The 57,671-nt window shown below is 43.0% G+C and carries 53 protein-coding genes and 1 riboswitch (2 of these 54 only partly in view); of the genes, 37 read left to right on the forward strand and 16 right to left on the reverse strand.

What is annotated here, in order from left to right:
• The 3 genes in view from FTU98_RS06260 to FTU98_RS06270 are tightly spaced (at most 45 nt apart) and all read right to left on the reverse strand, a layout consistent with a single transcriptional unit that may run on beyond the window.
• Positions 1 to 764, reverse strand: partial view of a DUF445 domain-containing protein gene (locus FTU98_RS06260; protein ID WP_131261223.1) — the 5' portion only. 565 nt of this gene lie to the left of the window's left edge; 764 of the gene's 1,329 nt are visible here — the first part of the coding sequence; the start codon lies at positions 762 to 764; its stop codon lies off the left edge, out of view.
• An 18-nt stretch (positions 765 to 782) separates the two neighbouring features.
• On the reverse strand, positions 783 to 1,358 hold the full coding sequence (locus FTU98_RS06265) for a hypothetical protein (protein ID WP_104852739.1): 576 nt from the start codon (positions 1,356 to 1,358) through the stop codon (positions 783 to 785).
• Positions 1,359 to 1,403: 45 nt separating this feature from the next.
• The gene (locus FTU98_RS06270; RefSeq protein ID WP_131261222.1) at positions 1,404 to 1,943 is read right to left on the reverse strand and encodes a DUF924 family protein; all 540 of its coding nucleotides are present in this window, start codon (positions 1,941 to 1,943) and stop codon (positions 1,404 to 1,406) included.
• A 318-nt stretch (positions 1,944 to 2,261) separates the two neighbouring features.
• Between FTU98_RS06270 and gshA the strand changes: the two genes are divergently transcribed.
• On the forward strand, positions 2,262 to 3,839 hold the full coding sequence (gene gshA / locus FTU98_RS06275) for a glutamate--cysteine ligase (protein WP_167846414.1): 1,578 nt from the start codon (positions 2,262 to 2,264) through the stop codon (positions 3,837 to 3,839).
• Between the two features lie 18 nt (positions 3,840 to 3,857).
• Entirely contained in the window at positions 3,858 to 4,391 is a 534-nt protein-coding gene (locus tag FTU98_RS06280; RefSeq protein ID WP_131261221.1) for a disulfide bond formation protein B, read from the forward strand.
• A 137-nt stretch (positions 4,392 to 4,528) separates the two neighbouring features.
• Here the strand turns inward: FTU98_RS06280 and FTU98_RS06285 are convergent, their stop codons facing one another.
• A complete protein-coding gene (locus tag FTU98_RS06285; protein WP_154320171.1) occupies positions 4,529 to 5,860 on the reverse strand; it encodes an alpha/beta fold hydrolase in 1,332 nt (443 codons plus the stop codon).
• Between the two features lie 308 nt (positions 5,861 to 6,168).
• On the opposite strand from FTU98_RS06285, the gene FTU98_RS06290 reads away from it, so the two are divergent.
• Both FTU98_RS06290 and parE read left to right on the forward strand, forming a co-directional pair.
• The gene (locus tag FTU98_RS06290; protein ID WP_179988760.1) at positions 6,169 to 6,753 is read left to right on the forward strand and encodes a YqiA/YcfP family alpha/beta fold hydrolase; all 585 of its coding nucleotides are present in this window, start codon (positions 6,169 to 6,171) and stop codon (positions 6,751 to 6,753) included.
• Between the two features lie 14 nt (positions 6,754 to 6,767).
• On the forward strand, positions 6,768 to 8,648 hold the full coding sequence (gene parE / locus FTU98_RS06295) for a DNA topoisomerase IV subunit B (protein ID WP_004974183.1): 1,881 nt from the start codon (positions 6,768 to 6,770) through the stop codon (positions 8,646 to 8,648).
• 76 nt (positions 8,649 to 8,724) lie between these two features.
• Here the strand turns inward: parE and FTU98_RS06300 are convergent, their stop codons facing one another.
• From FTU98_RS06300 to FTU98_RS06315, 4 genes are all read right to left on the reverse strand, one after another.
• Complete coding sequence (locus tag FTU98_RS06300; protein ID WP_004974184.1) at positions 8,725 to 9,426, reverse strand: phospholipase D family protein; 702 nt, start codon at positions 9,424 to 9,426, stop codon at positions 8,725 to 8,727.
• A gap of 137 nt (positions 9,427 to 9,563) precedes the next feature.
• Entirely contained in the window at positions 9,564 to 10,979 is a 1,416-nt protein-coding gene (locus tag FTU98_RS06305; protein WP_004974185.1) for a DASS family sodium-coupled anion symporter, read from the reverse strand.
• 176 nt (positions 10,980 to 11,155) lie between these two features.
• Complete coding sequence (locus tag FTU98_RS06310) at positions 11,156 to 11,938, reverse strand: sulfite exporter TauE/SafE family protein (RefSeq protein WP_167846412.1); 783 nt, start codon at positions 11,936 to 11,938, stop codon at positions 11,156 to 11,158.
• A gap of 172 nt (positions 11,939 to 12,110) precedes the next feature.
• A complete protein-coding gene (locus tag FTU98_RS06315) occupies positions 12,111 to 12,842 on the reverse strand; it encodes an outer membrane protein OmpK (RefSeq protein ID WP_180050744.1) in 732 nt (243 codons plus the stop codon).
• 545 nt (positions 12,843 to 13,387) lie between these two features.
• On the opposite strand from FTU98_RS06315, the gene FTU98_RS06320 reads away from it, so the two are divergent.
• The 6 genes from FTU98_RS06320 (at position 13,388) to FTU98_RS06345 (ending at position 18,652) form a co-directional block, all read left to right on the forward strand.
• The gene (locus FTU98_RS06320; protein WP_004974190.1) at positions 13,388 to 13,753 is read left to right on the forward strand and encodes an HPF/RaiA family ribosome-associated protein; all 366 of its coding nucleotides are present in this window, start codon (positions 13,388 to 13,390) and stop codon (positions 13,751 to 13,753) included.
• Between the two features lie 164 nt (positions 13,754 to 13,917).
• Positions 13,918 to 14,460 (forward strand): ankyrin repeat domain-containing protein, encoded by a 543-nt coding sequence (locus FTU98_RS06325; protein ID WP_167846411.1) that lies wholly within the window; start codon positions 13,918 to 13,920, stop codon positions 14,458 to 14,460.
• Between the two features lie 16 nt (positions 14,461 to 14,476).
• Positions 14,477 to 15,247: a transporter gene (locus FTU98_RS06330; protein WP_180050747.1), complete on the forward strand. Its 771-nt coding sequence runs from the start codon at positions 14,477 to 14,479 to the stop codon at positions 15,245 to 15,247.
• Positions 15,248 to 15,433: 186 nt separating this feature from the next.
• Positions 15,434 to 17,245 (forward strand): protein-disulfide reductase DsbD, encoded by a 1,812-nt coding sequence (gene dsbD, locus FTU98_RS06335; protein ID WP_373885874.1) that lies wholly within the window; start codon positions 15,434 to 15,436, stop codon positions 17,243 to 17,245.
• Positions 17,242 to 17,922 carry a glutathione S-transferase family protein gene (locus FTU98_RS06340; protein WP_131261214.1) on the forward strand — a complete coding sequence of 227 codons (681 nt, stop codon included), beginning with the start codon at positions 17,242 to 17,244 and terminating at the stop codon, positions 17,920 to 17,922. The genes dsbD and FTU98_RS06340 overlap by 4 nt, the downstream gene beginning before the upstream one ends.
• A 166-nt stretch (positions 17,923 to 18,088) precedes the next feature.
• Complete coding sequence (locus FTU98_RS06345; protein ID WP_096901633.1) at positions 18,089 to 18,652, forward strand: FMN-dependent NADH-azoreductase; 564 nt, start codon at positions 18,089 to 18,091, stop codon at positions 18,650 to 18,652.
• Positions 18,653 to 18,759: 107 nt separating this feature from the next.
• Here the strand turns inward: FTU98_RS06345 and FTU98_RS06350 are convergent, their stop codons facing one another.
• Complete coding sequence (locus FTU98_RS06350; RefSeq protein ID WP_180050749.1) at positions 18,760 to 19,671, reverse strand: alpha/beta hydrolase; 912 nt, start codon at positions 19,669 to 19,671, stop codon at positions 18,760 to 18,762.
• 154 nt (positions 19,672 to 19,825) lie between these two features.
• Here FTU98_RS06350 and FTU98_RS06355 point away from each other — a divergent pair, with 154 nt between their 5' ends.
• A complete protein-coding gene (locus FTU98_RS06355; RefSeq protein ID WP_004974208.1) occupies positions 19,826 to 20,263 on the forward strand; it encodes a DUF2147 domain-containing protein in 438 nt (145 codons plus the stop codon).
• A gap of 95 nt (positions 20,264 to 20,358) precedes the next feature.
• Here FTU98_RS06355 and FTU98_RS06360 read toward each other — a convergent pair whose 3' ends face one another.
• Both FTU98_RS06360 and FTU98_RS06365 read right to left on the reverse strand, forming a co-directional pair.
• A complete protein-coding gene (locus tag FTU98_RS06360) occupies positions 20,359 to 20,706 on the reverse strand; it encodes a Spx/MgsR family RNA polymerase-binding regulatory protein (RefSeq protein ID WP_026438350.1) in 348 nt (115 codons plus the stop codon).
• A gap of 545 nt (positions 20,707 to 21,251) precedes the next feature.
• Positions 21,252 to 22,070 (reverse strand): exodeoxyribonuclease III, encoded by an 819-nt coding sequence (locus tag FTU98_RS06365; protein WP_179988755.1) that lies wholly within the window; start codon positions 22,068 to 22,070, stop codon positions 21,252 to 21,254.
• A 39-nt stretch (positions 22,071 to 22,109) separates the two neighbouring features.
• On the opposite strand from FTU98_RS06365, the gene pyrE reads away from it, so the two are divergent.
• Positions 22,110 to 22,760 carry an orotate phosphoribosyltransferase gene (gene pyrE, locus FTU98_RS06370; protein WP_096901637.1) on the forward strand — a complete coding sequence of 217 codons (651 nt, stop codon included), beginning with the start codon at positions 22,110 to 22,112 and terminating at the stop codon, positions 22,758 to 22,760.
• Positions 22,761 to 22,975: 215 nt separating this feature from the next.
• The gene (locus FTU98_RS06375; protein ID WP_096901639.1) at positions 22,976 to 23,482 is read left to right on the forward strand and encodes a hypothetical protein; all 507 of its coding nucleotides are present in this window, start codon (positions 22,976 to 22,978) and stop codon (positions 23,480 to 23,482) included.
• A gap of 112 nt (positions 23,483 to 23,594) precedes the next feature.
• Here the strand turns inward: FTU98_RS06375 and FTU98_RS06380 are convergent, their stop codons facing one another.
• Positions 23,595 to 23,810 (reverse strand): DUF3565 domain-containing protein, encoded by a 216-nt coding sequence (locus FTU98_RS06380; protein WP_096901642.1) that lies wholly within the window; start codon positions 23,808 to 23,810, stop codon positions 23,595 to 23,597.
• Positions 23,811 to 23,926: 116 nt separating this feature from the next.
• On the opposite strand from FTU98_RS06380, the gene gshB reads away from it, so the two are divergent.
• The 8 genes from gshB to lpxC all read left to right on the forward strand — a co-directional run bounded on the left by gshB (position 23,927) and on the right by lpxC (position 33,286).
• Positions 23,927 to 24,871 (forward strand): glutathione synthase, encoded by a 945-nt coding sequence (gene gshB, locus FTU98_RS06385; RefSeq protein ID WP_180050752.1) that lies wholly within the window; start codon positions 23,927 to 23,929, stop codon positions 24,869 to 24,871.
• A 319-nt stretch (positions 24,872 to 25,190) separates the two neighbouring features.
• The gene (gene murG, locus FTU98_RS06390) at positions 25,191 to 26,294 is read left to right on the forward strand and encodes an undecaprenyldiphospho-muramoylpentapeptide beta-N-acetylglucosaminyltransferase (RefSeq protein ID WP_004974229.1); all 1,104 of its coding nucleotides are present in this window, start codon (positions 25,191 to 25,193) and stop codon (positions 26,292 to 26,294) included.
• A 3-nt stretch (positions 26,295 to 26,297) separates the two neighbouring features.
• A complete protein-coding gene (gene murC / locus FTU98_RS06395) occupies positions 26,298 to 27,746 on the forward strand; it encodes a UDP-N-acetylmuramate--L-alanine ligase (protein WP_096901645.1) in 1,449 nt (482 codons plus the stop codon).
• A 56-nt stretch (positions 27,747 to 27,802) separates the two neighbouring features.
• Positions 27,803 to 28,732, forward strand: a complete 930-nt coding sequence (locus FTU98_RS06400; RefSeq protein ID WP_004974232.1) for a D-alanine--D-alanine ligase — start codon at positions 27,803 to 27,805, stop codon at positions 28,730 to 28,732.
• A 2-nt stretch (positions 28,733 to 28,734) separates the two neighbouring features.
• Positions 28,735 to 29,589 (forward strand): cell division protein FtsQ/DivIB, encoded by an 855-nt coding sequence (locus FTU98_RS06405; RefSeq protein WP_004974235.1) that lies wholly within the window; start codon positions 28,735 to 28,737, stop codon positions 29,587 to 29,589.
• A gap of 67 nt (positions 29,590 to 29,656) precedes the next feature.
• On the forward strand, positions 29,657 to 30,919 hold the full coding sequence (gene ftsA, locus FTU98_RS06410) for a cell division protein FtsA (RefSeq protein WP_004974236.1): 1,263 nt from the start codon (positions 29,657 to 29,659) through the stop codon (positions 30,917 to 30,919).
• A 159-nt stretch (positions 30,920 to 31,078) separates the two neighbouring features.
• Positions 31,079 to 32,260, forward strand: coding sequence for a cell division protein FtsZ (gene ftsZ, locus FTU98_RS06415; RefSeq protein WP_004974238.1), 1,182 nt, complete (start codon positions 31,079 to 31,081; stop codon positions 32,258 to 32,260).
• Positions 32,261 to 32,383: 123 nt separating this feature from the next.
• Complete coding sequence (gene lpxC, locus FTU98_RS06420; protein ID WP_004974240.1) at positions 32,384 to 33,286, forward strand: UDP-3-O-acyl-N-acetylglucosamine deacetylase; 903 nt, start codon at positions 32,384 to 32,386, stop codon at positions 33,284 to 33,286.
• Positions 33,287 to 33,383: 97 nt separating this feature from the next.
• Here lpxC and FTU98_RS06425 read toward each other — a convergent pair whose 3' ends face one another.
• A complete protein-coding gene (locus FTU98_RS06425; RefSeq protein WP_004974242.1) occupies positions 33,384 to 33,824 on the reverse strand; it encodes a DciA family protein in 441 nt (146 codons plus the stop codon).
• 106 nt (positions 33,825 to 33,930) lie between these two features.
• On the opposite strand from FTU98_RS06425, the gene FTU98_RS06430 reads away from it, so the two are divergent.
• The 10 genes from FTU98_RS06430 (at position 33,931) to recJ (ending at position 47,685) form a co-directional block, all read left to right on the forward strand.
• Entirely contained in the window at positions 33,931 to 34,614 is a 684-nt protein-coding gene (locus tag FTU98_RS06430) for a M23 family metallopeptidase (protein WP_004974246.1), read from the forward strand.
• Positions 34,615 to 34,982: 368 nt separating this feature from the next.
• A complete protein-coding gene (gene aceE / locus FTU98_RS06435; protein ID WP_004974248.1) occupies positions 34,983 to 37,685 on the forward strand; it encodes a pyruvate dehydrogenase (acetyl-transferring), homodimeric type in 2,703 nt (900 codons plus the stop codon).
• Between the two features lie 2 nt (positions 37,686 to 37,687).
• A complete protein-coding gene (locus tag FTU98_RS06440) occupies positions 37,688 to 39,667 on the forward strand; it encodes a 2-oxo acid dehydrogenase subunit E2 (RefSeq protein WP_180050755.1) in 1,980 nt (659 codons plus the stop codon).
• 98 nt (positions 39,668 to 39,765) lie between these two features.
• Positions 39,766 to 39,925: riboswitch (yybP-ykoY riboswitch) on the forward strand.
• 72 nt (positions 39,926 to 39,997) lie between these two features.
• Positions 39,998 to 40,573 (forward strand): TMEM165/GDT1 family protein, encoded by a 576-nt coding sequence (locus FTU98_RS06445; RefSeq protein WP_004974251.1) that lies wholly within the window; start codon positions 39,998 to 40,000, stop codon positions 40,571 to 40,573.
• Positions 40,574 to 40,758: 185 nt separating this feature from the next.
• Positions 40,759 to 41,556, forward strand: a complete 798-nt coding sequence (locus FTU98_RS06450) for an MBL fold metallo-hydrolase (protein ID WP_004974253.1) — start codon at positions 40,759 to 40,761, stop codon at positions 41,554 to 41,556.
• Between the two features lie 106 nt (positions 41,557 to 41,662).
• The gene (locus tag FTU98_RS06455; RefSeq protein WP_004974255.1) at positions 41,663 to 42,028 is read left to right on the forward strand and encodes a YkgJ family cysteine cluster protein; all 366 of its coding nucleotides are present in this window, start codon (positions 41,663 to 41,665) and stop codon (positions 42,026 to 42,028) included.
• A gap of 328 nt (positions 42,029 to 42,356) precedes the next feature.
• Positions 42,357 to 43,823 (forward strand): IMP dehydrogenase, encoded by a 1,467-nt coding sequence (guaB, locus tag FTU98_RS06460; RefSeq protein WP_167846403.1) that lies wholly within the window; start codon positions 42,357 to 42,359, stop codon positions 43,821 to 43,823.
• Positions 43,824 to 43,965: 142 nt separating this feature from the next.
• A complete protein-coding gene (gene glmM / locus FTU98_RS06465; RefSeq protein ID WP_104852719.1) occupies positions 43,966 to 45,297 on the forward strand; it encodes a phosphoglucosamine mutase in 1,332 nt (443 codons plus the stop codon).
• Between the two features lie 14 nt (positions 45,298 to 45,311).
• Entirely contained in the window at positions 45,312 to 45,968 is a 657-nt protein-coding gene (pdxH, locus tag FTU98_RS06470; protein WP_131261206.1) for a pyridoxamine 5'-phosphate oxidase, read from the forward strand.
• Positions 45,969 to 45,981: 13 nt separating this feature from the next.
• On the forward strand, positions 45,982 to 47,685 hold the full coding sequence (gene recJ, locus FTU98_RS06475) for a single-stranded-DNA-specific exonuclease RecJ (protein WP_167846402.1): 1,704 nt from the start codon (positions 45,982 to 45,984) through the stop codon (positions 47,683 to 47,685).
• A gap of 58 nt (positions 47,686 to 47,743) precedes the next feature.
• Here recJ and FTU98_RS06480 read toward each other — a convergent pair whose 3' ends face one another.
• Positions 47,744 to 48,577 carry a putative porin gene (locus tag FTU98_RS06480; RefSeq protein ID WP_167846401.1) on the reverse strand — a complete coding sequence of 278 codons (834 nt, stop codon included), beginning with the start codon at positions 48,575 to 48,577 and terminating at the stop codon, positions 47,744 to 47,746.
• 174 nt (positions 48,578 to 48,751) lie between these two features.
• Positions 48,752 to 49,528 (reverse strand): putative porin, encoded by a 777-nt coding sequence (locus FTU98_RS06485; RefSeq protein ID WP_004974263.1) that lies wholly within the window; start codon positions 49,526 to 49,528, stop codon positions 48,752 to 48,754.
• Between the two features lie 572 nt (positions 49,529 to 50,100).
• Here FTU98_RS06485 and prfB point away from each other — a divergent pair.
• The 5 genes from prfB to FTU98_RS06510 all read left to right on the forward strand — a co-directional run bounded on the left by prfB (position 50,101) and on the right by FTU98_RS06510 (position 54,834).
• Positions 50,101 to 51,196, forward strand: a protein-coding gene (gene prfB, locus FTU98_RS06490) for a peptide chain release factor 2 (RefSeq protein WP_104852716.1) whose coding sequence is annotated in 2 segments (ribosomal slippage) — positions 50,101 to 50,172 and positions 50,174 to 51,196 — 1,095 coding nt in all. Because the reading frame shifts where the segments join, the coding sequence is not laid out codon by codon here.
• 157 nt (positions 51,197 to 51,353) lie between these two features.
• Positions 51,354 to 51,653, forward strand: coding sequence for a helix-turn-helix transcriptional regulator (locus tag FTU98_RS06495; protein WP_019837093.1), 300 nt, complete (start codon positions 51,354 to 51,356; stop codon positions 51,651 to 51,653).
• 20 nt (positions 51,654 to 51,673) lie between these two features.
• Positions 51,674 to 52,753 carry an alkene reductase gene (locus FTU98_RS06500; RefSeq protein WP_167846400.1) on the forward strand — a complete coding sequence of 360 codons (1,080 nt, stop codon included), beginning with the start codon at positions 51,674 to 51,676 and terminating at the stop codon, positions 52,751 to 52,753.
• Between the two features lie 84 nt (positions 52,754 to 52,837).
• A complete protein-coding gene (locus FTU98_RS06505) occupies positions 52,838 to 54,118 on the forward strand; it encodes a 3-deoxy-D-manno-octulosonic acid transferase (protein WP_167846399.1) in 1,281 nt (426 codons plus the stop codon).
• Positions 54,119 to 54,120: 2 nt separating this feature from the next.
• Positions 54,121 to 54,834: a 16S rRNA (uracil(1498)-N(3))-methyltransferase gene (locus FTU98_RS06510; protein ID WP_131261200.1), complete on the forward strand. Its 714-nt coding sequence runs from the start codon at positions 54,121 to 54,123 to the stop codon at positions 54,832 to 54,834.
• Here FTU98_RS06510 and FTU98_RS06515 read toward each other — a convergent pair.
• Entirely contained in the window at positions 54,808 to 55,794 is a 987-nt protein-coding gene (locus FTU98_RS06515) for a mechanosensitive ion channel family protein (RefSeq protein WP_131261199.1), read from the reverse strand. The two genes, FTU98_RS06510 and FTU98_RS06515, sit on opposite strands and share 27 nt — an antisense overlap.
• A gap of 468 nt (positions 55,795 to 56,262) precedes the next feature.
• On the opposite strand from FTU98_RS06515, the gene acs reads away from it, so the two are divergent.
• Positions 56,263 to 57,671 carry the 5' portion of an acetate--CoA ligase gene (gene acs, locus FTU98_RS06520; RefSeq protein ID WP_131261198.1) on the forward strand. 535 nt of this gene lie beyond the right edge of the window, so 1,409 of the gene's 1,944 nt are visible here — the first part of the coding sequence; the start codon lies at positions 56,263 to 56,265; its stop codon lies beyond the right edge, outside the window.

Consider the following 57,671-nt stretch of genomic DNA (forward strand, 5'->3'; position numbering starts at 1 on the left):
TGCACATCAATTCCAATCCAGCTCGCACCTTTGGCCAGTTTCCACACGCCAAGCTCTTTAAACAATTGACGGGTCAATTCACGGCTTTTTTCAGGATGTTTCAGCATCCAGTCATGGGCAAGGTCTAAACCGCGTTGCAGCACATCCTGATGAAAGTCATTTTCCAAAACCGCACGCAGCATTTCACTGGCCAAGTGGTTGACCTGCGTGTTGCGAACCCATTGCACACTGTTGCTTTGAATAAAGCGCCCAATTTGTTCTTGCCCGACAAATTCAAAAATTTTCGGTACAGTCTGCTGAATGACTTGGGTCACTTGCGCATTATTTTGTGGATTCGCCAACCATTTGCCCACGGATAAAGATAAGTCAGTGCTGTGCAGGCTTTTTTGTACCACTTGGGGCGATAAAAAGTTTTCCTGTACGAAACGCCCCATCGACTCGGCAATACGGTCTTTGTTGCGTGGAATAATTTCGGTGTGATCACGTAAGAATTTAGGAATTGGCATTTTGCCAAAAGGATTGCGAAACAGCACCGTAATCGCATACCAGTCTGCCAGACCACCGACCACGCCTGCTTCGGCAGACAGCATTAGTATGTGAATCAACCACGTATATTCAGGCAGTAATTTTGCGGTCAGCATTAATGCCAGCCATGCCAGCACGGCAATCACTAAAGCAATGGTGGCAAAGCGTTTACTGCGTTGCAGGCTCGGAGAGCTATGCTGCGAGCTGCTCGCTAAAGTGTGGTCAGACGCTGTATTCATGCAGGCATCCTTATCTCATTAGGGCGCGGCAGGGGCAGAGGTTGGTGGGGGTAATGGTTGTCCTGTGGGACTTAAACCATATTTTGCCCCCAGTGATTGTAAAATTAGGCTCGCATCAAAGGCATCTTCAGGTGCAGATTTTTGATCTTTAAAACACTGAATGGTGTAAGACACTTGAGTCGGATCGAGGGTCACCACTTGCGGCATATCATAGAATGGGTCAGGCCAGAATGGTGCGCGACGATGATAATATCCATACGGCGAATAGCTATACGGATAGTAACTTGGTGCAGGGTAAACCACGGCTTGTCTAGGTGGTTTCTGGCTACGGTTACTCGGATCATCTAAAACTTTAAAAAAGCGAAAACCGTGTTGCAGCGTGGTTTGTGCTGCTTTCACCAAAGTAATTTCTTCTGCAGTGCCAAAACTCATGTTATGACCCGCTAAAAAACTAATCCGATAGGTTTGCGCATTCAGTGGTGTGGTGCTGTATTGCCCCAACTGCTCAAAGCTGAGCGGTTTAGAGGATGTCGTGGCACAGCCTGTAAACAGCAAACTGCTGGCAAGGGCAAGACCGAGTAGGGAATATTTCATGTGAAAGCTCCTGTACACATCAACCAGCCAAGACAAGCTCGCCAGTTAGAAACTGCTATTGGGTTGGGTTAAAAACTCAAGTTCTTCTGCACTCGAAGGACGTCCCAACACCTGATTCCGATGCGGATAACGCCCAAAACGGTCAATAATCACTTTATGTTTCAGTTCATAGCCCAACACGGTGGGGTCATTCAAACTTTCAAACAACGTTAATGCGACTTCGTGAATACGTTTGGATTCACTGTGCATAAACGGCATATATAGAAAACGACGTTCGGTTGGGTTTAAGTCCTGATCCAATTTTAAGTGAATCATTTCCTGTGCCAACACCAAGGCTATTCCATCTTGGGCAAAGGCACGCGGGTCATTACGGTATAAATTACGTGATAATTGATCTAAAACAATGATTTCTGCCAAACGACCTGCGGGTGTTTCGCGCCATGTCCATAGTTCTCCTTGTGCCGCTTGTTGCAGTACATCGGTAAATTTTTCTGCGAGCAGGGCATCAAATTCTGCGCTTTTGACAAACCAGTTCGGTTCTGCAGCAGGAGAAAACCAAAAATCTAAAAAATCTTGATAATTCATACGCTTTATTATTTACCTCTGTTCTTTTGATTATAAAATCACAAATTTAGCATGTCTTATAGTGCAACTTTGTGATAAAAAATTGCCAAATTAAAATTTATTGACGTTGACCACTTTATAAAATGTCAGCATGCCCCAAAATCATCATTTTGTTAGAAAAAACAGCCCAAGCGCATGTGCTGATGCCAAATCAAGTTATACTTGAACGGTAGCAATTTCATCTCAGATCATCTGCATGATAGAGAAAATTGCCACCGACCCAAAATCAGCCTGTGGTTTATGTCGTATTTGTAGTGTATTGGATTAAGCGAGAGTGTAATGAGTCAACCCGAACCAAATGCGCAAGATGTTCTACCAACATGGGTAGACGCTGCGTTGCTTCAAGGGATGTTGCGCGGGATTGAACGCGAAAGTCTGCGTATGCAAAGCGATGGCTTCTTGTCGCAGCAAGCACATCCTCAAGCCTTGGGTTCGGCACTCACACATCCGCATATTACTACGGACTATTCCGAAGCGTTGATGGAGTTCATTACTCCACCGCAAAGCAGCATTCAACACGCGCTTGATTATTTGCGAGATATTCATAGCGTGGTGCATCAGCACTTAGGCGAAGGTGAAAAACTTTGGCCGCTGTCGATGCCATGTATGCTTGATGAAACCGATGACGGTATTCCACTGGCGCAATATGGCAGCTCCAATATTGGGCGCTTTAAAACTTTGTATCGCCGTGGTTTAGGTGTGCGCTATGGTCGCCGTATGCAGACCATTTCAGGGGTGCATTATAATTTATCCTTCCCTGAACATTTATTTGCCGCCTTGCAACAACATGAAAGTGATGAGCAGCTCAAAGCACTGAGTTTGCAAGATTATCGTAGTCATCGTTATTTAGGTTTAATTCGTAACTTTATTCGTTTAACACCATTGGTGATGTTTTTAGTCGGTGCAAGTCCATCGGTTTGTCAGTGTTTTATGACGGGGCGTGAACATCATTTGCTGCCGTTGTTAAGAGGCACGTTGTATTTACCGTATGCGACTGCATTGCGTATGGGTAACTTTGGCTATCAAAACTCGGCGCAGAAAAAACTTGGTATTCATTACAATGATTTAACGGGTTATTTGGATGGTTTGCAAAAAGCCGTAAAAACCCCGTACTTGCCATTTAGCCGCTTAGGTTTAGATGATGCCACGGGTGAGCCTATTCAAATTAATGACCATGTGCTGCAAATTGAAAATGAGTACTATAGTTTAGTGCGCCCAAAACAAGTGCCACAAGAGGGTGAAACCCCATCTCAAGCACTTGCCAATCGTGGTATTGGTTATGTCGAATTACGCGCGGTAGATGTTAATCCGTATAGCCCAATTGGGATAGATGAACATACCGCAGGCTTTTTGGAAGTCTTAGCATTGTATTGTTTGTTGCAAGACAGCCCAGCCTTGTTAGATGCGGAACAAAGCATCATCGAAAAAAATCAGGCCGAAGTGGTCAATCGTGGGCGTGCGCCAAATGCGCACATTCAAGAGAGCGATGTTAAAACCCCAATTGAAGCGTGGGGACAGCAGTATGTCACCGCCATGCAACCTTTGGCTGCTTTACTCGACCAAAGTTATGCGACGCAGCTGTATTCTCAAGCTTTAGAACGCATGATGGCGCGTTTACATGAAGTCGATGAAACTCTGTCGGCACACATGATTGCCGATACTATTCGTCATGGCGGTACGTGGGGCTTTGGCAGTTATATGGCGCAGCAACATGCACATGCGTATGAGCAACATGCGCTGCGTCCTGAAACACAAACATATTTTGATGAAATTGCAGTGCAATCTATTCAGCAACAACAACAACTTGAACAAGCACAGGGTCTGAGTTTTGCAGACTATGTCGCACAATATAGATAACAGCTCAGAGATTTAAACATGCAATTGAGTTATCGTCTGCTAAGTGGTGTTTTATTTTTAGCCAGTGTCATTGGGATGACATTTGCATTGTATTTAGAGCATGTGCAAGGTTTAGCGCCGTGTCCACTGTGCGTTTTTCAGCGGGTGGGCTTAATTGCATTGGGTTTGGTTTCACTGATTGCTTTTGTGCATAACCCTAAATCTAACGTGGTTAAGCGTATTTACGCGCTGTTCGGCAGTATTGGAATTTTATGGTCAGTGGGTGTGGCAGCACGGCATGTGTGGCTGCAAAACTTACCGCCCGATCAAGTGCCAAGCTGCGGTCCAGGGCTAGATTATTTGGTAGATGCCTTACCCATGAAAGCCGTATTGCAACAAGTACTGTCGGGTTCAGGTGAATGTGCTGTGATTGACTGGACGTTCTTAGGGCAGTCTTTACCTGTGTGGTCATTGCTGTTCTTTAGCGTGTTGGCGATCATTAGTTTATGGCAATTGCTGCGTAACTATCCTTTTGTGGCATCGACTACATTTGGCAAAGTGAAGAAAAAATAAATTCCGGGAGCCTACCCACTGAATTGATAAAAATGCGTCATCCATAAAATTGCGATGGCGCATTTTTTTTGTGTATCTGTTGATAATCTATCTAAAAATCATCGTGTTGTAGCGTATTTTGAACTGTTTAGACTATGTTAGGTGAGCGCGATGCCTTCTAAGCTTGACCAATCACCAATAAACTCACGAATTTGCTGCTCTGGCACTTCTTCATGCGCAGGATAAAACCATTTCACCAATTGCTCAGCCACACTCGGATGATATTGCAACTGAAAATGGTTCAGACCATAGAACACAGCTTTGTGCGATTCAGGCAGTTTTAATTGAAAACGTGGGTTAGGATGTTCCCCCAAAGCACTTTTTATACTGACTAAATAATCGCCAATGACTTTGCGGGTCAGGTTCTGCTTTTTCTCAAACTCAATGCTGCCTGCCACGAAATAAGCATTAATATGGGTCGGCAAAGGTGCGGGTTTGCGGTTGTCATCGACCTGTCCAATTCGTGCCTGATTATGTTCCCAGTCATCATCTCGCACACTGCCATAGCGCAAATCTAAAATGCCGTTGCTGCGAATATTGACCAGATGCCCGACAATTTTCACAATGGGAAAGCGACCTAATTTTTCCTGTAAATGGAAACCAAAACGCTCCAACACTGCTCCGTGATGTGGTGAGCCTAAACAGACCAGATTTTCGACCAAGTGAATCCAGTGCTGCAAATTTTGCTTGCCGTAAAACAGCGCACTGCGCGACACCAAGCCACCCATGCTGTGCCCAATTAAATCAATACTGGTAATTTTAGGATGACGCTGAATTAAATCATCTAAGGTATTGGCAAGACTGCGGCCATTGGCAGAAATGCGACGCCCTGTATTGTAATTCAGATATAACATGGTGTTATGGTCACGTTGTGCCAGTAATTTTTCACCAAAACCACCAAATTGGTGTGTAGTCCAATCGAGGTGATTGCGGCATAAACCGTGCACAAAAATTACCACACGTCCAGACAAATCGCCTTGTTGGACTTCGCCATAATGGTCATAGAGCACCATAGGTAAGGCGAGCGGATTTTGCTGTTCGAGTAGATAATCTCCCAGTACGCCATTCAGTACACCGACTAAAAAATGCAGGCTTGGCGTGAGTGCTTTGTCATGTAAGTTGGGAAATTGCGCAATGATTTGACGTAAACCTGGTGCAACAAAGTGATAGCCGTATTGTTGTAAGCTGTGGAAGGCAAACTTATACAACTTTTGAAAAGTTGCGGTTTTTTGAAACTTTTGCGAGCGTTGTTCGCTCATGCCAAATACGCTGAGCAAAACTTCACGCTGAATGGTTTGAATCACTTCGCTCATCACGGCATTCAGGCGCGTGCTGACCAACTGTGCCAAGCCTTCTAAGATATCGGCCTGACTTGGAGGTGTACGATCCCATCTACAATACGTTTCATGCAGCGGTGTTAAACTTGGCATACTGTGTTGCCCCTTGTGTTCCCATATACCGAACGCTTTATTTTTACTTGGGTTCGCGGTATAAACTCAAGGGTCTGCTGGCATTTCATGAATTTACAGAACTGCAAATTTTTAGATGAATTGTCACCAAACCCGATACTTTTATTTTATCGTGTTCATCTTGAACTACTTGTAAAATACCGATGACTGCCAAGATGTTCGCATCTTTTTGTCTAACAATTGCATTTTTCCATGAAAATTAAATTAAAAACGCAAAATAAGTGCTGTATCAGCCAAAAATTGAATGGTGTTACTAAGAAATGTCGCGCATGAATTTAATTTATTTACATGGTTTTCAAAGTAGTCCTTTGTCCATGAAAGGGCAGCTATTGTATGCCTATGTGCAGCAGCATCGCCCTGGTATTCAGATGCATTTGCCCGATTTAAATGCTCCACCTTTAGAGGTTTTGGCAAACGTATCGGCATTGATTCGACGTTTGCCCAATGTGGCATTGGTGGGCAGCAGTCTAGGCGGCTTTTATGCGACACAACTGGTCGCACAGCATCATGTGCCTGCTGTTGTGATTAACCCTGCTATGCGACCATGGCAATTGTTTCAGGACTTGTTTGGCGATGTGCTGCCCTATGTGGTACATCCGAACTGGAGCTTAACTGCAGCGCAATTGGATGACTTAGCAGACATTGCGTTGCCAGTTGCGCAAGATGCAGACAAAATATTGGTGTTATTGCAACAAGGCGATGAAGTTTTGGATTATCGTGAAGCGCAGCGTTATTATAGTGCTGCCTCACCTTCGGCCATGATCATGACTGAAGCGCACGGCAATCATGCCATGGATGATTTTGCAGACAAAATTCCGATGTTACTGCAATTTTTATCGGATTCCCTAGCTTAAGGAAACAGTACAACGTGTCTCAATATACCGCTCAATCTCTTGAAGTTTTATCTGGTTTAGATCCAGTACGTCGTCGCCCGGGCATGTATACCGACACCACACGTCCGAACCATTTGGCGCAAGAAGTTATTGATAATGCGGTGGATGAAGCACTTGCAGGGCATGCCAATAAAATTACCGTAAAAGTCTATAAAGATGGCTCTTTGTCGGTAGAAGACAATGGCCGTGGTATGCCTGTCGATATTCACCCAGAATACGGGCAAAGCGGGATTGAAATTATTCTGACCAAGCTGCATGCAGGCGGTAAGTTCAGCACCGACAACTACCAATTTTCGGGTGGTTTGCACGGGGTCGGTATTTCTGTAGTGAATGCCTTGTCCAGTCGGGTTGAAGTGACCGTACAGCGTCAGGGCAACCTGTATAAAATGGCTTTTGATCAGGGCGAAGCTGCTGCACCTTTAGAAGTCTTGGAAGGCAAAGCCCCAAAACGTGCTTCGGGTACGTTGGTACATTTCTGGCCTGAAGCTAAATATTTCGATTCACCTAAATTTGCGCTAAAAGCCTTAAAACACAATTTAAAAGCCAAAGCGGTACTAGCTGCAGGTTTAGAAATTCATTACATTGATGAAATTAACGATGAAAAAATTGTCTGGCAGTTTGAAAATGGTCTAGTCGACTATTTGATGGATGAGCTGGAAGATCGAGAGATTGTACCTGCCCCTGCTTTTGTGGCGACAGGTGAGGCAGAGCGTGCCAGTGCAGAGTTTGCAATTTGCTGGAATGTAGAAGGCGGCGAGCAAATTCAAGAAAGTTATGTCAACTTGATTCCGACTGCGCAAGGCGGTACGCATGTCAATGGACTACGTTCTGGTGTGACCGATGCTTTACGTGAGTTCTGTGAATTACGCAATTTATTGCCGCGCAATTTAAAGCTATCTGCCGAAGATGTTTGGGATGGGGTTAACTACATTTTATCGTTAAAGTTCCAAGAGCCGCAGTTTTCTGGGCAGACCAAGGAGCGTTTATCGAGCCGTGAAGCGGCAAGCATTATGCAGAATATCGCCAAAGATGCCTTTGCCTTGTGGTTAAACCAAAATTCTGACATTGCCATGCAATTGGCAGAAATGGCAATTTCCAAAGCAGGTCGTCGTTTAAAAGCAGCGAAAAAAGTAGAACGTAAAAAAATCGTTTCAGGCCCAGCTTTGCCGGGTAAATTAGCCGACTGCGTGGGACAAACCCGTGAAGAATCGGAACTGTTTATTGTAGAAGGTGACTCTGCAGGTGGTTCTGCTAAGCAAGCGCGTGATAAAAACTTTCAGGCGATCATGCCAATTCGTGGAAAAATTTTAAATACGTGGGAAGTGTCTTCGGACGAGGTTTTGGGTTCGCAGGAGGTACACGATATTGCAATTGCGATTGGGGTTGACCCAGGTAGTGATGATTTATCTGAATTGCGTTACGGTAAGGTTTGTATTTTGGCCGATGCCGACTCAGATGGTTTACACATTGCCACTTTGCTGTGTGCTTTATTCGTGAAACATTTCCCAAGTTTGGTGGAAGATGGGCATTTATACGTCGCCATGCCGCCGTTATTCCGTATTGATGACGGTAAAGATGTGCATTATGCGCTAGATGAAGATGAGTTAGAAAACACGCTGAAAAAAGCCAAAACCAAAAATCCGCAAATTACCCGATTTAAAGGTTTGGGTGAAATGAATGCCAGTCAGTTACGTGAAACCACGATGGATCCAAATACACGCCGTTTGGTGCAATTGGATTTGGATGATAGTCATTTTACCGCAGGTTTATTGGATAAATTGCTGGCTAAAAAACGCTCTGCAGACCGTAAAGTGTGGTTAGAGCAAAAAGGTAATTTAGCCGATTTGGCGGTTTAAGCTGATTTAATTTAGAAAAAGCATCCATTATTTCAAAAAAGTAATGGATGCTTTTTATTGTAATTTTGATTGGTGTTTATAATTCAATATTTTCAGGCCATAAAAAATATCCACCATATTGACTGGTTTTAAATTCTGCACCTACGTCTTTGCCTTGTTGAGTGAGTATGTGCTTTCCAGCATCATTGATATTTAATAAGCCTTTTTCGGTAAAATGAGCCAACAATTCATTGGTTTTCATTTTATGTTTTGCTGCAAGTTTAGATGATGTTAATTTACCAACATTATTGTCATTGGTTTCTTCAACAGATTCATTTGTTGGTTCGGCTTTCACTTCATCTAAACTAATTCTAACTTCATCACTAATACGAATAATACGTTGCGCTTCTTCATAAGCATCTTTAAAGACATCTTGATCTTCATATTTGCGAATCAAAATGCCCATTTCGTTATTATTAATTTGGCTAAATTCATAAAGATTTAGACTAGAAATAATACATTCAGATTCATTGAGATAGCATTTAGCATGTAAGTTTTTACAAAAACTGAGCCGAACAAAATCAAGTTTTTGCATCCATTTTATTTCATCAGGATGTAAATCACTTTTTCCATAAACGATTCGAATATCAATTTTGAGTCGATCTTTATCTTCAAGTAACTCTTTAATACGGTCATTTAAACGTAAATATGGGCTAATTAAAATTAACCTTTCTTTGGCATTTTTTATCAGTTCTTCTAAGAAAAAATTGGTCGCGCTCGTATTTAAAAACTTAGCCATTTAACCCTCCTCATTGTGTCTAAATTATTATGTCCTGAGTATAGCGAATTTATTTAGGTAATGATTTGATGATTAAAAATATTCTAAAATTGAGGCGAAAAAAATGGAGCATCTTGTGCTCCATTTTTTATTGATCCTTAACTAAAGAACCAATATACAAATAATGAAATAATAAATACGCACATGACGTTCAACACCATGCCCACACTCATCATTTCACTTTGTTTAATTTGACCTGTACCAAATACAATCGCATTTGGTGGCGTTGCCACAGGTAACATAAAGGCACACGATGCACCAATACCAATAATCACCACTAAAATTTCTTTTGGAATACCCATTTGGTCTGCAATTGCAGCAAATACAGGAACCAATAACGCAGCAGACGCTGTATTACTGGTAAATTCAGTTAAGAAAATAATGAAGATGGTCACCGCAAAAATCACTACCAATGGCGAAGTATCACCAAAGGTATTGGCAAGGGTTTGACCCAATACCAAAGATGCGCCTGAATCTTTTAAGATCGCACTGAGGGTTAAACCACCACCGAACAGTAATAACACGCCCCAATCGGTATTTTCAGCCACTTGCTTCCAAGACGCAGTACCTAGCATAACCACTAAACATGCAGCAGTTAATGCAGTCCATGTATCGGGTTGGCTAATACCAAAGGTTTCGCTAAGTTTCTTGCCGAAAATCCACGCCACTGCAGTACATACGAATAAAATCATCGTTGCAACACGGGTTTTGGTCCAAGGAATTACTTCAGTTTCAAAATGAATTTTTTGATTTAAATTTGGACGCAATACCAAATATAAGCTGACCAACATTGCTGGTAGCAAAATCAGCATCATTGGTAAACCAATTTTCATCCAGTCAGCAAAGTCATAGTCTAACGCTTTGGCTGCAATAGCGTTTGGTGGCGAACCTACCAACGTACCCAAACCACCTAAACTGGCAGAGTAGGCAATCCCCAATAAAATGAAAACGAAGGTTTTACGCTCTTTAGTGGCATCGAGGTGTGATAACAAACCCAGCGCCAACGGTAACATCATCGCCGCCGTGGCTGTGTTGGAAATCCACATCGACAACGCAGCAGTGACAATAAAAATAGATAAAACCGAAATCCCCAAGTGACCGCCCGACATGGAAATAATCCACATCGCAATTTTACGATCCAGTTTCTGAATGTGCAGTGCAGTCGCTAAAGCAAAACCACCAAAGAACAGGAAAATAACAGGATCGGCAAAAGTCGCCAATGCCTTGCTGGTGCTAATTGGCTCAAGCACTTTGCTGGCATTTTCAACAGGCATGCCCAAAATTACGGCAAGCACCGGCACCAAAAGCGCGGTAATGGTAATGTGTACAGCTTCGGTGAGCCATAAAATACCAATAAAAAGCAACAGACTTAGACCCTTATTTGCATTTTCATCATAGGGCAAGACATTGTATAAACCGAAAGAGAGCAGGGCTGCAATTGCAACAATCACCCAGGTCTTGATCAGTTCTTTTCGCTTAATATTGGCTGGCACTTCTATATGGTTATTTTCCATAGAAGTTCACTCCGTCAAAAGGAATTAAAAGAAAAGAGGGAAGATTGGTCGATGCAAACGACCGAAGCAGTCTGAATAGACTGTTTTTTAAGCTGGTCTTAATTATAGGTGTAAATAATTATTTAAGCCAAAAAAAATCTAAATAATTTTCCATTTGTTATGTTTATTGGTCTGATTTATATCAATAAAGCAGGTGATTTTTGGATGATGAATGCTCCCTGAGCAATCGCATAAAGTGCCATAAAACCCAATAATGTAAATACAATCTGCTTAAATAATGTCTGGGAAATTTGTTTACGAATCAGACTGCCGATATACACCATCAGCACAGAGATGATGCAAATCAGGGCTAAAACTTGTAATTGAGTGTGGTTAAACTGTTGAATTACTGGATATAAAACTGCCAATTGAATGAGTTTGGAAATAATAAAGTTTAAGTTGCTAATCACCACAATATCGGTTTTGCTGTGTTGAGTGCTGAGTAAATACATCATTAGAAATGGTGCCATGGCATTGGTCGCACCACCAATCACACCTGCCAGCAAACCAAAAATCAGCATATTTTTGAGTGAGGCAGAAATTTGCAAAGGACGTTGTCGAAATTGATCGGCCACGTACAATAAAATCAGTACGCCCATTGCCAATTTTAAATAACCTTCGTTCAGAATGAGCAGCAAACTGACGCCCAAATAGCTGCCAATCAGCGCACTGAAGATTAAACCCCAATATTTTTTGCAGTAGCCATATAAACTGCTGAATATAGATTGTGTGGCATCGCCCCGCAGCATGTACACGTTAAGAAGCAAACAGGGAATCAGAACCAAAGCAACCGCAGTACTGAGTGGATATAACATCGCCACCGCAGCCGTACTGAGCATAGGAAAACCAAAACCGCTCATGCCATGCAAAATTGCAGCAATCGCACAAAACAGCAGAATAATGAAATCGGTTTTTTGCATGTGGGCTTCACAGTGCTTTTTATTTGAAATTTAACTCAATGTAGCGGAGTTTTGCGCTAAGTACAAATGGGTTGCATGGTTATGAGCAAAGCATATTTATTGGAAACTATTTTAATGACCAATAAAAAAGCAAGACCGAAGTCTTGCTTTTTTGAACAGAGAAAAATACAGCTTAGAAATGGTATTTGACCAATGCGCTGACATCGTTTTGATCTACGCCTTTAATACCAAACTTGTTGTTCCAAACAGAGTGTTCGATACCCACGTATAATTTGGTTTTAGGTGAAATGTGTTTGCCCACATTCCATTTATATTGAGAAGTCCAGTTTAATTCGCTGGCATGGTCATCTTCTGCAGTAGACCAGTCTAGGAAGGCATCAGCCAAGAACTCTTCTGAACCAATTTTAAATGGTACAGCATAAGTGATGGTCATTTGATAATCATCTTTAGTGAGATCGTTGTCTGCTTTGTAGAAATTTACATTTGCATATTGCGTATATGGAATGTCTAAAGCAAAACCAATACCGTATAAAAAGTTATTGAATTCAGGATTAGCACCGTGTCCAGCATTATGTTCCCAAGTAGTTGCAATGAGAACATCTTTCACTGGGCCAAAAGATAAGTTTTGACCTGTAGTTTCACCCAAGCTTAAACGTGGCGCTAATTCAAAATAGGTTGAGTCATCATCATTGCCATCCCATTGTTGGTCAACGAAGAAGAACACATCAGAATATTTGAGTTTAGCTGCATATTCAGCAGTAAGAGTCGTACGATCTTCTGTACCTAATTTATAGTTTTCACCATAAAGAGCAGTCAGGCTAGAATCTTGCCAAATCGGTGCAGCTTGCGTAAAAATTGCAGCAGTGGAGATTGCGCACAGCGCAGCAATATGTGTAAGTTTCATAAAAATAGACCCCAATAAAAGCGTTTCAAGGATACAGATTCTTTAGCAAAAATAAAGCAAAATTCGATTATTGACGGGTCATTTTGGGGTGTTTTCTATCAGCTTTTGGGTTGAATACTTTTTAAACGATTTAAAACCAATGGTCAAAATGTAAAGGTGAATATTGCAGGTGTGACTAAACCCTTTAAAAGCATCAAGTTTCTCATTGGCAATAGATTGAACAACGTAGTGCTATCCAAATTGATCGCTTATTGAACATCTAAGCTGAAATTGGTGATAAAAGGGTTATTCTTTTGCTGCTTTTCTATAAATATCGCTTGCATATTTTTCAGATAGGCCCGATATTCAAGGTATAGGGACACGGTTCTGCAGAATTAAAAGTGTTCATCATTCACGTAGGAGGAAGTGATTCCAAACTAAGTTGAAGATGTACTTTATGCTGTAAAAACAGCACATTATAAACACGCCAAAACATATATATAAAATTATGTGTAAGATTTTGGCACAACAAGATTCAGAAATAACGAACGCAAGAGGATGAAATCATGAACATTGAAATCCGTACCGATAAAAACATTCAAAACAGTGATCGATTAATTAGTTACGTTCGTGAAGAACTGAATAATGAATTCCAACGCCACAGTGAGCGTATTACCCATTTTTCAGTGCATTTTAGTGATGAAAATGGTGAAAAAGGCGGTGATGACGACATTCGTTGTATGATTGAAGCACGTCCAGCAGGTTTAAAACCAGTGGTTGTGAATCATCGTGGTCATAATATTGATACAGCCATTCACGGTGCGATTGACCGTTTAAAACGCAGCCTAGAACATGCGTTTGAGAAAAATGAGAATCCTCGTGGTGCTCGCCCAGAATTTGTAGATACAGATGTTGGTGGCGACGACGAATAAGGATCAGACAGATTCCAAGAGCCTCGCAAATTTTGCGGGGCTTTTTTGTGTTTGCATGCAGCCAATGCACTAAATTCACGATTTGCTGACATTTATCTCATACAAATGTCGCTTTATTGGGCATAATAGTTCTAAATTAAACATTGAATAAGAGAGCTCTCTGCATGTTAACTGCGCAACAACAAGTCTTGGTGCAAGCAATAGAAGAATTAGACCTTGCCCAAGTGCAACGCCTATTGGCAGACGGTTTAGACCCTAACTTTATGGATGCCGAAAAAGGCCCTGTGATTTCAGTCTGGTCAGATGGTTTATTTCAATGGTGGGAAAAAGTCTGCGAAGCATACGAAGCAGGTCAGCCACTCACAGAACAGCAAAAACAGCAAGATTTGCAAGTGCATTTAGATATTTTAGAGGCATTGATTCAAGCCAAAGTGAATTTGCACTTATGGGATGCCGAAGAAATTTACGGCCCATTGTGGGATGCAGCTTCTGCAGCATGTGTTCCTGCAGTGCAGCGTTTATTGGATGAAAAAGTCGATCCAAACAGCAAAGATGAAGATGGTTTAACCATTTTATCTTCGATTAGTGATTTATTGTTTGATTGTGATTTTGATGAAATTCAGTGGTCGGATGCTTTGCCAGAAGAACAACAGACTTTAGAATTGTTGCGTCGTTATGGCGCAAAAATGAGCAAAGAATTGACCTAAGAGCAGAGATAAAAATATGTCAGTATTAAAAACAGTTGGGTTAATCGTGGCGGCAGGCATCAGCATGCAGGTGAGCGCGGCAGATTTTGAGTTTGATCGTCCTGGTGCAGGAGTGAGTACGGGTATTACACCTGTAGGGAAGTTGGCTTGGGAACAAGCTTTGCCAAGTGCAAGTTATCAAGAAAGTAACGATGCTTCGGGCGAAAAAGTTAAAACCACTCGCCTTAATGCTGACATGCTGTTACGTACAGGTTTGGCGCAAGATTTAGAGTTACAGCTGGGCTGGCAAGGGCCTGCATGGAGCAAAAGCAAAACTGCAGGTCAATCGGTTGAAGATGATGGTTTGGGTGATGTCAGCATTGGTTTAAAACAAGTCATTGACTTAAATGATGACAAACTTTCTATGGCCGTGTTGTTGCAAGCGCTAATTGCCACAGGCAATGATGGCTTTAGCGAAGAAGATGATATTTATAGCTTGGGTACGGCAGTCAGCTATCAATACAGTGAGCTGTTAAAAACAGGCATCAACATGCGTTACGATGTACAAAATAGCGATTGGGCGGTTACAGCAATTCCCAATATTCAGTATCGTTTAAGCGATCAATGGTCAGGTTTTTCAGAATTGGTCTATCGTAAAGCAGAAAGTCAGGACAATGAATATGGCTTAACTTCGGGGGTGATTTACGCACTGAATGAACGCACTCAGCTGGATGCCAGTGTCGGTGTAGATTTAGACGGTGCAGATAAAAGTTACCATGCAGGTTTAGGTATGGCGTTCTTGTTCTAAGCCATTTAAACCATTTAAAGCTTTAAAATACGTTGTATGTTGCAGCAGGCTAAACTCATCAAGCTTGCTGCAGATTCGTTTTCATCCTAATAAAGTTCATGCCGAGGCGAGCAGAACATGAAGCAGTCCTTATTTCAGACCTTTTGGCAAGCTGCTGTTGATCTAATGGCTGATATTTTTCGCTATATGAATAGGGGCTTATCTTGTCTGCTCGCAAGTCTACTTTTATTGTGTTCGCTAAGCCTACACGCAGAAGCACCTTTACTCCCACCCGAACAAGCCTTTCAGTTTAGCGTTGAATCGGTCAATCCCCAACAAGCCGAACTGCGCTGGAACATGCCTGAACAGTATTATTTGTATCAGCATCAATTTAAGGTTGAGCATGGACAGCAAATACTGGCTTTAGAGTTGCCTCCCGCAGAAGATGTTTATGATGAAAACTATGGACATACTCAGGTTTATTATCAACAAGTCAGTTTTAAAATTCCCACGCAGGCTGCACAGCGCTATCAAGTGAGCTGGCAAGGTTGTGCGCAAGATCGACTTTGTTATCCACCACAGCGCATTGAATTTCAGACAGACAGCACTGGTTTGGTGATTTTAGACAATCAAAGCGCAGCACAAAAAAATCTGTGGGGTGGACACAGTAACCCAACCCAGAATGTGTTTTCGACAACTCAGACCAACTCCACGCTAGCATCTTCAACAAGTCCTGCAGCAGCACAACCCATCACAGCACAAGATCAAATATGGTCAGAAAAACTGGCACAAAGTTCGTTTGCCTATGGCTTGCTGCTGTTTTTGGGTTTAGGGGTTTTATTGGCCTTTACCCCATGCTCCTTGCCGATGCTACCGATTTTGACCTCCTTGTTGGTGCGTGAACATAAAGGTGTCAAAGCGTGGACGATTGCACTGGTCTTTGTCTGTAGCATGGCAATGGTCTATGCCATATTGGGTTTAATTGCGTCATCCGCAGGTTTGAATTTTCAGCGCTGGTTGCAGCAACCTGCTACTTTAATTGCCTTTAGTTTACTGTTTGTGTTGTTTGCCTTAAATTTGTTTGGACTGTTTGAGATCAAGTTACCACGTGCTTGGGTCAATCGACTCGATCAGGCGCAATCTATGCAAAAAGGCGGCAATTTGGCAGGTGCTGCACTCATGGGCATGTTGTCGGCACTTTTGGTCGGCCCATGCATGACTGCGCCATTGGCAGGGGCGTTATTGTTTATTTCACAAACCCAAAGTCAGATGCAGGGGGCGTTGCTGCTATTTACGCTCGGGTTTGGCATGGGTACGCCGTTATTGTTGGCCAGTGTGCTTGGGGCAAAAGCTTTGCCACGCGCAGGTTTGTGGATGCATCAAGTCAAAGTGCTGTTTGCCTTTATTATGTTGGTATTGGCATTGTATTTTATTCGTCCGTTATTGGGTGAAGCATGGATGCAATGGCTTAGTTTGGCACTTGGAGTGGGTTTTGTCGGCTATGTGCTGCATCGTTTGAGTGGCTATCATGGTACGCTGCGGGCGATTTATCTGAGTGCGTTATTGGTGGTGGTGCCGTATCTGATTTATAACCAATATCAACACAGCCAGCGTTTTTGGCAGCAGGAAAACGATGCGGTTTTAGAATGGCACCGTGCAACGACTGCAACGGAATTACAACAGTTACTTGCCCAAGCTCCGAAAAATCAGCGCATAATTATAGATGTCTATGCCGATTGGTGTGTGGCGTGCCGTCCGATTGAACAGCAGGTATTGACATCCTCCACCGTGAAACAGGCACTTGCAGAATTTTATTTAATTAAACTCGATTTAAGCCATTACGATGCCAGTCATCAAGCCTTGTTGAATCAATGGGAAATTTTAGGGCCACCTACCTTTTTATTTTTGGATGCACAACAACAAGAAATTCGCAGTCTGCGTTTAACAGGTGCATTTAACGAGAGCACTTTGTTAAATCAACTGCAGCAACTTCAAACCACACAGGAGTCATCGTCATGATGCAGCTGTATATTGCCAATAAAAATTATTCGAGCTGGTCGATGCGCCCGTGGTTGGTACTGAAGGCGTTTGACTTGGCTTTTGAAGAAATACAACTGAACTTTCCCTGCGAGCGTGGCGAGGGCGATTTTAAACAACGTGTCCTAGAAATTAACCCCAATGGTAAAGTGCCTGCCTTGTTAGATCAGGGCATGTTGATTTGGGATTCTCTCGCCATTTGTGAATACTTGGCAGAGCAATATCCTGAACAGGCACTTTGGCCGCGTGATGTACAGCAACGCGCTTGGGCGCGTAGCATCAGCGCAGAAATGCACAGTGGTTTTACCGATTTACGCAGTTTATGTGGCATGAATATTCGCGCCAATTTAGCAGAAGTGGGTACAAAATTATGGCAAGAACATTCGGGTTTAAGGCAGGATGTGGCACGCATTGAACACATATGGTCGGCACGTCCTGCAGCAGATGGTTTCTTGTGTGGTGAATTTAGCATTGCCGATGCGTTTTATGCTCCTGTGGTGACGCGTTTTATGACTTATGCCTTGCCTGTAAGTGCCAACAGCCAACACTATATGCAGCGGGTGATGCAGCATCCTGCTATGCGCGCTTGGGTACACGCCGCATCACAAGAAGCAATGTGGGTCAATTATTTAGAGCCTTATCAAAAACCAGCAAAATGACTTGGAAAAAGCAGGATTAGGAAAAATACTGCGGAAGTTTTTGTGCGGTAAAGTGGTCTTTTTTGTTCCAAAAATAAAACATAGTGTCTTAGTTTTCCCAATTATTCTATTTACGCTGCACGATTAAAATAGCGTTATTAAATGAATACAAGATTGGAACATCCCCATGAAAATTTTACACATCGACTCGAGTATTTTAGGTGAAAACTCAGTTTCACGTCAGTTAAGCCAAGCGATTGTGCAACAATTGACTGCAAAAAATAGCAATGCACAGGTCGATTATTTAGATTTGGCACAACAGCCGATTCCGCACTTAACTGCCGAAATTTTAATGGGGCAGGATGCAGAACAAGCGGCTTTGGGTGAAAAAATCATCCAGCAATATATTGATGCCGATGTCGTGGTGGTGGGTGCAGCCATGTATAACTTTGGTTTGACTTCAACCTTAAAAGCATGGATTGACCGCATTAGCGTGGCGGGAAGAACCTTTAAATATACCGAGCAAGGGCCTGTAGGTTTAGCGGGTGAGAAAAAAGCCTATATCGCCAGCAGCCGTGGCGGTGTGTATGGTGATAATAGCCCTGCCGATTTTCAGGAAGATTTCTTGAAAACCATCTTCAACTTTACAGGGGTGAATGATGTAGAAATTATTCGCGCTGAAGGGGTGAGTATGTCGGAATTTAAAGACCAAGCTGTTGCCAATGCGATGCAAAAAATTCAGGCGATTTAACCCACTATTTCAATAAAAAAAGCTCAGTGCCTTGAGGGTGCTGAGCTTTTTTTATATAGATGGATCGGCTAAAAGGGTTGGTTAGCAAAGCCTTGTTATGGTTGAACTTAGCTCTGATCTTGCCGATGTGCAAACTCTGCTAAATCTGCCAATGCACGTTTGGCTTCTTCAAACCACGGTGAAAACATTTGAAAATTGTGCCACATACCCGTGTAGAGTTTGTAATGCACTTCTACGCCTGCCTGTTCGGCTTTTTCTTTAAAACGTGTTGCATCATCCAGCAAAATTTCTTTAGAGCCAATTTGTACTAAAACTGGTGGTAATTCGTGTAAATCATCAAACAATGGCGAAATTTGCGGGTCTGCCCGATCAAGTTCAGGCGGTACATAGTAATCAATGCCTGTTTCCAGCGTTTCAATTGACAGCAGGGCATCATGCTTGCTGTTATAACGCAAGGATTCACTGGTGAGGGTTAAATCTAAAAATGGTGACAGCAGCATTAAGCCACTCACTTGCGGCAATTGCTCATCACGTATTTTTAAAGCTAGCGCCAACGCTAAATTTGCACCGCAAGAATCTCCTGACAAAATAATATCTTTGGCGTGTATACCTTGCGCCAACAGACTTTGATAGACATCAAACACGGCTTCCAAAGCATGTGGAAAAGGATGCTCAGGTGCAAGCGGATAATCGACATGAATCACTTGCATTTGGGTGCGTGCCGCAACTTGACTCAAAAATGCTCGATGGGTATTTAACGAACCCAGAAAAAAAGCCCCGCCATGAATATGAAAAATGAGCTGTGTTGCAGCATTCTGTGGTTTTAATTCTTCGGCATGCAGACCTGCTAAACGCAGCGCGCGTACCTGCACCGACTTTTGCATGGGAAATAAACGGCACATTTGTTCTAGTGCAAAACGTACAGAATTGGGGGGTAAATTAAATTGGCTTGGTTTGCGAATGGTGTTTTTTAAAAACTGCTCTGTAATAATTTGTTTCCACATGGGGTTAATCTTCATGATTTTTCCATCTTGTTCTTTATTTGATCGGATATTTGTGTATTTACCAACATAATTTACAAGGGTACACTAAACGGTCACATTCAAAAATTGCAAATTTGTTGTGACTTTTTAATAATAAAGTTGTCTGATAGTAGACCAGGGAAACAAAACAATGAAAAAAATTGCACTTGCATTCGGGCTGTTAGGTTTAAGCGCTTTGGCCAATGCTGCAGATCCGCTTAACGGCACAGTTTGGAAAACAATTGACGACAAAACCAAACAACCCAAAGCCACGGTAAGATTTACTGAGCAAAAAAATGGAACTTTAACCGCAAGCATTCAGTCAATTTTAACGCCTGGTGAAGAAAATGCCTGTACAAAATGTGAAGGTCCGTATCACAACAAATCACTCAAAGGTTTGACCATTGTTCGCGGTCTGAAAAATACAGGCGGCACGAGCTACGATGGTGGTTCAATTCTTGACCCGCAAACAGGTAAAACCTACAAGCTAAAAGGTAAACTTGCCGATGGTGGTAAGAAACTGGAATTGCGTGGTTTCATTGGTGTAGCGGCATTGGGTCGTAACCAAACATGGATTCGTGCGAACTAAGCATGTATTCCACCTGTGCAGTTGAAATCATATTGCACAGGATATAAAAAAACCTGCTCCATGTGAGCAGGTTTTTTATTGGTATTTTTTTAAACTTAACCTAAAGCACGATAAGCCGCTTCATCAAAACCCGCAATAAAGCCTGATTCAGTTTTTAAGACAGGACGTTTAATTAAACTGGTGTGAGTGCAAAGTGCTTCAATTAAGTTGGCTTCACTGGCCAAAGCAGCTTGCTGTTCTGCTTCGCTGAGTTTGCGCCAAGTGGTGCCTTTTTTATTCAGTACTACATCTTGCCCAAGCGCATCTAACCAACTTTTGACAGTGTCGGCATCGATCCCTTGTTTTTTATAATCGTGAAACTCATAACTTAGCCCCAATTCATTGAGTAAATCGAAGGCTTTTTTCATTGAATTGCAGTTCTTAATCCCATAAATTTTTAACATATTTTTTTCACGTTAATATCATCAAACTGGCTATAGCCTAGCCCAAAACAGCGCTAAGTGCTAGAAACTTGCAGTGAACAATGATTGGCTGTTTAAATGGTATGTGTCATCAATACGTCATACCGATGTCACCAAATTGACACTTGATCGCTCTAAAATGGGACGCATAAACAGAAAAAAATGAAAAACTTGATAAGAACAGACTCTAGTGAAAATAAAAAATACAGTGAAGAACAACAGTAACAGCGCAAAACAGAAAATAAGATGATAAAAAGAGAAAACCCGCATTTAATCATCCTGATTATGCGGGTCTCATTTTAACGTCCATTGTTACATCCTTGAAACTAACCAAAACCAGTTAGTTTATTTTCCATCCTTCGGCTTCCAATCCTTTTGTGTCATCCTGACTGTCCCTTTGCCGTTATGCAATAATGCGCTGAATCGACTTGAAGATAAATACACAAAGTCGACAGATTATGTGCGAATTGAACCTCAGTTGAGTGAACAATTGTTCACTCATATAGGCTGTGAAATTTGTGTGAATATTAGATCTTATAATCAATAATCACAGGGGCATGGTCACTAAACCATTCGTCTTTATACACCCAAGCATTGACAGTGCGTGCTTTCCAGTCGGGTGAGCAAGCATGATAATCAATCCGCCAACCAACGTTCTTGGCACGGGCTTGCCCGCGATTTGACCACCAAGAATACAGCTCCGCTTCATGGCGCACTTCACGGAAGGTATCAACATAGCCCAAATCATTGTAAATATGATCTAACCATGCACGTTCATGCGGCAAACAACCTGAAGACTTTTGGTTGCCCGACCAGTTTTTAATATCAATGCGCTTATGCACAATGTTGTAATCGCCACAGACAATGATCGATTTATTGTCTTCACGCCACTGTTTTAGAATTTTTTGATACTCTTCTAAAAAGTGATCTTTCCGCATTTGCGCTTCTTCACCCGAAGAGCCAGAAGGCAAATACAGTGAACAGATGTAAATTGGGTGATCCAGTCCTACATCAAATTCAGCACTGATAAAGCGACCCTGAGAATCGGCCAATTCAAAGCCTAAACCATTTTGCACAGAAACAAAGGGCAAACGGCTATAAATGGCTGTTCCTGCGTAACCTGCACGTTCTGCAGGGAAAAGATGCGTGTGCCAGCCTTCTGGCTTAAATTTATCGGTCCATTGGGCGTGTGTGATGCGGCTTTCCTGCATGCAAATCACGTCTGCTTCAGACTTTTCCAACCATTCGAGTAAGCCTTTGCTTACCGATGAACGCAACCCATTGACGTTAATTGAAACCACTCGAAGAATTTTTTGATCACTCGGATAGCTACTCTTTGGTATCATGCTCAGGTCTTACCTCAATGTATTAATTTGGAGCACCTCATGACATCGCCAGCTCAATTTAACCCGCAAGCTTTTATCGAACTCGCCTTATCACGTGGTGTGCTTAAATTTGGTGAGTTTACTTTAAAATCGGGTCGTGTGAGTCCTTATTTTTTTAATGCAGGTTTGTTGAATGACGGCGAGGCCTTATCGTTATTGGCTTCGGGCTATGCAGATCAACTCATGCAATGCAAAAACGTAGATGTTATTTTCGGGCCTGCCTATAAAGGTATTCCATTTGTGGCAGCTACAGCAGTGGCTTTATCACAAAATCATGGCGTAAGTGTGCCGTGGGGTTTTAACCGTAAAGAAGCCAAAGACCATGGTGAAGGTGGTGTGTTGGTGGGTGCTGCGGTTGAAGGCAAAAAAGTCTGGATTATTGATGATGTGATCACTGCGGGTACGGCTATTCGTGAAGTGGTGACTATTTTGAAAAATGCAGGCGCACAAATTGCGGGCGTATTGGTGGCTTTAGACCGTCAAGAAAAAGGTCAGGGCGATTTGTCAGCCATTCAGGAAGTGCAAAAAGAGTTGGAAATTCCTGTGCATGCTTTAATTACTATGAAAGATTTAATGAATTATTTGGATGCCAAAGGTGAAAAAGATGCCTTGGCGAAAATGGAAGCGTACCGTGTAAAGTATGGGATTTAAGTCTTATCAATTCTCTTTAATGATAATATTGAGCGTTGATTAATAATTTAGCGCGGAACGTAACAAGTTTATAAAAAGCCCAGATCTGTAGGTTTGGGCTTTTTTTGTATGCAGGGGACTGAATTATGTGGAATAATTTTCGTGATGTGTTAAAGGTGTATGATGTCGATTTTAGAATAGCTTATTCTTAAAAATATTATGAGCGATGTCTTTCAATGAAAAATAAAGAATATATTAATCAGTATTTAGATAATACTTGTGATCTTGTCATTCAACACCTTAAAAATATAATGGTATTTCAAGCTAATATTCAAAAGTCTTGGGGATATCACTCCAGATTTATAGAGAGATTAGTTCATCCAGAAGATGAATTAATTTTTAAGGGATACTCTAATCCTGTTTTTCAAAATTTACCTGTGGGCTCTATTCCTGCAAGAAAAGAACACATCGTACCTATGTCTTATCTTTTCAATGGTTTATGGGGTTTAATAAAAACCGATCAATTATCAAATCAAGAATTATCAACGATTCTCAAACGAAATTTAGGCATAGCTTATATTACTCATGACGAGCAAAAAAAATTAGATTCCAAGACATGTGGCTTAAAAAACAAAATGCCTGATGGATGGTGTTTAAAAACAGGGGATCCATTAGATCGTTTAAAAGCTGCTGATATTGAACTTGTAGATGAGTTTGGGGCGCCCATACTATCTTTAATTTGACGGTGTCAGCACAATTATCATCTAAGAAAATATACTTAAATTTTCGATTTAACATAATCGTGGTCGTTATACGAAAGCCCCGCTTCATGGGTCGTTTGATTATCTTTTTAACCTAAAATCTCTTATCCAAAACCCACTCCAATTCCTCCTCACACTTCTTACACTCCAGCATCACCCCCAACTTTTCCTTGCGCCCTTGCTCTGTGATTACCCACGGGCGGTTTTGCCACGGTGGATTATGCCGCACATGCTGCCCATGACCGCAGGCCAAATCTGCGACCCAATCATTTTCTTCATCTAAATGAAAACCAATAATCGCTTGTTGCATCGCATACTCCTAAGTGCATGATGATCGTGGATAAAGCGTTACGAAAATTGCAGCAAAACCAAAGCCAAACTCCGCTATACTTTTGCTTATTCAATTCTTCAAAAGAGCACCGAAATATGCGCGTACTTGTTGTGATGGATCCCATCGAAAGTGTCAATTTGAAAAAAGACTCAACCATGGCGATGTTATGGGCGGCAAGCCGTCGTGGGCATACCTTGGGCTATGCATTACAGCAAGACTTATATATTGATCAGGGCAAGGCATTTGGTCTGATTGCATCGCTCAAAGTCTTTGAAGATTATAACCATTATTACGAATTGGGCGAAAAACGCAAAGAATCCTTAGCTGATTATGATGTCATTCTCATGCGTAAAGACCCGCCTTTTGACATGAATTTCGTTTATACCACATATATTTTAGAGCAAGCTGAACGCGAAGGCGCATGGATCATCAACAAGCCGCAAAGCCTGCGTGACTGTAATGAAAAGCTGTTTGCGACTCAATTCCCAGAACTACAAGATCCGACATTGGTCACTTCACAACAAAGCCTGATTCGTGAATTTATTCAGCAACATGGTGATGTGATCGTTAAACCGCTCGATGGCATGGGCGGCATGGGAATTTTCCGTTTGTACCAAGATGGGGTCAATATTGGCTCAACCATTGAAATTCTGACCAACAACGGCACTCAGCCAATCATGGCGCAGCGCTATATTCCAGAAATTGTAGATGGTGATAAACGCATCCTCATGGTTAATGGTGAGCCTGTGCCTTATTGTTTGGCACGAATTCCACAAAATGGCGAAGTGCGTGGCAACTTAGCTGCAGGTGGTTTAGGCGAAGCACGTCCATTGACTGAAAACGACAAAGCCATTGCCGCCAAAGTCGGGCCATTTTTACGTGAAAAAGGCTTGGTTTTTGTCGGATTAGATGTGATTGGCAACTATGTCACTGAAATCAACGTGACCAGTCCAACGTGTATTCGTGAAATTGATGCACAGTTTGGTACATCCATTGCCGATGATTTATTTACCGTACTTGAAGCAGGTCGTCCCAACTAAGTTTGGGCTTTATGCTCACTGTATCAATACAAAAGCCGTTTTCTATTTGAAAGCGGCCTTGTTTTTAGAGACGTGGATACAAAAAACAACTTAAACACTTTGCAAAATAGATCAATCAAAGCAGGTAAAATTGAATAAAACTTAACATTTTCCGTAGATTAATAATAAAACTAGTTTAAACTTGAAAATCTGTAGAAAAAAACAATCAAGCACTTGGTGAAAAAAAGTAAATAACCTTTCAAGCCCATGCGTTTGTGATTACAATTGATAGCTTATACAAGATTTTTATTTGCCTTATTTTGAGTTGAAGAATTAAACCGTGACTGACGCACAGCAACAACAGCCTAAACATGTCATGATGATGGCCGCAGGTACAGGTGGACATGTTTTTCCCGCTTTGGCCGTCGCAAAACAATTACAGCAACAAGGGATTCAAGTGTCATGGTTGGCGACCCCAACGGGCATGGAAAATCGTCTGCTTAAAAATCATAATATCCCAATTTACCAAATTAATATTCAAGGTGTACGTGGCAACGGTTTGATCCGTAAACTGGCTGCACCATTTAAAATTTTAGGCGCAACGCTCAGTGCTGTGCGTTACATGAAGCAATTAAAAGTTGATGCTGTTGCAGGTTTTGGTGGTTATGTGGCAGGGCCAGGTGGCTTGGCAGCACGTGCTTTGGGTATTCCTGTGCTGATTCACGAACAAAATGCAGTTGCGGGTTTTACCAACACTCAATTGTCACGTGTGGCAAAAACCGTGTGTCAGGCTTTCCCAAATACCTTTCCAAACAGTAACAAAATTGTCACCACAGGCAACCCTGTTCGTGAAGAAATCACTGCGACCTTAAGCCCTGCATGGCGCTATCAGGAACGTGAAAAAGCAGGCTTGCCAATTCGTATTTTAATTGTGGGTGGTTCACTAGGTGCACAAGCCTTAAATGAATGTGTACCTGAAGCGTTAAAGCAACTAAATGTCGCTTTAGATGTTTATCATCAATGTGGGCAAAACCATGCCGAAGCGACGCAGGCACGTTATGCACACAAGCCTGACCATTTACAGGTTGAGGTACAGCCTTTTATTGAAGATATGGCCAAAGCCTATAGTGATGCCGATTTAATTATTTGTCGTGCGGGCGCACTCACGGTAACCGAGGTCGCGACTGCAGGTGTTGCAGCAGTATTTGTACCATTGCCTAGTGCGGTGGATGATCACCAAACTGCCAATGCCAAGTTTTTAGCCGATCTTGGTGCAGCAAAAATCTGTCCGCAAGCCAGCATGACACCTGAAAGTTTAACAACATTATTAACCCCGTTAATGAATCGTCAATTGTTGTCTGAAATGGCGGTCAAAGCCCGTCAGCAGGCGCAGCCTGATGCAACTCAACACGTGGTTCGTCTTATTCAAGCATTGTTCGAGTAAAATATGTCTCCATCTACACCCGCTGATCAAGCGAAAAAATTAATCAAAGTGCCTGAAATGCGCCGTATCAAACACATTCATTTTGTGGGTATTGGTGGCGCGGGGATGTGTGGTATTGCCGAAGTCTTGAAAAACCAAGGCTATAAAGTGTCGGGTTCAGACATCAAAGCTTCAAAAACCACAGCGCAATTAGAAGAAAACGGCATCAAGGTTTATATTGGGCATGCGGCAGAGAATATTAAAGGCGCCAATGTGTTGGTGGTGTCTACTGCAATTGACCCAGAAAACCCAGAAATTAAAACAGCAATTGACACCCGTATTCCTGTGGTGCGTCGTGCTGAAATGCTGGGCGAGTTGATGCGTTACCGTCATGGTATTGCAGTCGCGGGTACACATGGTAAAACCACCACTACCAGTTTAATCACCTGTATGTTGGCCGAAGAAAACATGGATCCAACTTACGTGATTGGTGGTTTGCTAAACCGTACTGGGGTCAATGCAGCATTGGGTGCTAGCCGTTATATCGTGGCAGAAGCCGATGAATCTGATGCATCGTTCTTATTCCTAGAGCCAATGGCGGCTGTGGTGACCAATATTGATGCCGACCACATGGACACCTATGGTGGTAGTTTCGATACCTTAAAAGATACCTTTATTCAATTTTTGCACAAACTGCCATTCTACGGTTTGGCTGTGGTGTGTGGTGATGATGCCAATATTCGTGAAATCATGCCGCGTATCGGGCGCCCTGTATTGACCTATGGTTTTAATGAAGACAACGATATTCGTGCCGTTGATGTTGATCAAGACGGTATGCGCACACACTTTACTGTACTGCGTAAAGACCGCGAACCGTTACGCGTGACGGTGAATCAACCGGGGCTGCATAACGTATTGAATGCCTTGGCTGCAATTGGAATTGCCACCGATGAAGGCGTTTCTGATGGTGCAATTTGCCGTGCTTTAGAAGGCTTTAGCGGTGTCGGTCGTCGTTTCCAAGTACAAGGTGAGTTTGCGGTAGCAGACGGCAATGTGAAATTGGTAGATGACTACGGACATCACCCGAAAGAAGTGGAAGCCACCATTAAAGCTGCGCGTCAAAGTCATCCTGATCGCCGTTTGGTGATGTTGTTCCAGCCACACCGTTTTAGTCGCACCCGTGACTGTTTTGATGACTTTGTGGAAGTGTTGTCACAAGTCGATCAATTGTTATTGCTCGATGTTTATCCTGCGGGTGAAAAACCAATTGTTGGCGCAGATAGCCGTACTTTGGCACGCAGTATTCGTTTGCGTGGTCAGGTTGAGCCAATTTTGGTCGATCCAAATGACGGCAACCTACCGAATATTGTGAAACAAGTGTTACAGGCCAATGACTTGTTATTGACCCAAGGTGCAGGTAATGTGGGGGCGATTTCAATCGAGCTTGCACAAAACCATTTATATTTAAAATAATCACAACCTGTGATGTTTGAATTTGATCGACCAGTTTAAAGTTTAAGGATATAAACGTGTCAAATGCTTCAAAGTTCGGCAAAGTTGCCGTGTTATTGGGTGGAAAATCTGCTGAGCGTGAGGTTTCTCTAGACAGCGGTCAAGCAGTACTCGAAGCACTGCTACGTTCTGGGGTCAATGCAGAAGCATTTGATCCACAAACACGTAGCGTGACCGAATTGGTCAATTATGATCGTGCCTTTATTGTGTTACACGGGCGCGGTGGTGAAGATGGTCAAATTCAAGGTGTTTTGGAATGGTTGAATATTCCATACACGGGTACGGGCGTGCAAGGTTCAGCCATTGGCATGGACAAAGTGAAGACCAAGCAAATTTGGCAAGGTTCTGACTTGCCAACTGCGCCATATCGTATTGTTAGCAAAGATTCCAATATTGAAGACGTGGTTGCCGAATTGGGTTTACCACTCATCATCAAGCCTGTACATGAAGGTTCAAGTATTGGCATGAGCAAAGTCGAAAAAGTAGAAGACTTTGCCGATGCTGTAGCGAAAGCAACTGCACATGACGCTATTGTTATGGCTGAAAAATGGATTACAGGACGTGAATTTACCATCGTGCTGTTAAATGGTCAGGCTTTACCGATTATTCGTTTAGAACCACCGAAAGATGTGGCGTTCTATGATTATGAAGCCAAATATCAACGTAATGATGTGCAATACGGTATTCCGTGTGGTTTAAGCACTGCCGAAGAGCAACAGTTACAAGCTTTGGCATTACGTGCCTTCCAAGCCGTGGGTGCAAGTGGCTGGGGTCGTATTGATGCCATGCAAGATGAGAACGGCAATTTCTGGCTATTGGAAGTGAATACCGTGCCGGGAATGACCAGCCACTCTTTAGTTCCGAAAGCGGCAAATGCAGTCGGCTATAGTTTTGATGAGCTGTGTGTGGCAATTTTGGCACAAACCCTTACAGGTGAAGCACACTAAATATGGCTCAACTTCCTGCATCCTTGCGCCGTAAACGGGCAGCGATTACCTCGATTCATGACAAACCGCCAACAGCCAAAGAAAAGCTGATTCATTTTGGCGGTTGGGTAATGCTGTGCGTTGCGGTGCTCGTGTTGGCAGTGGGTGCGTACGGGCTATACAAAGTCATGACCGATGCACAAATTGCCAAGCTAGATGTAGTGGGTACACGTTCAGATGCGGAACACCGCCAAGTGATGACGCATGTGAACCCTGTAATGACCAAGAACTATTTCACCTCTGACCTAGAGCAAATCCGCGATACCGCTTTGGAGTTGTCTTGGGTAGATCGAGTGGTGGTTTCACGTGCGTGGCCGAATGCTATTCGTGTGCGGGTTATGCCGCGTCATCCAATTGCACGTTGGGGGACAGGTCGTTTGCTCAGTGACAGCGGTGAAGTCTTTACCGAGGTCACGCCACAAAATAATCAACATTTACCGTTATTACACGGGCCAACGCATCAATCTAAAATGATGATGCGTCGTTATAATGAAATTAACCAATTATTCTTACCCGTCAACGATCGTTTAAAAGAACTATATTTAACAGAACGTATGACGTGGTTTATGCAGTTTGATTCAGGTCTACGTGTTATTGTAGATAAAGATCAAACCATGAGTAAGCTGCAGCGCTTGGGGCATCTTGCACAAAGTGATTTGAAACCTGTATGGTCTAAAATATCCGCCATCGATTTGCGTTATCGCAATGGTTTAGCCATTCAATGGAAAAACTCAATTCCGCCAAAAATTGCAAATGGTCACTTTGTTGTAACGATTGATGACACAAGCATTGCAGAGGGAATAAGAGCAAAGCCATAATATTGGGCTTTAAAAAAATAGAGGCATTAAGCCATAAATTAAACATACTGGTAATGGTAGTGAATAAATGAGTGAAGCTGTTCCCTCGGTTGTTGCGATTGACATTGGGACGCACAAAGTTTCAGTTTTGATTGCTAAGGTCCATGCGCCAGACAATATCCAAGTCATTGGTATGGCCACCGCACGTAATCGAGGCATGAGTAAAGGAAAAATTGTCAGTCTCGATAAAGTGATTACTGCAATTAAAAATGCCGTGCAAGAAGCAGAAGATATGGCGGAATGCCGTGTGCATTCGGCATGGATTTCTATTCCTAGTGCAGAACTAAAAAGCTTTTATGCTTCAGGTCGCACACCTATTGAAAGTAGTGATCACACCATTACCACCAGTGAAGTGGTACGCGCATTGGACTTGGCCAAAGCCAGTCACCTCACCTCAGACCATTATTTGGTGAGCGCAGTACCACTCGGTTTCGATTTAGATGATTCGGGTGAATGGGTACAAAACCCAATTCGTATGTCAGCACATAGCATGACGGGGCATTATCAATTGATGATGTTGCCTATTAGCACCATGCAGAATTTAGACCGTGCTTTAAAAGGTGCCAATATTGGTGTCGAAAAAATGGTGGTGTCAAATTTAGCCACTGCAGAAGCCAGTCTGCTTAAAGATGAAAAAGAATATGGTGTGTGTCTGGTAGATATTGGCGCAGGTACGACCAGTATTGCAGTTTATTTAGATGGACGTTTGGCCTTGGCACACACTTTGCAGCGTGGTGGTGAGCATGTCACCCGCGATATTGCAGCGGTGTTACAAACCACAACTGAAGAAGCTGAACGGATTAAGCTATTGTATGGCTGTGTAGATATGAAAGTGGTCAAACCTGATCACATGATTCAGATTCAGGGCATTGATGGGCCGCAAACCATTAGCCGTATTGAACTGGCGGAAATTATTATTGCGCGTTATGAAGAAATCTTTGCACAAATTCGTCAGGAACTCGAAAAGAGCGGTGCCATTCATGGTTTATATCATGGTGTGGTTTTGGCGGGTGATGCCTCACAAATTGAAGGCATGATCAGCTTGGTACGTCGTATGTTGGGTGTTTCGGCACACTTGGGGAATCATCCTTCACAAGTTTATGCCGATGAACCGCATCAGGCCGCCTTACGCCGTTCACAATATGCAACAGCTTCAGGCTTATTGCTTTATAGTCAAAACTATACTCAAGACACGATTGTAGAACATGAAGACCCTGAAACCTTATCGGTTTGGGGGCGTGTCGGACGGGCATGGTCTGGCTTGAACGAAAAGTTAAAATCTATTTTTTAGTTGAGTTTTTTGGGAATATTGTTAGGAAGTTGTACGGATCATCACTGGTACTTGACAAGCCAGAAGTTGAACAGCATTCTTAAAAATAATTTTTATGAAGATCAAGGCAGTATACGGGCTTAAGTGACTGCCAATAACGTATTAGGAAATCTAAAGGTCATGGCCTCATTTGAATTTATAGATGATCAAACCGATAGCAACGGTCAAGCCCGTTTCACTGTGTTTGGTGTGGGTGGTGCAGGTGGTAACGCTGTGCAGCACATGCTTGAGTCGGATATTCAGGGTGTAAAATTTGTTTGTGCCAATACGGACAAACAAGCATTGGATCGCATGAATTCGCAATTCAAAATCCAGTTAGGTGAGCAAAGCACACGTGGTTTAGGCGCGGGCGGTGATCCTCAAGTGGGTCAAACTGCAGCGGAAGAAAGCCGCGAGCTGATCTGTCAGCAACTTGAAGGCACAGACATGGTGTTTGTGACTGCAGGGATGGGCGGTGGTACAGGTACAGGTGCTGCGCCAGTTGTGGCTGAAATTGCCAAAGAAATGGGCATTTTGACTGTTGGTGTGGTGACTACGCCATTTAACTTTGAGGGTAAGCGTCGCTTACTTTCTGCGGAAAAAGGGATTGCGGCATTAGAACAGCATGTAGACTCTTTAATCATTATTCCAAACCAGCGTTTAATGAAAGTTTACCGCGACATTTCAATGAAAGATGCGTATAAAAAAGCCGATGACGTTTTGTTGAACGGTGTACGCAGTATTTTTGATTTGGTGGTACGTCCAGGTCACATCAACCTAGACTTTGCTGACTTGAAAACTGCGATGAGTACGCGCGGTTATGCGATGATGGGTGTTGGTTCAGGTCGTGGTGAAAACCGTGCGCGTCAAGCGGCTGAACAAGCGATTCGTAGCCCATTGCTCGATAGCGTAACCATTGCCAATGCCAAAGGCTTGTTGATTAACGTAACGGGTGGTGATGATGTGACCTTCGGTGAAATCGAAGAGATCATGGACGTGATTCATCAACTTTCAGATACCGAACAAACCCAAGTATTCTACGGTACGGTATTTGATCCTGAAGCGCGTGACGAAATTAGCGTGACTGTTATTGCTACTGGTTTAGCGCGTAACACAGGCGATACACCAGAGCCTGCAAAACGCACCGTGACACAAACCACTTCTGCAGCACCAACAGCGGCAGTAGAAGAAGATGATGTGCCTGCAATTCAGCGTCAGCAGGCAGAAACTGCGCCTGCAATTAGTGCGACAACAACATCAGGCTCTGCGCGTCCAACGCCAATGAGTATTCAAGACTATTTGAAAAATCAGCAGCGTAAATAAGCCAAGATCCTCAATTTCATTGTGTGATCGGGAAAAGGCAGTTTTAAACTGCCTTTTTTGTTTTTTATCAATGGCTAAATATGCTAACGTATAGCGGTTTTAAAATTTAGATGAATTGAGAACATGCTGAAACAACGTACCCTACAACGTGTCGTCAAGGCGAGCGGTATTGGTCTGCACAGTGGTCAAAAAGTATTGATCAACTTTGTGCCGCATCATGCCGATGGGGGAATTGTGTTTCGTCGTATCGATTTAAATCCGCCTGTCGATATTCCAGCCGATGCCATGCTGATTCAAGAAGCATTTATGTGCTCGAATTTGGTTCAGGATAATGCCAAAGTTGGCACTATTGAGCATGTTATGAGTGCAATTGCAGGGTTGGGCATTGATAACTTGATTATTGAAGTATCTGCCTCTGAAGTGCCCATTATGGACGGCAGTGCAGGGCCTTTTATTTATTTGTTGATGCAGGGTGGTTTAAAAGAACAGGATGCTGCGAAAAAGTTCATCAAAATTTTAAAACCTGTAGAAGCTTTAATTGACGATAAACGTGCGGTGTTCAGTCCGCATGAAGGTTTTCAGCTCAATTTCACCATCGACTTTGATCATCCTGCCTTTAAAAAAGAATATCAGTCTGCCACCATCGATTTTTCTACAGAAACCTTTGTCTATGAAGTCAGTGGCGCACGTACTTTTGGCTTTATGAAAGATTTGGACTATTTAAAAGCCAATAATTTGGCTTTGGGTGCGAGTTTAGATAATGCCATTGGGGTAGATGATACAGGCGTGGTCAATGAAGAAGGTTTGCGCTTCTCGGACGAGTTTGTACGGCATAAAATTTTAGATGCTGTGGGGGATTTGTACTTGCTTGGACATCAAATTATTGCCAAGTTTGATGGTTATAAATCAGGACATGCCTTAAATAATCAGTTATTACGCAATGTTCAGAGCGATCCAAGCAGTTATGAAATTGTAACATTTGATGACATAAATTCTTGCCCGATCACTTTTGTGCATGTGACATAAGTCATTGTCTTTTCTTACTACGTTATAATGTAACAACAATAATATGTGAATTTCATCACAAATTTGAGCACGAGTTTTTGGTGTTTTCTGCAAACAATTATTTTTTATTGCTTGCCAAACGTAACAAAGCTTGGCTAAGCTTAGGGTCGCTCACAAAGTCAGCAGCACCTCGTAACATATCTTGAGTTTCTGGACTAAGTGTTCTTAAAGGCTTTTCGCTTTTTGGGGGCGTTTGAGATTCAACTCTTAAACGAACTTGAATTTTTTGTATGTCTTTCAGTTCATGCAGTTGTGACAGTTGAGTAATGTATTGCTTTTGCAAATAAGCAAGTTGACTGACCATCGCTTGATTCGTTCCAGTAATGGTTAAGACACCTTGTTGATAACAAACCACCTGCCATTGCTCTGGTTGCGGCAGTAAAGGTTGAATAAGTTTGCCAAGTTTCTGCCATGCAGCAACTTGGGTTGAGAGAAACGTTAGGTTTCCTGTTTTTATGTGTTTTCTTGTTTGTTGAAAGAGATTCACAGGTTCGGACATACATCATTCCTTCATGTTTATGCCCTAATCTTATGCGCTCCTTTCAGTAGATATCAAGGAAGAGATCACAAGGAACTTCAAGTAAGAACAGTTAAGAGGTTTTTTTATGCATTCGCGCCGTATTTTATTAGCGTTTTCACTGGCAGCTTCGGCAGCATCTGTCGCATTTGCTGATTTAGTTGAGTTAGATTCTCAAAATTCATCGACTGATCGTATTGAGCAATTAACCCGCACCTTGTCACAAGGTTCTTATACAGAAACACAAGACATTGATGTTCCTGCACAAACGCAGATGACCGTTAAGCTTCGTGAAAAGACTACAGAATTAAACAATGCGTCTTTAGCAAAAAAATACGGTACCAATACCAGCACCCGTTTTGCTTCTTCAAATCCTTATGCTTGGTTAGTGTCACATCCATTACCAAATGCACGTATTAGCTCGAACTATGGCGGTCGTGTCATGAGTGGTCGTGCTGAAAACCATTCTGGCTTAGACCTTGCTGCACCAAGCGGTACTCCAATTTATGCGACTGGCCCAGGTATTGTGACCAAGTCAGGCTGGGGCACAGGTTATGGTCAATATGTAGAAATTAACCACGGTAATGGTTATATCACGCGCTACGCACACGCTTCACGTTTAATTGCACGTGTGGGTGACCGTGTAGATGCAGGCGAACATATTGCCAACGTGGGTTGTACAGGTCGTTGTACAGGTCCTCACTTACATTATGAAGTAGTGAAAGATGGTCAACGTAAGAACCCTTCTACCTATTTAGCAATGTTGCCGTAATGTTTTGGCTAGAAATTCATGCTCTAGCCACACTCACTGTAAACTACACGCGAACTACAAATTAAAACATGAAATTAAAGCGGCAAAGGTCGCTTTTCTTTATACTCACGTTTTAGCTTTTAGCGAAATCTAGTGAGACATTTCAGACATCAACTTATCACCTAAAAAAATAATAACACGCAGTATCTGCTTTATTGTATAAAAAACCGCCTAAATTGGCGGTTTTTTGTTATTTGCTGTAAGAAAGTGTCAATCACTATTTATTTTCTAAATAGTATGCAGGATACGCATTTAAGATTAGCCATATCTACTAAAGTCTAAATTATGATACATATAAAGCATACGATTAGGCTTAGGAATAGTGAATTATGGCGTTTTACGGTGATACGGACTCACAAGAAACCCAAGAATGGCAAGACGCCTTTGATGCTGTGTTACAACATATGGGTACTGAACGGGCAGCATTTTTACTCGAAAAACTGTACCAACGTGCAATTGCAAAGCATGTACCCATTCAGCGATTAAATACTCCTTACCTCAATACCATTTCAGTGGAAGAACAACCTGCCATGCCGGGCGATCAGGATATGGAGCGTCGTATTCGCGCCCTGATTCGCTGGAATGCGTTGGCAATGGTATTGCGTGCCAATAAAACAGGTGATGATTTAGGTGGTCACCTTGCAAGTTTCGCATCTTCAGCCACATTATATGATGTTGGTTTTAACCATTTCTTCCGTGCCAATAGTGATCATTTTGGCGGTGATATGATCTACTACCAAGGTCACTGTGCACCCGGTATTTATGCTCGTTCATTTTTAGAAGGGCGTTTAACCGAAGATCAATTGAATAATTTCCGCCGTGAAGTGGGCGGTAACGGTTTACCTAGCTATCCACATCCTTATTTAATGCCTGACTATTGGCAGTTCCCAACGGTATCGATGGGTCTGGGTCCAATCATGTCAATTTATCAGGCACATATTCAAAAATATTTAATGAACCGCGGTTTAATTAAAGAAGAAGACCGTAAAGTCTGGGCATATCTAGGCGATGGTGAAATGGATGAGCCAGAAAGTTTGGGTGCAATTTCACTGGCAGGTCGTGAAAAGCTAGATAACCTGATTTGGGTGGTGAACTGTAACTTACAGCGTTTAGATGGCCCTGTACGCGGTAACGGTAAAATCATTCAAGAACTTGAGTCGTTATTCCGTGGCGCAGGTTGGCGCGTGATTAAAGTGGTCTGGGGGCGTCATTGGGATGCTTTATTGGACAAAGACGACACAGGTGCATTAAGAGCCATCATGGAAGAAGCGGTGGATGGCGATTATCAGCGCTTGCAAGTGAAAGGCGGTGCATACGCCCGTGAGAAATTCTTTGGTAAATATCCTGAAGCCAAAGAATTAGTCAAAGATTTAAGCGATGAAGATATTGATAATCTGAACCGTGGTGGTCACGACCCGTACAAAGTATTTGCGGCGTATGCAGAAGCGACCAAAGCTAAAGGTCAGCCAACGGTCATTTTAGCCAAAACCGTCAAAGGTTATGGTTTGTCTGATGAAATTGAAGCGGTGAACAAAACCCACCAAATCAAAAAAATGCAGTTGGATTCTTTAAAATATGTACGTGACCGCTTCAACTTGCCATTTAGCGATGAGCAACTTGAAGAAGTGCCGTTCTATCGTCCAAGTGAAAATTCGCCTGAATTGAAATATATGAAAGCGCGTCGCGAAGCGTTGGGTGGTTATTTGCCTGCGCGTCGTAAAGACAGCGAAGCTTTACAAATTCCTGAATTATCAGTTTTCGATTCAGTCTTGGCAGGTTCAGGTGGCAAAGAACAATCGACCACTATGGTGATGGTGCGTTTGATTTCTGCCCTGCTCAAAGAAAAAGCCATTAAAGACCGTGTGGTACCCATTGTACCCGATGAAGCACGTACTTTCGGTTTAGAAGGCATGTTCCGTCAACTGGGTATTTATGCCGCACATGGGCAAAAATACACCCCTGAAGACCAAGAACAATTGATGCATTATCGTGAAGCCAAAGACGGTCACATGCTGCAAGAAGGCATTAACGAAGCAGGTGCAATGAGTGCTTGGGCAGCTTTGGGTACCAGTTATTCGACCAATAACTTACCAATGATCCCAATGTATATGTATTACTCCATGTTTGGTTTCCAACGTATTGGGGATATTGCATGGGCGGCAGGTGATGCACAGGCGCAAGGTTTCTTGTTGGGTGCCACTGCAGGACGTACCACACTCAATGGTGAAGGCTTGCAACACCAAGATGGTCACTCGCATATTTTAGCCAATACCATTCCAAACTGTGTGTCTTATGACCCATGTTTTGGTTATGAGCTTGCCGTGATTGTGCATGATGGTTTGCAGCGCATGTATGTCAATCAGGAGCGCGTGTTCTATTACCTCACTGTAATGAATGAAAACTACGAGCATCCTGAAATGCCACAAGGTGTGGAAGAAGGCATTAAGCGCGGTATGTATTTGCTGCAGGAAGATGAAAAAGCCACGGTTCAATTGCTGGGTTCAGGCGTGATTTTGCGTGAAGTCATCAAAGCGGCGAAAATCTTGCGTGAAGAGTATCAAATTCACTCGAATGTCTACAGTGTGACCAGTTTTAATGAGTTGGCGCGTGATGGTATGGCGTGTGAAGAATACAACCGTTTGCATCCATTGGCTGAAGAAAGCAAAGAGCCGTGGATCTCACAACAGTTACGTGGCAAGGATGGCATTGTCGTGTCTGCTACCGATCACATGCGCGCCTATAGCGAGCAAATTCGCGGTTACTTGCCAGACAATCGTCCATTTGTTGCCTTAGGTACCGATGGTTATGGTCGTTCCGATACCCGCGGTAACTTGCGTAGCTACTTTGGGGTCGATGCAGCACATATTGTGGTAGCCACCTTGAAAAAACTGGCTGATGAAGGCGAAGTCGATGCGCGTTTGGTCAAAGATGCAATCTCGACATTTGAGTTAGATACAGATCGTCCTGTCGCGTGGGCACCGCAAGCGGTTCCTGAAGTACAAGCGGTTGCTGACTACAAAGAGGAGCACTGATCATGCAAATTCAAACGCCTGATATTGGTGTCGATAAAGCCACTGTTGCAGATATTCTTGTCAAAGTTGGCGACACGATTGCAGTTGATGACAGCATTGTCCTATTGGAATCAGACAAAGCCTCTGTTGAAGTACCCAGCACCGTTGCAGGGGTGGTGAAAAGTATTTTGGTACAACAAGGCGATGAAGTGACTGAAGGTGCGGTGCTGATTGAGCTAGAAACAGAAGCTCAAACCGCAGTTGCTACAGAAGTTGCTGCACCGCAAGCCGAAGTGGACGCGGCACCGAAGCAAGATGCTGAACCAGTGGTCGCTGCAGCACCAAGCTCAGCGACATCAAACACTGCGCAAGAAGTAGATGTACAAGTACCTGACATTGGCGTGGAAAAAGCCGTTGTTGGGGAAATTTTAGTACAAGTGGGCGATGCGATTGATGTGGATCAAAGCATTATTGTGGTGGAGTCGGACAAAGCTACAGTAGAAGTGCCAAGTACGGTGTCGGGTACAGTTACCGCTATCCAAATCAATACGGGTGATACCGTAAAAGAAGGTGTGGTGATTCTGAAAGTGAAAACCGCCGCTGCTGCAGTCACACAGGTGGAAACACCTCAAGTGGCATCAGCAGAAGCGGCTGCTGCAACAGCGAGCGCAGCAACTGCATCTGCACCACAAACAACAGCATCAGCACAGGTTGAAGTCGCAGTGCCTGATTTAGGGGTCGATAAAGCCACAGTGACAGAAATTTTGGTACAAGTAGGCGATACAGTCGCCGCTGACCAAAGTTTGATTGTGGTGGAATCAGACAAAGCCACGGTTGAGGTGCCAAGTACTACCGCAGGTGTGATTCAAGCCATCCACGTGGAGTTAGGACAAAGTGTTGCGCAGGGCAATGCCTTAGTGACGATAGTAACTGCAAGCGCAGCTGCACCAACAGCAGTTGCAGCAGCTCAAGTTGCCTCTGCACCAAGTACATCGCCAGCAGTCAGTGCTGCATCTACAGCACAAAGCACGACAGTTGCAGCAAGCGCGCATACGAATGTAGACAAATTGAGTAAGGCGCAACATGAAGCCAATGCAAAAGTGTATGCAGGCCCTGCTGTGCGTAAACTGGCACGTGAGTTGGGTGTTGTTTTAGCAGATGTAAACGCCACTGGCCCACATGCGCGTGTACTCAAAGAAGACTTGAAGGCTTATGTCAAAGCGCGTCTTACTGCGCCGCAGACTGTTCCTGTCGCTGCTACAACACAGCAAGTTACAGGTTTGCCAAAGCTACCTGACTTTACTGCATTTGGTGGTGTGGAAGAAAAAGATTTGACGCGCTTACAACAAGTGTCAATTCCGCAATTGTCCCTGAACAATTACATCCCACAAGTCACGCAATTTGATTTGGCCGATATTACCGAGCTAGAAGCGTGGCGCGGTGAATTGAAAGCCAACTTCAAAAAAGAAGGTGTCAGCCTGACCATTTTGGCGTTCATTGCCAAAGCAGTAGCGCATTTGCTGAAAGATGAGCCATATTTCGCTGCGCATCTGGCAGATGATCAAAAGTCTGTGCTGCTGCGTAAAGAAATCCACATGGGCATTGCGGTGGCAACCCCCGATGGTTTAACCGTGCCTGTACTACGTAATCCAGATCAGAAATCGATTAAACAAATTGCGATTGAACTGGGTGAGTTGAGTCAAAAAGCGCGTGATAAAAAGTTGTCGCCTAAAGATTTACAAGGTGCAAACTTTACCATCACCAGTTTAGGTTCGATTGGCGGTACGGCATTTACGCCGTTGGTGAACTGGCCGCAGGTTGCGATTTTGGGTATTTCACCAGCGACCATGCAGCCTGTCTGGAATGGTGAAGGCTTTGATCCGCGCTTGATGTTGCCATTGTCATTGTCGTATGACCATCGGGTAATTAATGGCGCAGATGCAGCACGTTTTACCCATAAACTGACCCAGTTGTTGGCAGATATTCGTAGCTTGCTGCTCTAAACTCAGAAAAGCTTTATAAAACCCTGCTGCGGCAGGGTTTTTTGTCACTGCCGTTATTCGGCTAAATTTGCTTAACCGCAGTATTCCGTTTAGAATAGCTGTACTTCATTGGGGAGTAGCCGCTTTTTACTAATTTCTGTTTCAACTGAATGCAGTAAAAAGGTGATGGTCAACATATTTGTTCCACAGAACATGGTCATCATAGCAAAGAACCAAGTCTGCTTTTTCAAGCTTTCTTTTGTTGGCAAGACCTTTGATTTATCACTCTGCAGATTTTGGCTAGCAGGAGGGATAGGTCATTGGTATGTGTGCTAGCCAGAGAAAAACATCATGTATGAATTCCTCATCTCGACTGCCATTGTCGCCTTAGCCGAAATGGGTGATAAAACCCAACTATTGGCTTTATTACTCGCGGCACGTTTTCGTAAACCTGCTCCAATCTTGGTTGCTATTTTACTGGCAACACTCATTAACCACGGACTTTCTGCAGTTTTGGGGCAGTGGATTACCACGGTACTTAGCCCAGAAATTTTATTGTGGATTTTATCTTTAGGTTTTATTGGCATGGCGATTTGGATGCTTATTCCAGATCAGCTAGATGATGAAACTGAAAGCATCAACAAGTGGCAAAAATACGGTGTATTTGGCGCGACCTTTGTGTTGTTCTTTTTGGCAGAAATTGGCGATAAAACTCAAATTGCCACAGTGGCTTTAGCTGCACGTTATGACAGCGTGTTTTGGGTCATGCTTGGAACCACTTTGGGGATGATGCTGGCCAATGCACCTGCGGTATTTATTGGCAATAAATTAGCGACCCGATTGCCAATTGCTTTAATTCATAAAATTGGCGCATTGATTTTCTTGATTATTGGTGTGTCGACTTTGGCGCAACATTATTTATTCTAAACTATTCATTAGAATGCATAAATCCTGAGCAAATTGCTCGGGATTTGTTTATGTGAATGCTGCTGCAATTCACTGATATTTCAGATAATCTGAGCCATTTTATTTATTGTAACTTTCCATAAATAGCTATATGTTATTCAATGATAGAAAATCTATTTTTAAAATGAAAAAATTGGGGATTGGTTATGGCATTTGACCGTACAACATCGCAGGTCTTATTTGATAATGGGACACATAAATGTATTAGTTTTACCAGTTTGGTCAAAGGTGAAGGTGTTCAGGCCAACCAATTTCTGATCATTGATAATAACCGTGCCGCAGTGCTAGACCCAGGTGGCGACCTGACCTATGTACCACTGACCATGGAATTAAACAAATATACCCGTTTGACCAATCTTGACTATGTCATGGCATCGCACCAAGACCCAGACATCATCACTTCAATGCCGCGTTGGTTGGTCTATACCGAAGCAAAAATCGTAGCATCAAAATTGTGGGCGCGTTTCTTGCCGCACTTAAGCTCATCTTTTATGAGCGACCGTATGAAAGGCAACTGGTTAGATCGTTTGGTGGAACTGCCAGATGAAGGTCAGGCAATTCCTTTGGGTGAGTCTAAAATTATTGCTGTGCCTGCGCATTTCTTACACTCTGTTGGTAATTTCCAGTTTTATGATCCTATCGCCAAAATTTTATTTTCTGGTGATATGGGTGCGTCAATGGTGGAAGATGCTTCAATTCCATTGACTGATTTTGCTGCGCATATTCCTGCGATGAAAGGCTTCCATCAGCGCTATATGTGTTCCAATAAAGTGATTCGCCTCTGGGTGAATATGGTACGCACCATGGACGTTGAAATGATTGTGCCGCAACACGGTACGCCATTTGTGGGCAAAGAACAGGTGAATCAATTCTTAGACTGGATTGAAACACTGGAATGTGGCGTCGATTTGATGGACGAACACGTTTTTAGCTGCCCTGAATAAGCGACAAAAAAAGCTGAAAAAACTGTAAAAAAAACTTGAGTGCAAAAACAACTTTTTTTAAGATTTTCGCCCAAAAACGATTTTTTTGATGACGAGAACTTAACGAATGTTGTCTCAAGTACCTACAGCAGATGCCTGCTTAAGCTGCGGCGCGTGTTGCGCTTATTTCCGTGTTTCATTTTATTGGGCTGAAGGCATGAATATGCCTGAGCACTACACGGAACCAGTAACAGCAGTCTATTCATGCATGTGTGGTACCAATCAGAGTCAGCCGCGTTGTGTCGCTTTAGAAGGTGAAGTTGGACAGCAAGTGAGCTGCGGGATTTATGAATTACGCAGCAGCTCTTGTAAAGAAGTGCAAATTGCCGATGATCAATGCAATAAAGCACGTCGTGCGCATAACATGATTCCATTTGTGCAAGTCGATCCAGCCATTTCTGTGAATGATGATGACTTCGATCAAGTGGTTTAATGGTGCTTTAAGTTGTTGATCGCAATCCAGATTGAAAAAGCAAAGCTGCGGCTTTGCTTTTTTTTACGGCTAATTTTGGATAAATAGCCAATCATGGTTCACATTGAAGCGGCTTTATCTGCCTGAAAAATGAAACATCGCAAGTTTTAAACCTGCACGGCTAAAAAGCAAACTAAGGATGAAAACTTCAATTTTTAGATGAAAATTACCGATTTTTTCATGTCGCATCCCCCAGAAGGGCAGAATAAAAAATATTTCTTAGAGAACAAATGAAATTTGTGCCCAGATTTGTTTATAATGGCTCACGGAAATTACCAGTGAGACTGTTATGCTGACCATCGTTCAAGAAGCGTTAACCTTCGATGATGTCTTATTACTCCCTGCCTATTCTACTGTTCTCCCAAAAGATGTCTCCTTAAAGACACGTTTTACGCGCGGCATTGACCTGAATATTCCTTTGGTTTCAGCAGCAATGGATACGGTGACTGAATCTCGTATGGCAATTGCGATGGCGCAAAACGGTGGTATTGGTATTTTGCATAAAAACATGGACATCGTTGCGCAAGCAGCCGAAGTGCGCCGTGTGAAAAAATTTGAAGCGGGTATGGTGAAAGACCCGATTACCGTAACGCCAGAAACTACAGTACGTGAATTGATTGCGCTGACTCAAGCCAATAATATTAGCGGTGTACCTGTAGTAAAAGATGGCAAAGTTGTCGGTATTGTGACAGGACGTGATACACGTTTTGAAACCAACCTTGAGCAACCTGTCAGCAACATCATGACAGGTCAAGATCGTTTAGTGACAGTACGCGAAGACGAATCTAAAGAAAACATTCAAGCTTTATTGCAACAGCATCGTATTGAAAAAGTCTTGGTGGTGAATGACCAGCAGGAATTAAAAGGCTTAATTACGGTCACTGATTTCCGTAAAGCAGAATTGTATCCAAACAGCTGTAAAGATGACTTAGGTCGTTTACGTGTGGGTGCTGCAGTGGGTACAGGCGCAGAAACACCAAGCCGTGTAGAAGCATTGGTTGAAGCAGGTGTCGATGCGATTGTGGTTGATACAGCACACGGTCACTCTGCAGGTGTAATTGAGCGTGTACGTTGGGTAAAAGCCAACTATCCACAAGTTCAAGTGATTGGCGGTAACATTGCAACTGGCGATGCTGCTTTGGCATTGTTAGATGCAGGTGCAGATGCAGTGAAAGTGGGGATTGGCCCAGGTTCAATCTGTACCACACGTATTGTGGCAGGTATTGGTATGCCGCAAATCTCTGCAATTGACGCTGTTGCCAATGCATTGAAAGAACAGATTCCATTAATTGCCGATGGTGGTATTCGCTTCTCTGGTGATATGGCCAAAGCAATTGGTTCAGGTGCAAGTACCATTATGGTCGGTTCATTGCTTGCAGGTACTGAAGAAGCACCGGGCGAAGTTGAATTCTTCCAAGGTCGTTACTACAAAGCATACCGTGGTATGGGTTCATTGGGTGCAATGGCAGGTGCAACAGGTTCTGCAGACCGTTATTTCCAAGACTCGAAAGCAGGTGCAGAAAAACTTGTACCAGAAGGTATTGAAGGTCGTGTACCGTACAAAGGCCCAATGGGCAACATCGTGCATCAGATGATGGGTGGTTTACGTTCATCTATGGGTTATACAGGTTCTTCAACTATTGAAGATCTACGCCAAAATGCTAAATTCGTGAAAATTACTGCAGCAGGTATGCAGGAATCTCACGTGCATGATGTGACGATTACTAAAGAAGCGCCGAACTATCGCGTTGGTTAATATGAACTATCGCGTTGGTTGATATTTAGTAGCATTTTCAAATAAAAGCCGTCATCAATGTGACGGCTTTTTCATTTTTGGTGTAAAGTAACTCGCAGTAAAAAAGTGATGATAAAGATCACCCCTAAGAAGTGAGAACAATATGAGTTATTTTGGTACAGACGGCATTCGAGGGAAGTTTGGAGAGTTACCAATTACACCTGATTTTGCATTAAAACTAGGTTTTGCAGCAGGTAAAGTTTTAAAAAAACACACCAAAAAAAATAAACCTATTGTGGTATTAGGTAAAGATACACGTCTTTCAGGCTATATTTTAGAAGCAGCATTACAAGCGGGTTTAAATGCCGCAGGTGTCTATGTGCATTTGCTCGGCCCATTGCCGACGCCCGCTATTGCGCACTTAACCCGCGCTTTGCATGCCAGTTTAGGCATTGTGATTTCAGCATCGCATAATCCGTATTTTGATAACGGGATTAAATTTTTCTCGGGCGAAGGGAAAAAGCTGCCAGATGCCTTGCAAGAAGAAATTAACCAAGAATTGCAGCAAGAATTAAAAATTGAAGATACGGCCAACTTGGGTAAAAGCGTTCGTGTTAAAGATGCCAATGGGCGTTACATCGAGTTTTGTAAATCGACCTTTCCATATCATTTAGATTTAAATGACCTCACCATTGTGGTCGATTGCGCCAATGGTGCTGCCTACAATGTTGGCCCTGCGGTATTCCGTGAATTAGGTGCGAAAGTGATTGCCATTCACAATGAGCCAAATGGTTTAAACATCAACGAAAATTGCGGCTCAACCCATCCTGAAAGTTTGCAAAAAGCAGTGCTTGAGCATCAGGCGGATTTGGGTGTTGCATTTGATGGTGATGCAGACCGTGTGATTTTGGTGGATAGTCAAGGCAAGCAAATTGATGGTGACCACATTTTATATATTCTTGCCACACAAGGCTCGAAAAAACCTGCAGGTATTGTTGGGACGTTAATGAGCAATATGGCGCTGGAATTGGCGTTAGAAAAAGCCCAAGTACCATTACTCCGTGCCAATGTCGGTGACCGTTACGTGCTACAAGGTCTGGAAGAAAATGGCTGGGTTATTGGTGGTGAGCCATCGGGGCATATTTTGACTTTGGACAAGAGCACCACAGGTGATGCAATTATTGCTGCCTTGCAAGTGTTAACGGTGATGGTCGAACAAAATAAAGCCCTACATGAATTGGTGGCAGATTTTAAACTGTTGCCAAATGTGCTGGAAAACGTGCGCTTAGCAAATATGTTTGATCCGTATACCGTTCCTGCCTTGGTGGAAGAGTTTGACCGTGCTACGGAACAGCTGAAAGGTCGTGGACGCTTATTGATTCGTAAATCGGGCACTGAACCTGTGATTCGTGTCATGGTGGAAGGTGATGATTTGGCTGAAGTGAAGGCAATGGCGAAAGATTTAGCAGATGCTGTACGTCGTCATGCCGTCTAAAAGGGGGGTAAATCGTGAGTGATTTAATTAAAGATTTAAGTGAGCTGCGTTTAAGTTACCAAAAAGGTGAATTGCTAGAAGCACAGGTCAGTGCCAATCCGCATATTCAGTTTTTGAATTGGTTTAACCATGCCTTAGAAGCCAAGCTGCATGAACCGTATGCGATGTCATTGGCGACTGCCAATGCGCAAGGTCGTCCGCATGTGCGTACTGTGTTGCTGCGTGGAGCCACCGAAGCAGGCTATGACTTTTATACCAATTATGACAGTCAAAAAGGGTTGGATTTAGCGGCCAATCCTTATGCTGAATTGTTATTTTACTGGCCTGAACTGGAACGTCAGATTCGTGTCAGTGGCTATGTCGAAAAAATTGATGAGCAAGAATCGACTGCGTATTATCACAAACGCCCGCGTGATAATCAGATCGCTGCGCATATTAGCACTCCGCAAAGTGGTGTGATTGCCAGTCGTGAAGAACTACAGGCGCGTTTCCAAGACTTGCATGCCCAAGTGGGTGATCAATCTGAATTGCAAAAACCCGTATTTTGGGGTGGCTACCGCTTGCAGCCTGATTATTACGAATTTTGGCAAGGCCGTCCGAACCGTTTGCATGACCGCTTAGCTTATGAAAAAATTGAAGGTGACTGGAAACTACAACGCTTGATGCCTTAAATGACTGGAAATTATGTCAAAAATTCTAATAAAGCAAAGACCTTTACTTACACGCCCTGAAAACTTTCAGGGCGTCTCTACATTTGTTGCCCAAATTTTAGCGCGCCGTGGCGTTGCGTCTGAGCAGGAGCTGGAACTTAAACTGAAGCACTTGCTTGCTCCAAGCATGAAAGGTCTACCAGAAGCAATTCAGCTGATGGATCAGGCGATTGATCAGCAGAAAAAAATTGTAATTGTGGGCGATTACGATGCCGATGGCGCGACCAGTACCACACTTATGATTTTGGCATTGCGCGAAATGGGCGCACACGTGCAGTATTTAGTACCTGACCGTTTTAAATATGGTTATGGCTTAACCCCCGCCATTGCCGATTTGGCTTTTGAGCGTTATGCACCTGATTTATTAATTACGGTAGATAACGGAATTTCCAGTCATGAAGGTGTGGAGCGTGCGCAAGCTTTGGGGATGCAGGTCATCATTACCGATCACCACCTCACCACAAAAGCCACTCCAAATGCAGAGGCTGTGGTGAATCCGAATCAATTGGGTTGTGATTTCCCAAGTAAAGCCTTGGCAGGTGTGGGCGTGGCATTTTATGTGTTGGCCAACTTATCCAGTCAGCGTAAAAAACAGGGTAAATCTGCTGCAAATTTAACGCAATATTTAGATTTGGTGGCCTTGGGCACCTATGCCGATGTCGCTAGTCTGGATTATAACAACCGTATTTTGGTGGATGCAGGCTTGAAACGGATACAGCAGAATTTATGTCGTCCTGGGATTAGCGCATTGCTGGATTTGGCAGGACGTGAACCCGCACAGCTCAAAGCGCAGGATTTGGGTTTTGTCTTGGGGCCACGTATCAATGCTGCAGGGCGCATGGAAACCATGGACATTGGAATCGAGTGTTTACTGGCAGCGGATATGCAAAGTGCTTATGCTTTGGCGCGTCAGTTAAATGCTTTGAATCAGGAACGCCGTCAGGTTGAAGGGCAAATTAAACAGGATGCGCTGGCAGAGTTGGAAAAGCTGCAGTTAGATCAAAGCGATTTACCGCATGCCTTGATCCTGTTTGAAGAACATTGGCACCAAGGTGTGATTGGAATTGTCGCAGGACGCTTAAAAGAACAGTTTCATCGCCCTGCGATTGTATTTGCTGCCGATGAAGATGGTGAGCATATTAAAGGCTCTGCTCGTTCAATTGAGGGGATTCACATACGTGACACTATAGAATTGGTTGCAGAACAATATCCACACTTGGTTAGTCATTTTGGTGGGCATGCGGCTGCGGCAGGTTTGACCATTCAAAAGGCGCACTTTGCAGAATTTAAACAGGTCTTTGAACAGATCATTGCGCAAATGGATGCGGATTTATTTCATGCTGTGCTATGGACAGATGGTGAATTGCCGCAAGAAGCTTTTGATTTACACACGGTAGATTTATTGCAGCAGTTGGCGCCGTGGGGACAAAAGTTTCCGCAGCCTGTGTTTGAGGGACGGTTTAAAGTGGTTGATTTTAGATGGTTGAAGGACAGTCATTTAAAATTGCGTTTGGCATTGGACAATGGGCAAGTGGTTGATGCGATTGCGTTTGGTGCTAAAGATAAATTTGAATTTAACCCGATGCGGGATGATGTGCGTTTGGTTTATGAGTTAGAGCGCAATGTGTTTAATGGCAATGTTAGTTTACAACTGCAGATTGTGCATTTGGAGCAGTAATCCAAATAAAAAAATCCGCTCAAATTTGAGCGGATTTTTTTGCTTTTAATGTAAGGGATTAGAAGCGGAATGTACCATTGATGCCGTAAGAGTCCGCACCATCAGTTGTCGTGTAATTCACACCTACAGCAAATGCTGGGGTAAAGAATTTTTGTGCACGTACATTAAAGATAGTATCAAAATCTTCTTCTGTTGAATCTGCAAAAGAAACACCAACGCTTAAAGTTGGGTCGATATAAAGGTCTGCACCTAGACGATATACTGTTTCATCTGCAAAATAGGTTGCACCTTCAAAATTAGTATAATAGTTACCAATTTGAGTGACATATTTTGCGCGAAGTGTTGCAATAGTATCATCTTCAGCAGTCCAAACATTTGTAAAGCTGTTGATAAAACCGATTTGGCTTGCTTGGATTGGGTCAATATTTTCTTTTGCAACACCAGCTGCTAATAACAAACCATTGATTGGTAAATAACCCACTTCCAGTGCATAACCTGTGTTGTCTGCCGAGATCGAATCTTCATCATCTTCGATTGTAATTTCAGAACGGTTTAATTTTCCTGATACGTAGAATTGAGTATTTGGAATAAAGAATTCACCAGAAATACCAACGCTATCGATTTCAAGCTCAACATCAGTGACATCAAGGTTAGAATTAACGTAACCTAAACCGATATTGCTTGCTTTAGATAAAAAAGCAGCTTCAGCTAAAGGTGCATTTTTGACTTGAACACCATTTAAATAATATTTGCCATTAATAAAGAATGTATCTAAATCACTGCTTTCTTCTAAATCAGTGTTTTCATAACCCCCATTGATTTCAAATTGATACGCATGAGCAGTACTTAAACCAGCTAGAAGAGCAGTTGCAAGCGCAAGTTTTTTAAACATTATTGAGATTCCCTCTGTTATAGAAATATGACTGTTTTGTTACAGTTGTTGCTGATTGTACGGAAAATACTCAGCACGTCAATGCACTATTTCTACCTAACTGCTTTATTTTAGTGCATAAAAAAGCACCCTTCCGAAGAAGGGTGCTATTTGAGTAAGGAATTAGACTTAAGCTTAGAAGCGATATTTCGCAGCGACACCAAAGCGGTTGTAGTCAGCATTACCAACTTCACCAAAGCCTACACGACCTTCCAAACTGACTTGTGGTGTAAAGAATTTACGTGCACTCACACCAAACTCATCATTATCGTTGATATCGTTGCTGTAATAATCGACACCTACACTTAGCGTTTTATCAATGAAGTAATCCGCAGCAAGATTGTATTCATCGAGATCACCAAAAGCAGCACCTGCTTCAAGGTTGATGTCTTTACCATTCGAAAGTGTAGTTACGTATTTAGCACGTAAAGTCGGGTCTACACCATCATCACGGTCATTATCCCAACCTTTAAGACCTGCTGCGATTAACAAGCCTGGTGCTGGTAAATAACCAACTTCTGCACCATAGGTGGTTAAATCATTGTTTAGGTCATCATTGTCTTTCAAGTCATGACCGCTCACATTACCACTTAAGTAAAAGTCTGAATTCGGTACAAAGTACTCTGCACCTACGCCGTAAGTATGCGCTTCATTGTCGCCAACTTCGTCATATTGGTATTTGGCATTTACGTTGCTAGCACGATCAAGGAACGCTGCTTCTGCCAAAGGTGCATTACGGGTTTGTACAGGGTTAAAGTAATAAGTACCATCTACACCGAATGAACCGCTTGAACTGCCGTTGTCTGGATCAATCAGTCCTGCTGATGCACCAATTTCAGCTTGGTATGCGTTCGCAGTACCAGTGATAGCCAAAGCTGAAAGTAGGGCTGATGCGATTGCTAATTTTTTCATGGAAAGTACCCCTCTGAAATCTGGTTAACAGTTAAACTTTTTGTTACAACTTTTAGTCTAGGCGAAAAAAAATCAGCGTCAATCACAGGAAAGTTGCCGCTTTGTTACAAGCGTAAATTTGTGTAATATTTTGAGTTTAAGTGATTGAAATAAAAATGAAATAATTAAATGTTTTGTTTTATTAAAACTATGTGTATTTTGTGAATTTTACTAAAGTTGATCATTAAATCATCAAACTTGTTTCATCTTTGTTTTATTTTGGCGGGTTGAAGCAATTACCATACACCACTTTTTAAGCATGTTTTCAGCTGAATGTGTCAGGCAAAAAATCAGGGCGATAGATCGGCCATTAAGATAAATATCCGTGTTAATCGTGCATGCTATTTTAGGTTGGATATCATCAGGCTTTCACTTTAAAAGTTTAAAGCGATCTTTATTTTTAACCACATTTAGCATTCAACTTATAAAAGCTGAAAAGTTATGCTGGAATTTACAGCAGGATAGAAATGCCAGAACATGTCTGTGCTAAAATTATCAGTTAATAAGCTTCATTGTTAATTGAGAGAATTTACGTGGAAATTAATCCTTATCTAAACCAATTAAAAGACTTGAACGAACGTGGTCAAACACTACGGGGGTATCTTTGACTACGATCTGAAAAAAGAGCGTTTAGAAGAGGTTCTCCGCGAGTTAGAAGATCCTGCAATCTGGAATGATCAAAGTCGTGCGCAAGCCATGGCCAAAGAAAAGGGCGAGCTTGAAAACGTGATTCATGTTCTAGAAGGTTTGGCGACCCAGTTAGAAGATGCCCAAGCCATGCTGGATTTAGCCGTTGAAGCCGATGATGAAGATTTATTGGTGGATGTGCAGTCTGAATTGACTTCTGCAGAAGAAGAACTGGCGAAATTAGAATTCCGCCGTATGTTCAGCAATCCAATGGATCCAAACCCATGCTATGTCGAAATTCAGGCAGGTTCGGGTGGTACAGAAGCACAAGACTGGGCATCGATGCTGTTGCGTATGTATATGCGTTGGATTGAACGTCACGGCTTTAAAGCAGAATTGATGGAAGAGTCGGATGGTGATGTAGCAGGGATTAAATCTGCGACTATTCGCGTTGAAGGTGAATATGCGTATGGTTGGTTGCGTACCGAATCGGGCGTGCATCGTTTAGTGCGTAAATCGCCATTTGACTCAGGTAACCGTCGTCATACGTCATTCTCTGCGGTGTTTGTTTCGCCAGAAGTTGATGACAACATTGAAATTGATATTAACCCTGCCGATGTTCGTACCGATACTTACCGTGCTTCAGGTGCGGGTGGTCAGCACATTAACAAAACTGACTCTGCGGTACGTTTAACCCACGCACCTACAGGTATTGTGGTGGCATGTCAGAACCAGCGTTCGCAACACGCCAACCGTGACCATGCGTGGAAACAGTTACGTGCTAAGTTGTATGAACTGGAAATGAGTAAACGTAATGAGGCGGCTCAAGCTTTAGAAGACTCGAAGTCTGATATTGGTTGGGGCAGCCAAATTCGCTCTTATGTATTGGATGATTCACGTATTAAAGACTTGCGTACAGGCGTGGAAACTTCAAATACAGGTGCGGTTTTAGATGGTGATTTAGACAAGTTTATTGAAGCCAGTTTAAAGCAGGGTCTATAAGTTACGGTCTGTAAGATCCTAATGAGCCTGCCCAATTCAGTGAAGTTGCTTAAAAAATTATATAAATCGTAAAAAAACGATATTAATATCGAAAAAATACGATATATTAAAAGCAGCTGCTGAATTGGGCTTATATTTACGAATATGTGTCTGAATGATGGATGTCGATTTAATCTTTAAAGCCTTAGCCAATCCTACCCGTCGGCAAATTTTAGAATGGTTAAAAGCACCAGAACAATTTTTGTCGGTAGATGAGTGTGGCGACTTTAAGCGTGGCGTATGTGCAGGACACATTGAGCGTTTGGGCAACGTGTCGCAATCGACCATGTCAAATCATTTATCGGTACTGCAACAGGCAGGTCTTATTCGTGCAGAAAAATATGGACAATGGTCGTATTTTTCTCGTAATGAAGCACTCATTCAGCAATATGTCGAATATTTAAAACACTCACTTTAACTGTGAGATTAGAGGCAAAAATGGCTGAATTAGACTCTCCTTTAGTTTTGGGTGATCTGCATCTAAAAAACCGTGTGGTGATGGCACCTTTAACCCGTAGCCGCGCCAGCGATGACCGTGTTCCAACGCCAATGATGGCAGAATATTATGTACAGCGTGCCAGTGCAGGTTTGATTCTTTCAGAAGCAACGGTAATTTCTGAAGAAGCCAATGGTTATTTAAATACCCCAGGATTGTTTACCGATGCTCAAGTGCAGGGTTGGAAACTCGTTACCGATGCCGTGCATGCCAAAGGTGGTTTGATTGTGGCGCAACTGTGGCATGTAGGTCGTGTTTCACATCCAAATTTACTCAATGGCGCAACACCAGTATCGGCAAGTGCGGTACAACAAGCGGGTTATGTCAGTTTGTTGCGTCCTAAACGTGAATATGTGTTGCCACGTGCCTTAGAAATTGCAGAAATCCACACCATTACCGAGCAATATAAACAAGCCGCCATCCGTGCCAAAGAAGCAGGATTTGATGGGGTAGAGTTGCATGCAGCCAATGGTTATTTGATTGATCAATTCCTGCAAAGCAAAACCAACCAACGTGACGATGAATACGGTGGTTCGGTTGAAAATCGTGCGCGTTTCTTGTTAGAAGTGATGGACGCCTTAATTGAAGTCTGGGGCGCAGGTCGAGTCGGTGTGCATTTAGCACCACGTGGCGATGAGCACGACATGGGAGATGATGATCCACGTGAAACCTTTGGCTATGTCATGCAGCAATTGGGGCAGCGTAAAATCGCCTTTTTCTTTACCCGCGAATATTTAGCCGAAGACAGCATTTCCCAAGAAATGAAAGTACGTTCAGGCGGTGTGCCATATATCGCGAACATGCGTTTAAGTCGTGCTGATGCCGTGGAATTATTGGCTTCGGGCAAGGCCGATGCGGTGTCATTTGGTAAGGCGTATATTGCCAATCCAGACTTGTATGAGCGTTTATTGGCAGATGTACCTTTAAACGAACTCAAGCTGGAAAACATGATTGGTACAGCCGTTGCAGAAGGCTATATCGATTATCCAACTTTGGCGGAAACACAACACGCTGTAGAATAAAAGCCAGTATAGCGCCACATGCAATTAACATGCGCGTGTGGCTCTGTTATATTTTGCCGATAATCTTTCTTTGGGGCGCATCTTTTGGCTACTCCATTTTGGTATAACGCAGCCTTGGCGCTGTTAAAACCGATTTATCAGTCACGTATTCGTAAACGTGCCGAACATCCTGAGCAATTACAACAAGAACTGCTTGAGCGTTTTGGCCCATTTCAGCCCGCTAAAAATTTACATGCCATTTGGTTTCATGTGGTGTCGGTGGGAGAAACCAATGCCGCGCAACCTCTAATTGAACATTATTTAAAAGCGGGGCATCCTGTTTTAGTCACCAATACCACCAAAACAGGGCAGGCACGCGCCAAATCATTATTTTTAAAAGCACCGTATTTAGATTTATTTCAAGCTGTGTATTTACCTGCCGATCAGGTACATTTAATTCGTGAGTTTTATCAGAAATATCAGCCTAAATTATTGGCACTGGTCGAAACAGAATTGTGGCCTAATTTGATTGATCAGGCGCAGCATTTTCAAGTCCCGTGTTTGTTGATTAATGCGCGGCTTTCGGAAAAATCGGCCAAAGGTTATGCCAAAGTTAAAGGATTAACTCGCGGCATGTTGCAAAAATTGCAGCAACTTTTGGCGCAAGACCCTGCCACACAGCAGCGTTTTATTGCATTGGGGATGCCTGCCGAGCGTACAAAAGTGGTGGGTAATATTAAATTTGATATTACTGCACCAGAAGATTTTGTAGAGCAAGCCGCGCAGTTGCAACAGACATGGCAATTGGTACATCGCAAAATTATTACCCTTGCCAGTACCCATGCGCCTGAAGAACAGCAATTATTGACTGCACTGAAACCTTATTTCGCACAGCATCCTGAACTGTTATGTATTGTTGTGCCGCGCCATCCAGAGCGTTTTGATGAAGTGGCTATGCAGGTACAAAAACTGCAACTTAATATGCAGCGCCGTAGCTTGGCTGAAGCGATTCAACCTGAAACACAAGTGTATTTAGCCGATAGCATGGGTGAAATGTGGTTGTGGTACGCCTTAAGTCAGGCCTGTTATGTCGGTGGTTCGCTGAATGAACCTGGCGGTGGGCATAATATTTTAGAGCCTTTGGCCTTAAATGTCGCCACGGTATTGGGCAAAAATTATTTTAACTTTCAAAGTATTGTGGATGAGTTTGTTGCAGCAGAAGCCGTGTATGTGGTCGAAAATGCTGAACAAGCTGTAAATACGTTAACGCAATTGTTGTTTGAACCTGCGTTACGTGCACAGCTGAATCAAAATGCTCAAGTGATTATGTATAAAAATCGTGGCTCTTTAACTGAGCATATTCACGTGATTAATCAGTATCTTTAAATATGAATATCGTTTTGCTTGACCCGCGACAGACCACAAATGAAGTGTGGTCTATTAGCACCCAGCGGCAAGTGCAGCATTTGCATACGCATGTTGGTGTGCAAGTCGGTGACACCTTGAAAGTCGGGATTCGTGGTGGCAAGCGTTATTTGACCGAAGTGGTGGAAGTCAGCGAGCAGCGAATTCAAGTCAAAGCCCTGCATGAAGAAGCTGTCCCAAAAAAACTGCCTGTGACCCTGATTGTGGCTTTGCCGCGCCCCAAAGTATTGCGTCGTTTAATTATGGATAGCGTGACGTTAGGTGTGGAAAAAATTATTTTACTGCACAGCTATCGGGTTGATAAAAGCTATTGGCAAACGCCATTTTTGCAGCAGCTCGATCAATATGTAACTTTGGGCTTGGAACAAGCAGGCGATACCATTGCACCTGAGATCCAACTTTATAAACGCTTTAAACCCTTTGTGGAAGATGTTTTACCTGGTTTGATTTCTGCCGATTGTTCTGCTTATGTGGCGCATCCTTATACCGATCAAGCTATGCCACATGCCATCCAACATCCATGCAGTATTGTGATTGGCCCAGAAGGTGGATTTATTCCCTACGAAATTGATTTGCTCGAAAAAAACGGCTGCCAAGCGCGGCACTTGGGCAACCGTATTATTCGTACTGAAACTGTGATTGCTTATGTTTTAGGGCGTTTGTTTAGTGCGGGCTGAATCATCTTCATTGACTGCTGCATCACCACGATAAACTTTCACTTCCTGCACAGGATAAGGAATCGAAATGTGATGTTCGGCAAAAGCGGCAATTACCCGTTCTTGCACTTCACTGATGGATGCTGAAGTGGTGGTTTCCGTCGTATTTACCCACCAACGCACATTTAAATTAATCGAAAAATCGGCCAAGGCAGTGACATTGACGCTAAATGCAGGTTGGCTCAAGATTTTTATGTCACGGTCTAAAATGGCCAAAATAATATCTTTGGCTTTTTGTACGTCATCTTCATAACCAATACCGACCACAAACTCGCAACGACGACGGGTATAAGCCGTATTGACCGTTACGGCACTGGTATACACCGTAGCATTTGGAATCACGATTCGACGCCCATCGGGAGAGCGCAGGAAGGTGGCACGAATCTGAATATCTTCTACCGTACCTTCCATATTATTCACGATGATGTCATCACCAATTTTAAATGGTTCTCCAATCAAAATGAGCACACCCGATAATAAATTCTGGAAAATATCTTTAAAAGCAAAACCAATTGCCACGGAGCCTAGACCTAAAGCACTCATCAGTTGGCTTGGGGTAAAACCTGGAATTGCAATCACCATCGCAATTAGAAAACCAAAGAAAATAATTGCAGAGCTACCGACCCGATTCAGCACCAAAACCAAATTTTGTCGGGTATAGGAACGATTGTTCAGGGTCTTGCGAATAAACCATTTAAACAGTCGGGCAAGCAGCCAAAACAGAATCAGCACCACGGCTGCAATCATCAAATACGGCACACGTTCCCAAAATCCTTCCATAATTTTGTCGATGGTGGAGTAGGCGTCATTGTACTTGGCCGTATGATTGATCACGGTTTGCGTGGTTTTTTCAGTGGCTTCCTGCAACAGCTGACTGGTGTTTTCAGAAACTTCACTGAGTGAGGGTTTGGATTCTGCCACGATAATTCCGAATTCAAAATGAAGCGACTATTTTGCCTGAAAAACTCAATTTGGTTAATGAGCAATGCTTACTTGCCAGTATTTTAGACAACTTGGATAGAAGTGATGAGCGTACTATTTTGTAGCATTTAAACTGCGAGTTGTATGTGGTTTTATCTGTAAGACAGGGTCGCAGGTATGAATGATTGGCTGCGTAAAAAAATGTTAATACTCACGGTTATTAGACGATATTTTCTTTAAAAATAATGCAATGCGCAGTACAGTGGAATGTAAACCTGAAAGTATGAATGCAAGAATATGGCATTCGATCAACGCTTTGGCATGCTATTGTTTGTATAAAATTTATGCGACTAAAGCCGAATGGTGAGCCATAAAAAAGAAAGTTCATACTGTGAATATGCAGAAATAATAATCAATAACGTGGCATACATCTCGTGATGAGATGCAAGAACATCAAGGAAGTAGCAGATGAAAGACGTATATCCTGTTCCAGATGAATTTAAAAAGACTGCCCGCACCACTGAGGCAGAATATTTTCAACGCTATCAACAATCTATAGATGACCCTGATACTTATTGGGCAGAGCAGGCCCAACGCTTAGATTGGATTAAACCTTTTACCCAAGTCAAAAATACCAACTTTGACCCCGAGCATTTTAAAATTGAATGGTTTGCCGATGGGCAACTGAATGTCAGTGCCAATTGCTTAGACCGTCATTTAAAAGAACATCCGCATAAACCTGCAATTATTTGGGAAGGAGATCATCCATCTCGGCATAAAGTGGTTTCTTTTGCTTCTTTGCATGATGAAACCTGTCGTTTTGCCAACGTGCTGAAAAAGAACGGGGTGCAAAAAGGTGATCGGGTGGTGCTGTACATGCCAATGGTTTCCGAAGCTGCGATTGCCATGCTAGCCTGCGCGCGGATTGGTGCAGTGCATTGTGTGGTTTTTGGTGGTTTTTCTCCCGATGCTTTGGCTAGCCGAATTGAAGACTGTCAGGCCAAGTTAATTGTCACTGCAGACTCGGCCATGCGTGGTGGCAAGCCAATTTATTTAAAAGCCAATGTTGATGCTGCTCTAAAAGTAGCAGGTACCGACTGTGTGCAAAATGTGATTGTGGTGCACCGTACAGGAAATCCTATTGAGATGTTACCTGAACGCGACGTGTGGTATCACATGGAAATTATGTCGGTCAATGACATCTGCCCACCCGAGCCGATGAATGCCGAAGACCCATTATTCATTTTATATACTTCGGGTTCGACTGGAAAACCCAAAGGTGTTTTGCATACCACAGGCGGTTATTTGACCTATGTGAATAGCACGTTCCGAGAAGTCTTTGACCTGAAACAGGATGATGTGTTTTGGTGTACCGCAGATGTAGGCTGGATTACAGGGCATTCTTATGTCTTATACGGGCCATTGTCGAATGGTACATCTACCGTGATGTTTGAAGGGGTGCCGAACTATCCAAGCTGGGCGCGCACAGGGCATATTGTTGATAAACACAACATCACCATTTTATATACCGCGCCGACTGCCATTCGCGCCATGATGCGAGAGGGAGATCGTTTTGTACGTGAAAGTGACCGCAGCAGCTTGCGTTTACTTGGTTCAGTCGGTGAGCCAATTAATCCTGAAGCATGGAACTGGTATTACAACGTAGTAGGTGAAGGACGTTGCCCAATTGTAGATACATGGTGGCAAACCGAAACTGGGGGCATATTAATTTCAGCATTGCCGGGTGCAACGCCACTGAAACCCGGTTCGGCAACCCGCCCATTATTTGGCGTGCAACCTGCTATTGTCGATGCCGAAGGTAATGAACTGGAAGGCGCGACCGAAGGCAATTTAATTATGAAAGATTCATGGCCAGG

Origin of the sequence: Acinetobacter sp. YH12211, from assembly GCF_013418015.1 — a bacterium.
Lineage (GTDB): Bacteria > Pseudomonadota > Gammaproteobacteria > Pseudomonadales > Moraxellaceae > Acinetobacter > Acinetobacter towneri.

Coding starts and splice junctions, on each gene's coding strand:
- FTU98_RS06265 (WP_104852739.1), bottom strand. CDS start 1,358: ATGAAATATTCCCTACTCGGTCTTGCCCTTGCCAGCAGTTTGCTGTTT.
- FTU98_RS06270 (WP_131261222.1), bottom strand. CDS start 1,943: ATGAATTATCAAGATTTTTTAGATTTTTGGTTTTCTCCTGCTGCAGAA.
- gshA (WP_167846414.1), top strand. CDS start 2,262: ATGAGTCAACCCGAACCAAATGCGCAAGATGTTCTACCAACATGGGTA.
- FTU98_RS06280 (WP_131261221.1), top strand. CDS start 3,858: ATGCAATTGAGTTATCGTCTGCTAAGTGGTGTTTTATTTTTAGCCAGT.
- FTU98_RS06285 (WP_154320171.1), bottom strand. CDS start 5,860: ATGCCAAGTTTAACACCGCTGCATGAAACGTATTGTAGATGGGATCGT.
- FTU98_RS06290 (WP_179988760.1), top strand. CDS start 6,169: ATGAATTTAATTTATTTACATGGTTTTCAAAGTAGTCCTTTGTCCATG.
- FTU98_RS06300 (WP_004974184.1), bottom strand. CDS start 9,426: ATGGCTAAGTTTTTAAATACGAGCGCGACCAATTTTTTCTTAGAAGAA.
- FTU98_RS06305 (WP_004974185.1), bottom strand. CDS start 10,979: ATGGAAAATAACCATATAGAAGTGCCAGCCAATATTAAGCGAAAAGAA.
- FTU98_RS06310 (WP_167846412.1), bottom strand. CDS start 11,938: ATGCAAAAAACCGATTTCATTATTCTGCTGTTTTGTGCGATTGCTGCA.
- FTU98_RS06315 (WP_180050744.1), bottom strand. CDS start 12,842: ATGAAACTTACACATATTGCTGCGCTGTGCGCAATCTCCACTGCTGCA.
- FTU98_RS06320 (WP_004974190.1), top strand. CDS start 13,388: ATGAACATTGAAATCCGTACCGATAAAAACATTCAAAACAGTGATCGA.
- FTU98_RS06325 (WP_167846411.1), top strand. CDS start 13,918: ATGTTAACTGCGCAACAACAAGTCTTGGTGCAAGCAATAGAAGAATTA.
- FTU98_RS06330 (WP_180050747.1), top strand. CDS start 14,477: ATGTCAGTATTAAAAACAGTTGGGTTAATCGTGGCGGCAGGCATCAGC.
- dsbD (WP_373885874.1), top strand. CDS start 15,434: ATGAATAGGGGCTTATCTTGTCTGCTCGCAAGTCTACTTTTATTGTGT.
- FTU98_RS06340 (WP_131261214.1), top strand. CDS start 17,242: ATGATGCAGCTGTATATTGCCAATAAAAATTATTCGAGCTGGTCGATG.
- FTU98_RS06345 (WP_096901633.1), top strand. CDS start 18,089: ATGAAAATTTTACACATCGACTCGAGTATTTTAGGTGAAAACTCAGTT.
- FTU98_RS06350 (WP_180050749.1), bottom strand. CDS start 19,671: ATGAAGATTAACCCCATGTGGAAACAAATTATTACAGAGCAGTTTTTA.
- FTU98_RS06355 (WP_004974208.1), top strand. CDS start 19,826: ATGAAAAAAATTGCACTTGCATTCGGGCTGTTAGGTTTAAGCGCTTTG.
- FTU98_RS06360 (WP_026438350.1), bottom strand. CDS start 20,706: ATGTTAAAAATTTATGGGATTAAGAACTGCAATTCAATGAAAAAAGCC.
- FTU98_RS06365 (WP_179988755.1), bottom strand. CDS start 22,070: ATGATACCAAAGAGTAGCTATCCGAGTGATCAAAAAATTCTTCGAGTG.
- pyrE (WP_096901637.1), top strand. CDS start 22,110: ATGACATCGCCAGCTCAATTTAACCCGCAAGCTTTTATCGAACTCGCC.
- FTU98_RS06375 (WP_096901639.1), top strand. CDS start 22,976: ATGAAAAATAAAGAATATATTAATCAGTATTTAGATAATACTTGTGAT.
- FTU98_RS06380 (WP_096901642.1), bottom strand. CDS start 23,810: ATGCAACAAGCGATTATTGGTTTTCATTTAGATGAAGAAAATGATTGG.
- gshB (WP_180050752.1), top strand. CDS start 23,927: ATGCGCGTACTTGTTGTGATGGATCCCATCGAAAGTGTCAATTTGAAA.
- murC (WP_096901645.1), top strand. CDS start 26,298: ATGTCTCCATCTACACCCGCTGATCAAGCGAAAAAATTAATCAAAGTG.
- FTU98_RS06405 (WP_004974235.1), top strand. CDS start 28,735: ATGGCTCAACTTCCTGCATCCTTGCGCCGTAAACGGGCAGCGATTACC.
- ftsA (WP_004974236.1), top strand. CDS start 29,657: ATGAGTGAAGCTGTTCCCTCGGTTGTTGCGATTGACATTGGGACGCAC.
- ftsZ (WP_004974238.1), top strand. CDS start 31,079: ATGGCCTCATTTGAATTTATAGATGATCAAACCGATAGCAACGGTCAA.
- lpxC (WP_004974240.1), top strand. CDS start 32,384: ATGCTGAAACAACGTACCCTACAACGTGTCGTCAAGGCGAGCGGTATT.
- FTU98_RS06425 (WP_004974242.1), bottom strand. CDS start 33,824: ATGTCCGAACCTGTGAATCTCTTTCAACAAACAAGAAAACACATAAAA.
- FTU98_RS06430 (WP_004974246.1), top strand. CDS start 33,931: ATGCATTCGCGCCGTATTTTATTAGCGTTTTCACTGGCAGCTTCGGCA.
- aceE (WP_004974248.1), top strand. CDS start 34,983: ATGGCGTTTTACGGTGATACGGACTCACAAGAAACCCAAGAATGGCAA.
- FTU98_RS06440 (WP_180050755.1), top strand. CDS start 37,688: ATGCAAATTCAAACGCCTGATATTGGTGTCGATAAAGCCACTGTTGCA.
- FTU98_RS06445 (WP_004974251.1), top strand. CDS start 39,998: ATGTATGAATTCCTCATCTCGACTGCCATTGTCGCCTTAGCCGAAATG.
- FTU98_RS06450 (WP_004974253.1), top strand. CDS start 40,759: ATGGCATTTGACCGTACAACATCGCAGGTCTTATTTGATAATGGGACA.
- FTU98_RS06455 (WP_004974255.1), top strand. CDS start 41,663: ATGTTGTCTCAAGTACCTACAGCAGATGCCTGCTTAAGCTGCGGCGCG.
- guaB (WP_167846403.1), top strand. CDS start 42,357: ATGCTGACCATCGTTCAAGAAGCGTTAACCTTCGATGATGTCTTATTA.
- glmM (WP_104852719.1), top strand. CDS start 43,966: ATGAGTTATTTTGGTACAGACGGCATTCGAGGGAAGTTTGGAGAGTTA.
- recJ (WP_167846402.1), top strand. CDS start 45,982: ATGTCAAAAATTCTAATAAAGCAAAGACCTTTACTTACACGCCCTGAA.
- FTU98_RS06480 (WP_167846401.1), bottom strand. CDS start 48,577: ATGTTTAAAAAACTTGCGCTTGCAACTGCTCTTCTAGCTGGTTTAAGT.
- FTU98_RS06485 (WP_004974263.1), bottom strand. CDS start 49,528: ATGAAAAAATTAGCAATCGCATCAGCCCTACTTTCAGCTTTGGCTATC.
- FTU98_RS06495 (WP_019837093.1), top strand. CDS start 51,354: ATGGATGTCGATTTAATCTTTAAAGCCTTAGCCAATCCTACCCGTCGG.
- FTU98_RS06500 (WP_167846400.1), top strand. CDS start 51,674: ATGGCTGAATTAGACTCTCCTTTAGTTTTGGGTGATCTGCATCTAAAA.
- FTU98_RS06510 (WP_131261200.1), top strand. CDS start 54,121: ATGAATATCGTTTTGCTTGACCCGCGACAGACCACAAATGAAGTGTGG.